General features: G+C 45.4%; 48 protein-coding genes (1 of these 48 running past the window's edge). 33 read left to right on the forward strand and 15 right to left on the reverse strand.

The genetic code is table 11. The annotated features are described in order from the left end of the window. Both BT127_RS13920 and nifJ read right to left on the reverse strand, forming a co-directional pair. Window positions 1-288, reverse strand: a 288-nt coding sequence (locus BT127_RS13920) for a hypothetical protein (RefSeq protein ID WP_075425581.1), incomplete at its 3' end; no start/stop codon positions are given. A 224-nt stretch (window positions 289-512) separates the two neighbouring features. After that, window positions 513-4040 carry a pyruvate:ferredoxin (flavodoxin) oxidoreductase gene (nifJ, locus tag BT127_RS13925; RefSeq protein WP_075425633.1) on the reverse strand — a complete coding sequence of 1176 codons (3528 nt, stop codon included), beginning with the start codon at window positions 4038-4040 and terminating at the stop codon, window positions 513-515. A gap of 669 nt (window positions 4041-4709) precedes the next feature. Between nifJ and BT127_RS13930 the strand changes: the two genes are divergently transcribed. Continuing rightward, the gene (locus BT127_RS13930) at window positions 4710-6155 is read left to right on the forward strand and encodes a GDSL-type esterase/lipase family protein (protein ID WP_075425582.1); all 1446 of its coding nucleotides are present in this window, start codon (window positions 4710-4712) and stop codon (window positions 6153-6155) included. Between the two features lie 50 nt (window positions 6156-6205). Here the strand turns inward: BT127_RS13930 and BT127_RS13935 are convergent, their stop codons facing one another. After that, window positions 6206-7687 carry a DUF1846 domain-containing protein gene (locus BT127_RS13935; protein WP_075425583.1) on the reverse strand — a complete coding sequence of 494 codons (1482 nt, stop codon included), beginning with the start codon at window positions 7685-7687 and terminating at the stop codon, window positions 6206-6208. 333 nt (window positions 7688-8020) lie between these two features. Between BT127_RS13935 and BT127_RS13940 the strand changes: the two genes are divergently transcribed. The 4 genes from BT127_RS13940 (at window position 8021) to BT127_RS13950 (ending at window position 11204) form a co-directional block, all read left to right on the forward strand. Continuing rightward, the gene (locus tag BT127_RS13940) at window positions 8021-8371 is read left to right on the forward strand and encodes a type II toxin-antitoxin system PemK/MazF family toxin (RefSeq protein WP_075425584.1); all 351 of its coding nucleotides are present in this window, start codon (window positions 8021-8023) and stop codon (window positions 8369-8371) included. Window positions 8372-8880: 509 nt separating this feature from the next. Beyond that, window positions 8881-9024 carry a WxxxWxxW domain-containing protein gene (locus BT127_RS16945; protein ID WP_173542216.1) on the forward strand — a complete coding sequence of 48 codons (144 nt, stop codon included), beginning with the start codon at window positions 8881-8883 and terminating at the stop codon, window positions 9022-9024. A 95-nt stretch (window positions 9025-9119) separates the two neighbouring features. Beyond that, entirely contained in the window at window positions 9120-10526 is a 1407-nt protein-coding gene (locus tag BT127_RS13945) for a glycine--tRNA ligase (RefSeq protein WP_075425585.1), read from the forward strand. Between the two features lie 276 nt (window positions 10527-10802). Beyond that, on the forward strand, window positions 10803-11204 hold the full coding sequence (locus tag BT127_RS13950; protein ID WP_075425586.1) for a VOC family protein: 402 nt from the start codon (window positions 10803-10805) through the stop codon (window positions 11202-11204). Window positions 11205-11592: 388 nt separating this feature from the next. On the opposite strand, the gene BT127_RS13955 is transcribed toward BT127_RS13950, so the two are convergent. Further along, a complete protein-coding gene (locus BT127_RS13955; RefSeq protein ID WP_075425587.1) occupies window positions 11593-12426 on the reverse strand; it encodes a hypothetical protein in 834 nt (277 codons plus the stop codon). A gap of 19 nt (window positions 12427-12445) precedes the next feature. Beyond that, complete coding sequence (locus BT127_RS13960; protein WP_075425588.1) at window positions 12446-13183, reverse strand: hypothetical protein; 738 nt, start codon at window positions 13181-13183, stop codon at window positions 12446-12448. Window positions 13184-13821: 638 nt separating this feature from the next. Here BT127_RS13960 and BT127_RS13965 point away from each other — a divergent pair. The 3 genes from BT127_RS13965 to BT127_RS13975 are packed head-to-tail and all read left to right on the forward strand — an operon-like array spanning window position 13822 to window position 17400. Further along, window positions 13822-16065, forward strand: coding sequence for a substrate-binding domain-containing protein (locus tag BT127_RS13965; RefSeq protein ID WP_075425589.1), 2244 nt, complete (start codon window positions 13822-13824; stop codon window positions 16063-16065). Further along, the gene (locus BT127_RS13970; RefSeq protein ID WP_075425590.1) at window positions 16065-16253 is read left to right on the forward strand and encodes a hypothetical protein; all 189 of its coding nucleotides are present in this window, start codon (window positions 16065-16067) and stop codon (window positions 16251-16253) included. The genes BT127_RS13965 and BT127_RS13970 overlap by 1 nt, the downstream gene beginning before the upstream one ends. 4 nt (window positions 16254-16257) lie before the next feature. After that, window positions 16258-17400, forward strand: coding sequence for a YcjF family protein (locus tag BT127_RS13975; protein WP_075425591.1), 1143 nt, complete (start codon window positions 16258-16260; stop codon window positions 17398-17400). A gap of 222 nt (window positions 17401-17622) precedes the next feature. Here BT127_RS13975 and BT127_RS13980 read toward each other — a convergent pair whose 3' ends face one another. Continuing rightward, window positions 17623-18933: a S1C family serine protease gene (locus tag BT127_RS13980; RefSeq protein ID WP_175541976.1), complete on the reverse strand. Its 1311-nt coding sequence runs from the start codon at window positions 18931-18933 to the stop codon at window positions 17623-17625. A 362-nt stretch (window positions 18934-19295) separates the two neighbouring features. Here BT127_RS13980 and BT127_RS13985 point away from each other — a divergent pair, with 362 nt between their 5' ends. Genes BT127_RS13985 through BT127_RS13995 form a run of 3 tightly spaced genes read left to right on the forward strand, consistent with a single transcriptional unit; the run spans window position 19296 to window position 21516 of the window. Then, window positions 19296-20891 (forward strand): MBL fold metallo-hydrolase RNA specificity domain-containing protein, encoded by a 1596-nt coding sequence (locus BT127_RS13985; protein ID WP_075425592.1) that lies wholly within the window; start codon window positions 19296-19298, stop codon window positions 20889-20891. A 23-nt stretch (window positions 20892-20914) separates the two neighbouring features. Next, window positions 20915-21202, forward strand: coding sequence for a hypothetical protein (locus BT127_RS13990; RefSeq protein ID WP_075425593.1), 288 nt, complete (start codon window positions 20915-20917; stop codon window positions 21200-21202). Next, window positions 21199-21516, forward strand: a complete 318-nt coding sequence (locus BT127_RS13995; protein WP_075425594.1) for a hypothetical protein — start codon at window positions 21199-21201, stop codon at window positions 21514-21516. The genes BT127_RS13990 and BT127_RS13995 overlap by 4 nt, the downstream gene beginning before the upstream one ends. A gap of 56 nt (window positions 21517-21572) precedes the next feature. On the opposite strand, the gene BT127_RS14000 is transcribed toward BT127_RS13995, so the two are convergent. From BT127_RS14000 to BT127_RS14020, 5 genes are all read right to left on the reverse strand, one after another. Next, window positions 21573-23498, reverse strand: a complete 1926-nt coding sequence (locus tag BT127_RS14000) for an ABC-F family ATP-binding cassette domain-containing protein (protein ID WP_075425595.1) — start codon at window positions 23496-23498, stop codon at window positions 21573-21575. Window positions 23499-23679: 181 nt separating this feature from the next. After that, window positions 23680-25074, reverse strand: coding sequence for a DUF4340 domain-containing protein (locus tag BT127_RS14005; RefSeq protein ID WP_075425596.1), 1395 nt, complete (start codon window positions 25072-25074; stop codon window positions 23680-23682). Then, on the reverse strand, window positions 25074-26597 hold the full coding sequence (locus BT127_RS14010; RefSeq protein WP_075425597.1) for a Gldg family protein: 1524 nt from the start codon (window positions 26595-26597) through the stop codon (window positions 25074-25076). Before BT127_RS14010 ends, BT127_RS14005 begins: the two co-directional genes overlap by 1 nt. Before the next feature lie 6 nt (window positions 26598-26603). Continuing rightward, window positions 26604-27335 carry an ABC transporter permease subunit gene (locus BT127_RS14015; protein ID WP_075425598.1) on the reverse strand — a complete coding sequence of 244 codons (732 nt, stop codon included), beginning with the start codon at window positions 27333-27335 and terminating at the stop codon, window positions 26604-26606. Next, window positions 27335-28366, reverse strand: a complete 1032-nt coding sequence (locus BT127_RS14020; protein ID WP_075425599.1) for an ABC transporter ATP-binding protein — start codon at window positions 28364-28366, stop codon at window positions 27335-27337. Before BT127_RS14020 ends, BT127_RS14015 begins: the two co-directional genes overlap by 1 nt. A gap of 598 nt (window positions 28367-28964) precedes the next feature. On the opposite strand from BT127_RS14020, the gene BT127_RS14025 reads away from it, so the two are divergent. The 16 genes from BT127_RS14025 to spoVM all read left to right on the forward strand — a co-directional run bounded on the left by BT127_RS14025 (window position 28965) and on the right by spoVM (window position 45448). Next, a complete protein-coding gene (locus BT127_RS14025; RefSeq protein WP_075425600.1) occupies window positions 28965-31604 on the forward strand; it encodes a glycoside hydrolase family 48 protein in 2640 nt (879 codons plus the stop codon). Between the two features lie 188 nt (window positions 31605-31792). Next, on the forward strand, window positions 31793-32671 hold the full coding sequence (locus BT127_RS14030; protein ID WP_075425635.1) for a YicC/YloC family endoribonuclease: 879 nt from the start codon (window positions 31793-31795) through the stop codon (window positions 32669-32671). Window positions 32672-32680: 9 nt separating this feature from the next. Continuing rightward, on the forward strand, window positions 32681-32944 hold the full coding sequence (locus BT127_RS14035; RefSeq protein WP_075425601.1) for a DUF370 domain-containing protein: 264 nt from the start codon (window positions 32681-32683) through the stop codon (window positions 32942-32944). After that, window positions 32931-33536 (forward strand): guanylate kinase, encoded by a 606-nt coding sequence (gene gmk, locus BT127_RS14040; RefSeq protein WP_075425602.1) that lies wholly within the window; start codon window positions 32931-32933, stop codon window positions 33534-33536. Before BT127_RS14035 ends, gmk begins: the two co-directional genes overlap by 14 nt. Next, window positions 33529-33732: a DNA-directed RNA polymerase subunit omega gene (gene rpoZ, locus BT127_RS14045; protein WP_075425603.1), complete on the forward strand. Its 204-nt coding sequence runs from the start codon at window positions 33529-33531 to the stop codon at window positions 33730-33732. Before gmk ends, rpoZ begins: the two co-directional genes overlap by 8 nt. Before the next feature lies 1 nt (window position 33733). Further along, the gene (gene priA, locus BT127_RS14050; protein WP_075425604.1) at window positions 33734-36178 is read left to right on the forward strand and encodes a replication restart helicase PriA; all 2445 of its coding nucleotides are present in this window, start codon (window positions 33734-33736) and stop codon (window positions 36176-36178) included. A 14-nt stretch (window positions 36179-36192) separates the two neighbouring features. Then, on the forward strand, window positions 36193-36657 hold the full coding sequence (def, locus tag BT127_RS14055; protein ID WP_075425605.1) for a peptide deformylase: 465 nt from the start codon (window positions 36193-36195) through the stop codon (window positions 36655-36657). Between the two features lie 2 nt (window positions 36658-36659). Continuing rightward, entirely contained in the window at window positions 36660-37583 is a 924-nt protein-coding gene (fmt, locus tag BT127_RS14060) for a methionyl-tRNA formyltransferase (RefSeq protein ID WP_139275546.1), read from the forward strand. Window positions 37584-37597: 14 nt separating this feature from the next. Then, window positions 37598-38275 (forward strand): zinc metallopeptidase, encoded by a 678-nt coding sequence (locus tag BT127_RS14065; protein WP_139275548.1) that lies wholly within the window; start codon window positions 37598-37600, stop codon window positions 38273-38275. Continuing rightward, window positions 38275-39588 (forward strand): 16S rRNA (cytosine(967)-C(5))-methyltransferase RsmB, encoded by a 1314-nt coding sequence (rsmB, locus tag BT127_RS14070; RefSeq protein ID WP_075425607.1) that lies wholly within the window; start codon window positions 38275-38277, stop codon window positions 39586-39588. Before BT127_RS14065 ends, rsmB begins: the two co-directional genes overlap by 1 nt. A 12-nt stretch (window positions 39589-39600) precedes the next feature. Beyond that, window positions 39601-40662: a dual-specificity RNA methyltransferase RlmN gene (gene rlmN / locus BT127_RS14075; RefSeq protein ID WP_075425608.1), complete on the forward strand. Its 1062-nt coding sequence runs from the start codon at window positions 39601-39603 to the stop codon at window positions 40660-40662. Continuing rightward, the gene (locus BT127_RS14080; protein WP_075425609.1) at window positions 40659-41384 is read left to right on the forward strand and encodes a Stp1/IreP family PP2C-type Ser/Thr phosphatase; all 726 of its coding nucleotides are present in this window, start codon (window positions 40659-40661) and stop codon (window positions 41382-41384) included. The genes rlmN and BT127_RS14080 overlap by 4 nt, the downstream gene beginning before the upstream one ends. A gap of 18 nt (window positions 41385-41402) precedes the next feature. After that, a complete protein-coding gene (gene pknB, locus BT127_RS14085; RefSeq protein WP_075425610.1) occupies window positions 41403-43802 on the forward strand; it encodes a Stk1 family PASTA domain-containing Ser/Thr kinase in 2400 nt (799 codons plus the stop codon). Further along, on the forward strand, window positions 43799-44677 hold the full coding sequence (gene rsgA / locus BT127_RS14090; protein WP_318257270.1) for a ribosome small subunit-dependent GTPase A: 879 nt from the start codon (window positions 43799-43801) through the stop codon (window positions 44675-44677). The genes pknB and rsgA overlap by 4 nt, the downstream gene beginning before the upstream one ends. Further along, on the forward strand, window positions 44674-45303 hold the full coding sequence (locus tag BT127_RS14095) for a thiamine diphosphokinase (protein WP_075425612.1): 630 nt from the start codon (window positions 44674-44676) through the stop codon (window positions 45301-45303). Before rsgA ends, BT127_RS14095 begins: the two co-directional genes overlap by 4 nt. A gap of 61 nt (window positions 45304-45364) precedes the next feature. Then, a complete protein-coding gene (gene spoVM, locus BT127_RS17385; RefSeq protein ID WP_350339290.1) occupies window positions 45365-45448 on the forward strand; it encodes a stage V sporulation protein SpoVM in 84 nt (27 codons plus the stop codon). A 39-nt stretch (window positions 45449-45487) separates the two neighbouring features. Here spoVM and BT127_RS14100 read toward each other — a convergent pair whose 3' ends face one another. Further along, complete coding sequence (locus tag BT127_RS14100) at window positions 45488-45970, reverse strand: VanZ family protein (RefSeq protein WP_082335060.1); 483 nt, start codon at window positions 45968-45970, stop codon at window positions 45488-45490. Window positions 45971-46240: 270 nt separating this feature from the next. Here BT127_RS14100 and BT127_RS14105 point away from each other — a divergent pair, with 270 nt between their 5' ends. From BT127_RS14105 to BT127_RS14120, 4 genes are all read left to right on the forward strand, one after another. Then, window positions 46241-47473, forward strand: a complete 1233-nt coding sequence (locus BT127_RS14105; protein ID WP_075425613.1) for a hypothetical protein — start codon at window positions 46241-46243, stop codon at window positions 47471-47473. A 102-nt stretch (window positions 47474-47575) separates the two neighbouring features. Beyond that, entirely contained in the window at window positions 47576-48475 is a 900-nt protein-coding gene (locus tag BT127_RS14110) for an MFS transporter (protein ID WP_075425614.1), read from the forward strand. Between the two features lie 174 nt (window positions 48476-48649). Next, window positions 48650-50173 carry a xylulokinase gene (gene xylB, locus BT127_RS14115; RefSeq protein WP_075425615.1) on the forward strand — a complete coding sequence of 508 codons (1524 nt, stop codon included), beginning with the start codon at window positions 48650-48652 and terminating at the stop codon, window positions 50171-50173. 453 nt (window positions 50174-50626) lie between these two features. Continuing rightward, the gene (locus tag BT127_RS14120) at window positions 50627-53059 is read left to right on the forward strand and encodes a dockerin type I repeat-containing protein (protein ID WP_075425616.1); all 2433 of its coding nucleotides are present in this window, start codon (window positions 50627-50629) and stop codon (window positions 53057-53059) included. A gap of 201 nt (window positions 53060-53260) precedes the next feature. Here the strand turns inward: BT127_RS14120 and BT127_RS14125 are convergent, their stop codons facing one another. Both BT127_RS14125 and BT127_RS14130 read right to left on the reverse strand, forming a co-directional pair. Beyond that, window positions 53261-54898: an SWIM zinc finger family protein gene (locus BT127_RS14125; protein ID WP_075425617.1), complete on the reverse strand. Its 1638-nt coding sequence runs from the start codon at window positions 54896-54898 to the stop codon at window positions 53261-53263. A 16-nt stretch (window positions 54899-54914) separates the two neighbouring features. Continuing rightward, window positions 54915-55475, reverse strand: coding sequence for a hypothetical protein (locus BT127_RS14130; protein WP_075425618.1), 561 nt, complete (start codon window positions 55473-55475; stop codon window positions 54915-54917). 256 nt (window positions 55476-55731) lie between these two features. Between BT127_RS14130 and BT127_RS16350 the strand changes: the two genes are divergently transcribed. Continuing rightward, the gene (locus BT127_RS16350; RefSeq protein ID WP_082335061.1) at window positions 55732-56355 is read left to right on the forward strand and encodes an IS3 family transposase; all 624 of its coding nucleotides are present in this window, start codon (window positions 55732-55734) and stop codon (window positions 56353-56355) included. Then, window positions 56346-56822: an IS3 family transposase gene (locus BT127_RS16355; protein WP_318257271.1), complete on the forward strand. Its 477-nt coding sequence runs from the start codon at window positions 56346-56348 to the stop codon at window positions 56820-56822. Before BT127_RS16350 ends, BT127_RS16355 begins: the two co-directional genes overlap by 10 nt. Window positions 56823-56997: 175 nt before the next feature. On the opposite strand, the gene BT127_RS14140 is transcribed toward BT127_RS16355, so the two are convergent. Next, window positions 56998-57671: the 3' portion of a radical SAM/SPASM domain-containing protein gene (locus tag BT127_RS14140; RefSeq protein WP_075425619.1), read on the reverse strand. The gene runs 376 nt beyond the window's last position; only the last 674 of its 1050 coding nucleotides appear in the window; the start codon falls outside the window, past its right edge — the gene reads right to left on this strand; it ends in the stop codon at window positions 56998-57000.

Here is a 57671-nt window from a genome sequence, read left to right on the forward strand (position 1 = left end):
CATTTCCAAAGCTTTGATCTTTGCGTCTTTACGAGCAATTATGTATTTGAGCTCGTTGACCTTATCGGTCTTGGAATACTTGCTGTCCTTAGGTGGGCGTCCTTTCTTCCTCAAAGCTATTCCTGCTGCTATCTTGCGTTCTTTCTTATGTTGCCGCTTGATAAATCCTTTCACTTGTTCTTTCGTGAAGCCTAAACGCTGAGCTATATCATTTTGCGTTAACCCTTTTTCTTTCAGTTCATTTATTTCTTTCTCATACTGCTGTATATGTCTGTAACTTCTTGCCATAACAAAACCTCCTATGGTTTCTATTATACCATAGGAGGCTCTTTTTGTCATTGTACGTTTTTAATGGTGCGGTTCACCTGTTCGTATCGGGGAGTAATTTTATATTCGTTTGTACATATTACACGTTAAACTGCCGTAAGCGATAGCAGACTATCCATTTTACATAGAGTGAGCGAGTTTACGAGCGTCAACGTGGCAAGGCAGCGCGGACACCGCGCCGCTGCTTACTTCTCAGCGAGCTTTGTGAGATACTCGTAACGATTAGCTGCTGTCTTCTCAGCCTTCGCGAAGAGCTCCTTAGCACGATCAGGGAATGAACGTGTGAGTGCGCTGTAACGAGCTTCGTTCATGATGAAGTCCTGATAAGACTCTGTAGGAGCCTTAGAATCAAGCTGGAATGGGTTCTTGCCCTCAGCAGCCAGACGAGGATCATAACGGAAGTTGTTCCAGTAACCGCACTTAACAGCCTTCTCCATCTCAGCCTGACAGTTAGTCATACCGCCCTTGATAGAGTGCATCTCACAAGGTGCATAGCCGATGATGAGTGATGGTCCCGGATAAGCCTCAGCTTCCTTGATTGCCTTGAGTGTCTGGTTCATATCAGCACCCATAGCGATCTGTGCAACATAGATGTAGCCGTAGCTCATAGCGATATCAGCAAGACGCTTCTTAGCGATTGCCTTACCTGCTGCTGCGAACTGTGCAACCTGACCGATGTTGGATGACTTGGAAGCCTGTCCGCCTGTGTTGGAGTAAACCTCGGTATCGAATACCATGATGTTTACATCTTCACCTGTTGCGAGAACGTGGTCAAGACCGCCGAAACCGATATCATAAGCCCAGCCGTCGCCGCCGAAGATCCATACGGACTTCTTGGAGAGGTAGTTCTTGTTCTCAAGGATGTCTGCCTTCTTATCGCACTTGCAGTCGCACTTCTCGAGCTCAGCAACGAGTGCAGCTGTTGCAGCGGTATTCTTTGCGCCGTCGTTAACAGTTGCGAGGTACTCATCAGCAGCAGCCTTAACTTCTGCAGATGCCTTGTCGCTTGCAGCTATTTCCTTAACTTCTTCGATGAGTCTCTCACGGATTGCCTTCTGACCGAGATACATACCGAGACCGTGCTCAGCGTTGTCCTCGAACAGTGAGTTAGCCCATGCAGGACCGTGGCCGTTTGCATCAACAGTGTAAGGTGATGTAGCAGCAGGACCGCCCCAGATTGAAGAACATCCTGTTGCGTTAGAGATATACATTCTTGAACCGAAGAGCTGTGTGATGAGTCTTGCATAAGAAGTCTCAGCACAGCCTGCGCATGAACCGGAGAATTCAAGGAGAGGCTTCTTGTACTGGCTGGAGATTACATTAGCGTCTGTTGCAACGTCTGTCTTCTCTGTAACCTTAGCAACACAGTAATCGAATACTGCCTGCTGTGGCTCCTGTGACTCTCTTGGAACCATCTTGAGTGACTTGGTTGGACATACACCGATACATACGCCGCATCCCATACAATCCATAGCAGAAACAGCAAGTGTGTACTTGTATTCTGTCTTTGCGATCGGCTTAGGAGCGATCTTGATGTTCTCAGGAGCAGCAGCAGCTTCAGCTTCTGTCAGAGCGAAAGGACGGATTGTTGCGTGAGGACATACGAATGAACACTTGTTACACTTTGCACAAGTATCCTGATTCCACTCTGGAACCATAACAGCAACGCCGCGCTTCTCGTATGCGGAAGCACCCTGCTCGAATGTACCGTCAACGTGATCTGAGAATGCAGAAACAGGAAGTGTATCGCCGAGCATCTTACCAACAGGGTTCATGATGCCGTCAACCATCTTAACGAGCTTCTCTGGGCCCTCGAGCTTAGCAGGTGCGGAATTATCAACAGCGTTTGCCCACTCAGCGGGAACGTCTACTTTAACGTAAGCAGTAGCGCCTGCGTCGATAGCCTTCTCGTTCATCTGAACGATCTCGATACCCTTCTTCATGAACTTCTGAGCCTTCTCCTTCATGTAGCCGATAGCCTCAGCCTCGGGAAGAACCTTTGAAAGTGAGAAGAATGCAGACTGGAGAATAGTGTTGGTACGCTTGCCAAGACCGATCTCCTGTGCAAGATCTATAGCGTTTACCAGATAGAGCTGGATATTGTTCTTTGCGATATACTGCTTTGTATCAGCTGTGAGGTGCTGATCGAGCTCCTCAGGCTTCCACTGGCAGTTGATGAGGAATACACCGCCGGGCTTAACATCGTTGACCATCTTGTATCCCTTGAGGATGTATGATGGGTTGTGACAGGCAACAAAGTCAGCCTTGTTGATGTAGTAAGGGCTCTTGATCGGATTATCGCCGAAACGGAGGTGTGAGATAGTGATACCGCCGGTCTTCTTTGAGTCATACTGGAAGTAAGCCTGAACGTACTTGTCAGTGTGGTCACCGATGATCTTGATAGAGTCCTTGTTAGCGCCAACAGTACCGTCGCCGCCGAGTCCCCAGAACTTGCACTCGATCGTGCCTTCTGCTGCTGTGTTTGGAGCATCTTCCTCAGCGAGTGAGAGGTTTGTAACATCGTCAACGATACCGAGTGTGAACTGTGGCTTAGGATCAGCCTTAGCAAGCTCAGAATATACAGCAAATACAGATGCAGGAGGAGTATCCTTGGAACCGAGACCGTAACGTCCGCCGATAACCTTGATACCGTTTCTGCCTGTAGCATTAAGAGCAGCTACTACATCGAGGTAGAGAGGCTCACCGAGAGCACCTGGCTCCTTGGTTCTGTCGAGAACAGCGATTGTCTTTGCAGTTGCAGGAATAGCCTCAACGAGCTTTTCAGCAGAGAAAGGACGGAACAGACGAACCTTAACGATACCGACCTTCTCACCCTTCTTGTTCAGGTAGTCGATAACTTCTTCAGCAACGTCACAGATAGAGCCCATTGCAACGATTACGCGATCTGCATCGGGAGCACCGTAGTAGTTGAAGAGCTTATAATCAGTACCGAGCTTTTCATTTACCTTGCCCATGTACTCCTCAACGATTGCGGGAACAGCATTGTAGTAGGAGTTGCAAGCCTCACGGTGCTGGAAGAAGATATCTCCGTTTTCGTGAGAACCGCGCATTGTTGGGTTTTCAGGATTAAGAGCGCGCTCACGGAATGCCTTAACAGCATCCATATCGCACATTTCCTTCAGATCCTCGTAATCCCATGTCTCGATCTTCTGGATCTCGTGAGATGTACGGAAACCGTCGAAGAAGTTGATGAAAGGAACACGGCTCTTGATGGTAGCGAGATGAGCAACAGCAGCAAGATCCATTACTTCCTGCGGGTTTGTCTCAGCGAGCATTGCAAAACCTGTCTGACGGCAAGCATATACGTCGGAGTGATCGCCGAAGATGTTCAGTGCGTGAGAAGCTACGCAACGAGCGGAAACGTGGAATACGCAGGGAAGAAGCTCACCGGCGATCTTGTACATATTCGGGATCATGAGGAGCAGACCCTGTGAAGCAGTATATGTAGTTGTGAGAGCACCGGCATTCAGAGAACCGTGAACGGTACCTGCAGCACCGGCCTCGGACTGCATCTCTTCAACCTTAACGGTTGTGCCGAAAATGTTCTTGACACCCTGAGCGGACCACTGATCTACATAGTCTGCCATCGGGCTGGAAGGTGTGATCGGATAAATACCGGCAACTTCCGTGAAAGCATATGAAACATATGCAGCGGCATTATTACCGTCCATGGTTTTCATTTTTCTTTTGATTGCCATTTGAAATGACCTCCTGTTAGTTTTTTTCAGGGGTTATAGAGCGTTGTAAAACGCATATAACTTCACAGACCATTATAACACAGAATATCATTTTTGTAAATACCTTTTTTAGATTTTCCAAAACTTTGATACAGCTTTAACAAACTTTTGGGTATCGGCTTTGTGAGCAAGAAAAATCGTCGTTTTTTATTTAATTCACATTTAATTCGTGATTTGCTTCTTTTTACAAAAACCATCGGTCAGATTTGTTCATCGGCACGAAAATCAGCCTATATCGCCGATTAGGGAGATTTATTCATTGAATTGGGACGAAAAGTGTATTATAATTAAAGTAACATCAATAACCGCCTTTTGGAGGTTATTGCCCCGAACCTTGTTCGGGGGCGCAAATTCTTTATAATAGTGAATTTGCGCGTTACATTACTTTATGTCAAGCTCATTTTGCCCTTTCGGGCAAAACAAAATGCAAGAAAGATTTTCCATATTTTTTCTTACATTTTGACAACTTAAAATCGACTAAAACAAAGCGTATATAGCCGATTTTAAGTTGTTGAGCAGACATTAATCAAAGTAACATCAATAACCGCCGGAATGGGGACTATTGATATTATCTACTTAACAGACATAGCTCATAACAGAAAAACATGAAAGGGCGTGGAAAACATGAAGGGATATTTCAGAAAAACTATAGCAGCCGCATCAGCACTGGTGATATGTGCGTGTTCGGGTGCGGTGAACGTCAGTGCGGAGGTGACTCCCAATCCTGTTATCAGCAGGGGAGTGCCTGCCTATTCCGAGGCTAATCCTGCAACTGCAACTGCCGCAAACGATGAACACTATTTCTCGTTCTGGTTCGGAACTGCTCCCGACTATATTGCGTATGATTTGTCGGAAGTGCCTAAGGAGCAGAAAAAAAGCGTCATAGCGGTGTGGTATAATACCAGTTCCTATGACAGTATCGGTATGTACGTCAACAGCAATATGGTGCCTTCGGACTATACCATAGAGGTCAATTCTGCTGAGGGCGGAACCTTCCCGAAGGACGGCTGGAAGGTCGTTGCTGAAGTGAAGGACAATACACTCGGCTCTCGTCAGCATCTTGTTGATATGGAGGACTATAACTGGATACGCATGAACATATCCAAGGCGGACGGCGCAGCAGGTAAGCAGGCAAGCGTCAATTTCGATATCCACAACGTATCGGAGGGCGTTACCGACAGCTGGCTGTTTCTGGGAGATTCTATCACCGCAGGCGGTATGAACAACTGCTACGGAACAGGCTTCGCGACACATGTCAATAAACTGGACAGCAGATATTTTCCCGTACAGGAAAACGGCGGCATAGGCGGAATAACCTCTACAGACGGAAGGGATAATATCGACCGCTGGCTTGAGGGAAGTCCCGTCAGGTACGTAAGTATCGCATACGGCACCAACGATGCATGGGGCAACCCGAACAACGTGGATAAGTTCTACAACAACACCAAGTACATGATAGACGCAGTACTTGCGCTGGGAAAGATACCTGTACTTCCGAAGATACCGGGTTCCACGAACAGCGATGTAGCGCCTAATGTGCCGCTTTACAATGCCAAGGTAGAGCAGCTTTATGAGGAGTACGGCGATAAGCTGATACAGGGACCTGATTTCGAGAAGTTCTTCACCGAGAACCCCGACCTTCTGAGTCAGGACGGTGTTCATCCCAGCTCGGAAGGCTATGAGGCTATGCGTAAAGAGTGGGCGGAAACTATGTACAGGAATGTATATCAGGCGGAGTCCTCTCAGCCTGAACCTACCGCACCTCCTGCAACAACAGTTGAAGCAACAACTGTCCCGACAACTTCGGTACCTGCGGAGACGACTACGGTCAGTGCGGCTCCCGGAATCGTTTACGGAGACGTTACTCTTAACGGCGAGGTGGGACTTGCCGATGCGCTGGCTATACTCCAGTATGTAGCGAATGCAGCGAAATATCCGCTTACCGATGAGGCGATCAATGCAGCCGATGTCTATGACAGAGGTGACGGAATTACCGCTATGGATGCGCTGAGCATACAGAAATACGATGCGAAGCTGATATCTGAACTCCCCGAATCGTATCTCAAATAAAGCAAAACAGCCATAAAGGAATTGTTAGTTCCCTTTATGGCTGTTTTTTATCAGTCACGATTGCTGTATTTAGGTTCACATGTGAGGTTTATACCGAGTCTCTTGAAAATCCTTTCATCAACGGGAGAAAGGATAACAGTTGAGTGAACTTCGCATCCGCGGAGGTTGGATATCTGCTCCATAGCCTTCTTTGCGTTGTCGTCTGTGTTTGCACAGATAGAAAGTGCGAGGAGAGTCTCGTCGGTGTGGAGACGAGGGTTATTATTGCCGAGGTGCTCAACTTTAAGGTTCTGTATCGGCTCGATAACGTGTGGAGACATAAGGAGTGTACTGTCATCAAGTTTTGCGAAATATTTGAGGGCATTGAGGAGAAGTGCGGAAACTGCACCGAGGAGTGCAGAAGTTCTTCCTGTGAGGATAGTACCGTCAGGAAGCTCCATAGCTGCTGCGGGAGCGCCTGTAGCCTCTTCCTTTTCGAGAGCGGCGGCGACTACCTTTCTGTCGTCGGGAGTAACGCCTGCCTGCTTAAGAAGCAGCTCCAGCTTGTAAACTTCTTCGTCGGAAATAAGTCCCTTACGTCTGTCACAGAGACCTACGTAATAGCGGCGGATAATTTCGTCCTTAGCAGCTTTGCAGACTACCTCGTCGTCGATAATGCAGTTGCCTGCCATATTAACACCCATATCCGTAGGGGACTTGTAAGGCGATTCGCCGAGGATGTTCTCGAACATAGCGTTGAGTACGGGGAATATCTCTACATCACGGTTGTAGTTTACGGTAGTTTTATTGTAAGCTTCAAGGTGGAAAGGATCTATCATGTTAACATCGTTAAGGTCGGAGGTAGCAGCCTCGTAAGCGATATTTACAGGGTGACGGAGCGGAAGGTTCCATATCGGGAAGGTCTCGAATTTAGCGTATCCGACGTTGCGTCCGCGCTTGTGCTCATGGTAGAGCTGTGAGAGACATGTAGCCATTTTACCGCTTCCCGGACCGGGTGCGGTAACTACGACAAGACGTCTTGAGGTTTCGATGTAATCGTTCTTTCCGTAGCCTTCGTCGCTGATTATGTATTCAAGGTTTGAAGGATAACCCTTTATATTATAGTGGTGGTATACCTTTACGCCGAGCGCTTCGAGTCTGCTCTGGAAAGCATCTGCGGTAGGCTGGTTCTCATAACGTGTAAGAACTACGCTGCTGACATAGAGACCTATCTTTGTGAACACGTTGAAAAGACGGATAACATCAACGTCATAGGTGATGCCGAGGTCTCCGCGGACCTTGTTCTTCTCGATGTCTGCCGAGTTTATGACTATGACTATCTCTGCTTCGTCCTTAAGCTGGAGAAGCATCTGGAGCTTACTGTCTGGCTTGAAACCGGGCAGAACTCTTGAAGCATGGAAATCATCAAAGAGTTTTCCTCCGAATTCAAGGTAAAGTTTGTCGCCGAACTGTGCTATTCTCTGTCTGATATGCTCTGACTGTGTCTTAAGATACTTTTCGTTATCGAAACCGATCTTGCCTTTGTTGCACATAAAAATACCTCCCATAATATATACGCTTCTTAGTAATACAGTAAATATTATATAACATTTCTGAAGGAATTGCAAGAGAGAATCATACATAAAAACAATTTGTCAAAAGCCGTTAAATATGTTAGTATCTCTTAACCCTCTGAATTCAAACATACTTTGAACCGAAGACATATAATATAGTACTGGAATGAACAGCGCATCGAGTGCTGTATATTTCAGACCAATATGACAATAATACTATCAGCAGCTGCTTAATATACTTGCCTCTGCTGCAAAATGTGCAATGTGATTTTTGCGATAGCGCAGAGTATAACATATCTGGAGATAATTACTATGTCAGTAAAAAGAGGAGAGATCTATTATGCCGACCTGAGTCCTGTGGTCGGTTCGGAGCAAGGCGGCGTAAGGCCTGTACTTATCGTACAGAATGACGTTGGGAACAAGCACAGTCCCACGGTTATCGCCGCTGCTATAACGAGTCAGCGTGACAAGACACGGCTTCCGACTCATATCGAAGTACAGGCGGAGAAATGCGGACTTGCAAAGGACAGCGTGGTGCTTCTTGAACAGATACGGACACTTGACAAGACACGTCTTAAGGATAAGACGGGAGAGCTTGATCTTGGTTCGATGAATAAGGTCGATACTGCGCTTTCCATAAGTTTCGGACTCGGCATAACATGAAAAAACAGGCGGAGCTGTTCCGCCTGTACATATCTGAGTTTCTTTATAGTTTTTAACGATGCCTAAAAAAGAAATAAGCCGGGTAAAAACCCGGCTTTGAAATGAATTGAAAAAATAAATATGTGTAGAACAAAAGAAAGGAGACAACAAAACGAGTGTTAATAATTAAAGATTATTTAACACTAATGATATTATAGCCGATTTTATACTTTTCGTCAAGCGAAATCAGAAAAAAATCATATTAAATGCATAAATTCTGTCATTTTGCACAATTATCTCGTGTTGAATTGAAGCGATATAAACATCGACGGACGTTTGCAACAATGGAAAAATTGCAGAACGTATTACGGCTTGTGAATTCTTTACTCTGACAGTTTATTGCACTAAAATCAAAAGACTGCTGCTGACATCGGAGTACATACAGCGCTTTGCCTTAAACGGTGTCTTGACACTTTGTCCCGTAATGTGATAGAATAAAGCATATCAATATACCGAAAGGAGACGTTGCAATGAAAAAGCTGTTCGTTACTGTCGCAGCAGTCGCTGTTTACCTGTTTATAAGCGTAATGACAGGCGGCTGGGCTTTTACCTGGATAATATGGGTGTTTTATGCGGTCTATATGATATATGAGGTCTATAAGGCTAACCAGTGACCGCATACTGTCATTAGTGAAGTAAAGTATTGACATTTTGCCGCTAATGCGTTACAATATAAAAGAATCAATTTGATCTGAAAGAGGTATGATTTATGCTTAAGAACAATGAAAAAGTTATGGACAGGATCGTTGACCTTTGTAAATCCAAGGGATTTGTTTATCCGGGTTCTGAAATATACGGCGGTCTTGCTAATACATGGGATTACGGTCCTCTTGGCGTTGAACTCAAGAAGAACATCAAGAACGCATGGATGAAGAAATTCGTTCAGGAGAACAAGTATAACGTAGGTCTTGATTCCGCTATCCTTATGAACCCACAGACCTGGGTAGCTTCAGGACATATCGGCGGCTTCTCCGATCCTCTCATGGACTGTAAGGAGTGTAAGACTCGTCACCGTGCGGACAACCTCATCGAGGACTTCGACGGCACTAACGTTGCTGGCTGGTCCAACGAGCAGATGATGGACTACATAAATGAAAAAGGCATCGTTTGCCCTAACTGCGGCAAGCACAACTTCACAGACATCCGTCAGTTCAACCTGATGTTCAAGACATTCCAGGGCGTTACAGAGGACAGCAAGAGCGAACTCTATCTCCGTCCCGAGACTGCACAGGGTATTTTCGTAAACTTCGCTAATATACAGAGAACTACACGTAAAAAGGTACCTTTCGGTGTTGCACAGGTAGGTAAGTCTTTCCGTAATGAGATAACTCCAGGTAACTTCATCTTCCGTGTAAGAGAGTTCGAGCAGATGGAGCTTGAGTTCTTCTGCAAGCCCGGTACAGACCTTGAGTGGTTCAGCTACTGGAGAGAATACTGCAAGAACTTCCTCCTGAGCCTCGGCCTTAAGGAAGAGAATATCCGCCTTCGTGACCACTCGGCTGAGGAGCTTTGCTTCTACTCAAAGGCTACTACAGACTTCGAGTACCTCTTCCCATTCGGATGGGGCGAGCTCTGGGGCGTTGCTGACAGAACAGACTACGACCTTACTCAGCATATTAATACAAGCGGCAAGTCTCTTGAATACTTCGATCCCGAGACAAACGAGAAGTACATCCCTTACGTTATCGAGCCTTCACTCGGCGTAGAGCGTCTGTTCCTTTCTGTCGTAACCGAGGCTTATGATGAAGAGGAGCTTACAACTACCGACAAGAACGGCAACGAGAAGAAGGACGTTCGTACCGTTATGCATTTTCACCCTGCACTTGCTCCTTTCAAGGCTGCTGTACTGCCTCTCGTAAAGAAGCTCACTCCTAAGGCAGAGGAAATATACGATATGCTTTCAAAGAAGTTCATGATCGACTTTGACGAGGCAGGTACTATCGGTAAGAGATACCGTCGCCAGGACGAGATAGGTACTCCATTCTGCATCACAGTTGACTTTGATACTATCGAGAAGGACAACTGCGTTACAGTCCGTGACCGTGACACAATGCAGCAGGAGAGAGTCGCTATAGACGATCTTGTTTCATTCCTTGAAGGAAAAATGGAGTTCTGATTGTAAATAACCGAAAATATAAAGCCATAGTATTGCATGATACCATGGCTTTTTTGTTGACTTTGTAGCAGTCCTGTGTTATATTGCTCTCCCAACTAACTCCTGAATTTTCTTGCTTGTCCTGACAGCGAAATACTGCGTCAGAAAGTCTTGAAATGCGACAGCATTCCTGCGGCTTTCTTCCTTGCCTTTCTCTGCCAGTCCGTCGCAATATTTCTTCAAGAGTTAATTGGTGGAGCAATACTGAGTTATTAACTTATTTACTGGAGGCGGCTTATGAGATTAGACGGATTCGGACTTTTTGTCAGTGATATGGGTAAAATGATACGTTTTTACAGGGACGTTCTCGGCTTTGAAATAAGAGAGGATGAGGATACTTCAAACGTTTATCTTATCAAGGACGGAACTTTGTTCCTGCTTTACGGACGAAGTGATTTTGAAAAAATGACGAGCAGAAAGTACGAGTATATCAAAGGAATAAATGGTCATTCCGAGATAGCACTGTATGTTGATACATTTGAAGAAGTTGATGCCGAATATAAAAAAGCTGTTGAAAAGGGTGCTGTACCGATACTGGAGCCAACTACCGAACCGTGGGGACAGCGTACCTGTTATATTGCCGATCCCGAGGGCAACCTGATAGAGATAGGCTCCTTCAACAGACCTTTTGAGCGCTGAGTATTATAATGCCCCGAAGTATAAGGTGTGTACTCATATAGCAGCTTTATATGTAATTATCGGGGGCAAACCTTTCTGAGGAAAGGTTCTTCCCCCGTACCCCCTTTCCAAAGACTTTTTGCTCCAAATTTTCAGCCTGATATATCCCTTACAAAAATATTTGCTGTTTATTTTATATATCAGCAAAGGGATATATCAGGCTGAAAATTTAAGGCGAAAGTTTTAGGAAGGGAGTTTGAGGGTGACTCCCCGCAGTGCGGGGAGATGTCACGCAGTGACAGAGGGGACCGCCTCCGTCAGAGGAACCCTTTTTCAAAAGGGTTTCCCTCAATATCCCGTGTAAAAACTACTATAAGAGTACCGTCCTTAAGCTTCGGGGCATGTTTTATCATACTATATCACGTATTTTGGTGAATGTCATGGTGTGTCCTTCTATATACAGCGAAAGGGTAGTATCGTTGACGGTGTAGTCGCTCTCCAGTGCGGAATTAGGCGGCAGTCCGAGAGCCTGAAGTCCGTTGCTGAGGATATAGAGCTTGCCGTCCACAACCGAATACTTGCTGAGCATAGCGCCTATGAACGTTCTGTTTTCTTCGATGTAGACACTGCATTTGTTTACGGCTACACCGAGGACCTTTGCAAGAGGATCGAGCAGTATGCCTTCCTCGCACTTGTATTCGCCGTAAGCGGAATCGGGATTCGGTGCGCCTGTTCTTTTCAGTTTCAGCATTACCTGACCTTCAAGCTCGATAGTTATAGTTTCGCCGTCGTATGTGGTATATTTTGAATAGTCAACATTCGGATCGTTGGTATGAACAACGCCGTTCTGATCGAACCATAGCTGTGAAGTGCTTTCAAATTCAAGTCCGAATTTACGCTTTTCACCGAAAACGAAGCGGTTCTCTGAATCGGGACTCTCCCATACTCCTACGAGTGCAGGATCGGCTTTCTTGTCCTTTGAGACTTTTTCTTCCTTTTCTTCTTCCGCAGCTTCTGTTTCTTCTTCGGTCGGCGGTTCAGTCTCAGGTTCTGTAGTTTCTTCCTCTATAGCAGCTATCTCTGTTCCGAGGGGAGAATACTCCTCGTCTTCCTCAGTTGTTTCTGAAGATGCTGTTTTGCTTTCTTCAACAGAGGACTTTTCATCTGTATCGGCTTTTCCGCAGGCTGTAAGCATAGAGGCTGCGGTAATAACAGCCGCAAGTATCGTAAGTGCTTTTTTCATGGGATATCTCCTTTATGTGTCAGTCTTTAACTCGGGTAAGAACTTCCTGAAGCGGTTCCTGAGAAGCTTCCGAAGAAGCTGATGTATCGGTGGTGTCATCGATGTATGTGAGTGTGAGGGTATCGCCGTCTATCTTGTAGCTGTACTTTACGGAGGTTGCAGTCTCGTCCACATAGTTCATATTCTCGCTGAACATTTCAAGGGTATCATTGTTTCTGGTCTCGAAGTTACAATAGTCGACAACGGTTATGCTGAGTTTTTCACCTTCGACATCTGCTGTAACGCTGATTTTTTCAGGTTCTGTACCGAGTCCCTCGGCGATGTATTTCAGATAAGCGCCGCTTACGAAGTTATACTCGCCGTCCATAGTGGACTTATCCTCAGCGCCTGTTCTTTCGAGAGTCATTATATCGAGTACCTCGTCGAATTCTTCATATTTGTGTGTTAGCTTGATAGTTTTTCCGTCAAATGAAAGGTCGCCGTCCGCGTATTCTATACCTTCCGAAACGGGGTTGCCGTCCTTATCGAAGTGTACGGAATCGGAGAAGTCCATAATAAGTGAAACTTTTCTGTCCTCCTGAAAACGGTATCCTGTTACATCTCCTGACCATGTACCCAATATAGCGGTATCGATAGGTGCAGAGCTTATGCGGCTCATACGTGAAGAGCTCTCCTCGGAAGGAGCGGCGTTGCTGCATGAAACGCAGCATGTGACAGCTAATACAAAAGCAGCGGCTATTCCGCATATCTTATTCATTGATAGATCCTCCGTAACAAAACAAGTAATAATGCTCCGAAAAAAGTTGATGTTAAGCAGTATCGGAGCGACACAATGGTATTATAGCATATTTTTTCTGCGATTTCAATAGCGCTTTGCGTTAAATCTCCGAAACCGTTTCGGCGGTAAAAATACCCCATAAAATCCAAAAGGCTCCTCCGCGGACGGAAGAGCTTTCTGGAGAAACATTGTATTGTTAGGGATGAAGATAGCTTTAATTATCTTTGCCGTTCTGGACGGCTGTATAGTTCCATACGTTTCCTGTGAAAACGGCGGTCATTCTGTATTCATGATGACCAAATGAAAAATGCATCCCTGTTGCAGAAAGTACGGGCTTTAAGAGGGGAGGACACCCGAACCTGCGGTAAGCGCCTATTCATACCGAAGGCTTATACTCTCTGACAGGTAGCAGATCGGCTTGACCGATCACGGCACACGATATATATCGTGATCACAACTATATTATAGCTCTTCGGATATATATTTTCAATCTATAATGGTATCTAAAAGAGAAGATTTTTTTCATTTAGGGAAGTATATGTTCAATATAGTCTTGCGTTTCGGTTAAGAATATGATAGAATAGTATATAAAGAAAAATGTACCAAGAGGTGATAACGTGAAGAAAAGGCTGCTTATCGGAGTTATAGTAACAGAATGTCATATCGATTTCCAGGAGGAGATACTGGGAGGTATTATTTCACAGGCTTTCAGAAGCAAATGTGATATAGCGATAATATCTCCGCTGTACAATTTTTTCTCGGACTCTGTTCACAGGTCCGCCGATAAGAAAATTTTCGATCTTATACTCTCTGAAAAGTTTGACGGCTTTCTTTATGACAGAAATTCGTTCTTTGGTGACGGCATAAGGAAATATATAGACGATCAGCTTAAGCGCTCCGGCAAGCCTGTAATGCTGCTGGATTTCGAGGAACACCGCAGTTTCGAGACAACGTCCATCGACGATTCCGAAGCTTTCGAGGCTATCACCGACCACCTTATAGAAGAACACGGTTTAAGGAGGATATACTGCCTTACAGGCCCCAGGAACCTTTTCGTATCTGAGGAAAGGCTGAAGGGCTATAAAAATTCGATGAAGAAGCACGGCATAGAGGTTGCCCGTGAATGGTGCAGATACGGAGATTTCTGGACAGCTTGCGCCCAGTCACTGGCAGAGAGCATAGCTTCGGGAGAACTTGAAATGCCGCAGGCTGTTGTGTGCGGAAACGATGCAAGTGCGATACAGCTTATAAAATCTCTGGCTATCAATGGGATAAGAGTACCCGAGGATGTGGCTGTTACGGGCTACGATGCTTCTCTTGAAAGCTATACGAATCATCCTTCCGTAACGACTTACCGCCGTCCGAACTATCAGCTCGGTGCGGAGTCCTTCCGACGCCTTTACCGTATCATCACAGGCAGGATATGCAACAAGATACCGAATGAGAAGGGTATGCTGCGGCTCGGAGAAAGCTGCGGATGCGGTAATCATACGGGACTTAAAAGCTCCGTAAGGCGCCGTCTTAAAATAGGTGAACGCTTTGAGCGCACGATGCTTTACAGTGATATGCTGTTTGACATATCAAGAGTGTCTACTCCCGAGGAGTTCGCCGACCGCCTTGACAATTACACCTATTTCATATATAAGATGTCTCATTTCGATCTCTATCTTACAAGAAAGTATATAGAGTCCGCATCGGGAGACATAAATGAGAAGCTGACTTTCACTACAGGGGATGAAGTGCGTCCGATACTTTCAAAATCCCTTGTGCTGAGAAGCTATTTCCCCGATGAGTATATCAGCAGCAATGATATACTTCACATATACGGTGAGGACAGGAAATATCCCGTTGCTTACTACATAACTCCGCTCCACTATAATGACAATTTCTTCGGGTATGCTGCGGTGTCATTCGGAAAAGATCCGATCGCTTATGCTCCGCTTTACATGCAGTGGATAAATTACGTGAGCATCGCCCTTGAACAGGTCCGCATAAGGGCAGTAATGAACAGGACTATTTCCGATGTCAACCATGATATGCTCTATGACAGCGTTACGGGTACACTCAACCGCAGAGGTATAGAGCGCACTCTTGAAGAACGGCTCGGACAGGGCATACATTCCGCCGAGGCAGAGTGCATCCGCATCAACCTTACGGGAATAGGCAAGATGTACTATCAGAGCGGCGAGAAAAAATGCGACCAGCTACTTAAAAATTTCACTGCCGCAGTAGAGAACTGCGTGAAGAACGGAGAAATATACGGTATCTGGTCCAATAATACCATAGGGATAGTGTCCTTTACCGCAGGACGTTCCGAAAGCCTTTACCGAAGTCTTTGCACGTATATAAAAGAGTCGGAATACGACGAGAAGCGGAATTGCAGCGTGGATTTCACTCTCGGAAGCTGTACCATGTCCCTCAGACGCAGCTATGACCTTTCCGATTCGATGTACAAAGCTGCCGTAAACAGGCTCTATACATACAATATTTCCGATAATACGGGAAATCCGCAGTTCGAGAAGCTTTGCAGGCTCAGGAACGAGCTGAGGAGCGCTCCCGAAAAGCAGTGGAAGATATCCGATATTGCGGACGAGCTGTTCCTCAGCAAGAGCTACCTGCAAAAGATATACAAGACCTATTTCGGAAAAAGCATCATCGAGGAGATGATACAGTTCCGTATAGACAGGGCGAAGGAGCTGCTTCTGAACACCGATATGACCGTTACCGAGATAGCAAGGGAATGCGGTTATTCATCCTATAACTATTTTGCACGTCAGTTCAAGACCATAGAAGGCATTTCGCCTTCGGACTACCGAAGCACTGCTGTTCCCGAAAAACAGCGTCAGAACGGAGGATCATAATGAAAAAGAATAAAAACGGAGCGGTATACGTTCTGATAAGCATCATATTATCCGCACTTTCCGCTGTATTCATGCCATTTGTTGTGAAGCGCGGAGGTTCGGCAGTATATAACGCAGGAAGCAAGCGCAGGATAAAGAAAATGGAAAACCGCGAACCTGTGGTCATACGTACAAGAAAGAAGGGGTAGTGCTATGGAGTTCAATATAAACCATATGGCTGAGGAGGCTATCCGTGCCATAAACGAGAGAGTAAGAAACCTTAAGCACCTTAATATCGCTGTAGTAGGAAAGACGGGTGCAGGAAAGAGTACACTGATAAACAGCGTTTTCCGCGAGAATCTCGTCGAGACGGGTATAGGAAAGCCTGTTACCTCCACTATGAGGAAGATATCAAAGGAGGGATTCCCTCTTTCAATATATGATACTCCGGGTTTCGAGCTTGGTGAGGACAGACAGAAAACTGTCAGGGACGAGCTTATCGGTGAGATACGCAAGGGCATAGCTTCAAAGGATATCGATAAGGCTATACACTGTGTATGGTACTGCATAAATGCCAACTCAAACCGCATCGAACCCAAAGAGATAGAATGGCTGAGAGAGTTCGCAGAGGAAAATAATGTAACACAGGTACCTGTAATAATCGTCCTTACGCAGGGCTTTCTCAAAAGCAAAACGAAAGCCATGAAGAAGGCTATAGAGGCTGAAAATCTTGACGTTATCGGAGTAGTTCCCGTTCTTGCACAGGAGCTTATCGAAGAGGACGATGAGGAGACTATCGTATACAAGTCCTACGGCCTTGATATACTTATCGAGCTTATGAGCAATAAGCTTCCTAATGAACTGCGTGATACTCTTCAGAACGTGCAGAAAGCGTCTCTGGAGTCCAAAAAAAAATACGCTCAGGCTGCCGTGGCAGCGGCGGTAACTGCGGCATTCGGTGAGGGATTCACTCCCGTACCGTTTGCGGATGCGGCTATGCTTGTGCCCACACAGATAGCAATGATAGCTTCTATAACGGCTATATTCGGACTTGAAGTGAATAAGAGCATAATCACGGGATTTGTCTCGTCAACAGTAGGAACAGGCGGAGCAACGGTACTCGGAAGGACTGTAGTATCAAATATAATGAAGCTTATCCCCGGAGTCGGCACTGCTGTAGGCGGTGCAATATCGGGAGCAACTGCGGGACTTATAACGACCGCACTTGGCGAAGCTTACATCAAGCTCATGGAGATGATGTATAAGGGAGAGATAGGGAAGGATACGCTTCTGACCTCCGACGGACAGGCACAGCTCACACAGCTTTTCAAGGATGAACTGAAGAAGAAAAAATAACAGAAAGACCGTCCATTTTCAGGACGGTCTTTCTGTTATTGCTCCCTCAATTAAACTTTGCCAAAAAGTCGAAATCAGAAAGGGAATTTATCAAGGAAGGAAAATGCAGAAATACTGGCGTATTTCAAGTTTTTCTGACGCGGAGAAATTTCCTTTATGACGAGAATTTGACGGCAAGGTTTAGTTGGGGAGCAATATATAATGAGGAAGACATGAGTGCGATCATTCTTCGGGTGCATCTACTTTGTCAAGTGTTACCTTGGCTGTATGCTCTTCGCCGTTTCTTACGTATCTGAGCTCTACCTTATCGCCTGCAGTGTGCTTGTTCTTTTCTGCGTTGAGTTCTTCGGATGTGGTGATATCCTTGTCATCGATACCTGTAATGATATCGCCTGCCTGAAGTCCTGCTGCCTCAGCTGCGCCGTTCTCTGTAACTGCTGTTACATAAACGCCTACAGGAAGATTATACATGTTTGCGATGGTTTCTGTAACATCCTGACAGCTTATACCGAGCTGCGGCTTGTCAGTAACATAACCGTACTTCATAAGCTGGTCAACTATTCTCGAAACTACATTTGAAGGGATAGCGAATCCGATTCCTTCAATAGAAGCCTCGCCGTAGTATGTTGAAGACATCTTGGATGAGTTGATACCTATTACCTGACCGTATTTATTTATGAGAGGTCCGCCCGAGTTGCCTGAGTTGATAGCAGCATCGGTCTGGATGAGTGTCATATCAGTATCGTTGATAGAGATGTTTCTGTTGAGACCTGATATCATACCGCCTGTAACAGTGTTCATAAGGTCGAATCCGAGAGGGTTGCCGATAGCTGTTACAGTCTCGCCGAGACGGAGTGAATCGCTGTCGCCGAACTCAGCGGCTGTAAGTCCCTTTGCGTCTATTTTCAGAACAGCAAGGTCAAAGTCTACCTCGTAGCCTACTACCTCTGCATCGTATGTTTTGTCGTCAAGGAGAACAGATACGCTGTCTGCAAGCTGTCCGCCGTACTCGCTGTCGTAGATAACGTGTGCATTTGTGACGATATAGCCGCTGTCTGTGATGACTACGCCTGTACCTGTTCCTGTAGCTTCTGAGGTAACAGGTTCTCTGTCTCCGCCGAATCCGAAGAAGAATCCGCCTGTGTTCTGTGAAGTTACTGTGAATTTGGATTCAACGCCGACTACTGAAGGAAGTACCTTGTCAACTATCTCCTCTGTGGTGAGAGCTTCGCCTGAGTCGGACTTCTCTGTCTTGATGAGGCTTACGTTATCAACGTTGATATTGCTTTCTGATGTTTCGTCCCCGGTCTCTACTGCCGCAGTCTGTACAGCAGCTGTTCTTGGAGAAATGCGGCTATAGATGCCTATGGAACCTGCTGAAACAAGAGCCATAGCCATGAGGGATGCTGTTATCTTAAGTCCTGTGTGCTTTTTCTGCTTTTTGGGAGGGACCACATTTCCGTCTGCACTGAAACCTGTGTAACCGTTATTTTCCTCTTTTATCTCTTCGATATCGTAATTATATTCTTTCATGATATTCACGTTCCTTTTCATTTATTCTTTGTGAGGTCTTTTCCTCAACCTGTGATTATATTATATTCGGCTTATGTGAAAGGTATTTGCGGCAATTGTATCGTTTTGTAAAATATCATGTGTAAGATTTTTCACACCGTTGACAGAACTGTGATGAAATGTGAAAGGTATGTTATGCTTTTTCGTCACACAGATAACACAAAAGTTGAAAAGTCGAGAACTTTCCACTTTATTGGTGGAGCGATACTGTTCCTTTGTAAAATGTATATAAAATCATAGACAAAACAGGACAAGTATGTTATAATATATAGTATAAGTAACATGCTTTGTGAAAAGCGTGATAAAGATCGGAGGCATTAAGTATGAAAATGACTTTTATAGGAGCTGCTCATGAAGTTACAGGCAGCTGTACATATATCGAAGCCTGCGGAAAGAAGTTCCTTGTGGATTTCGGAATGCAGCAGGGAGAGGATATCTTCGAGAACGTCAAGGTCCCTACAGCTCCCGGAAATATCGATTTTGTTATTCTTACCCATGCACATATAGACCATTCGGGTATGCTGCCATATCTGTTTGCAGGCGGATTCAAGGGCGAGATACACTCAACCGTTGCCACGGCTAACCTCTGCAGTGTTATGCTCCGTGACAGCGCACACATACAGGAATTTGAAGCAGAATGGCGCAGCCGTAAGGCAAAGCGCCGCGGTGAAGCGGACTATGAACCTCTTTATACTATGGATGACGCTCTCGGAGCTATCGAGCTCTTCGTTCCTCATGAATACGAGAAGGAATTCACCATAAGCGAGGGCATTAACGTTTCATTCCGTGATGCGGGACATCTTCTCGGTTCGTCCAGCATAATACTCACCCTCACAGAAGACGGCGAGACACGCAGGATAGTATTCTCGGGCGATATCGGCAATACCGACCAGCCGCTGATACGTGATCCGCAGTACGTTGATTCTGCGGATTATGTGGTAATAGAGTCCACTTACGGCAACAGAGTACACAACCGTCCCACAGACTATGTTACTGCGCTTACAAAGGTGCTTCAGAATACATTCGACCGCGGCGGAAGTGTGATAATCCCTTCATTTGCAGTAGGAAGAACTCAGGAGATGCTCTATTTCATCCGTCAGATAAAGGAAGACGGACTTGTCAAGGGACACGACGGCTTCAAGGTCTATGTGGACAGTCCCCTTGCAAACGAGGCTACGGATATATTCATGAATAACCGTGAGAGCTGCTATGATGAGGAGGCACTTTCCTTTGTGCGTCAGGGCATAAACCCTATCTCTTTTGAGGGACTTATCCGCACTGTAGGAAGCGATGATTCCCGTGCTATAAATAACGATACCTCTGCAAAGGTCATCATCTCCGCAAGCGGAATGTGCGAGGCAGGACGTATCAAGCACCACCTCAAGCATAACTTATGGAAGCCTGAAAACACCATACTTTTCGTAGGATATCAGGCATCGAACACACTCGGAAGATCCCTTGTTGACGGCGCAAAACGTGTAAAACTGTTCGGCGAAACTGTCAGCGTAGGAGCTGAGATAAAGCAGCTTCCGGGCGTAAGCGGTCACGCTGATATGAACGGTCTTATGAACTGGGCAAAGGCAGTCAAGGGCGTTAAGAAGTTCTTCGTGAACCACGGTGAAGCAGCATCTGCGGACAGCTTTGCACTTAAGCTGCGTGAGGAGCTTGGTGTGGATTCATATGCGCCTTACAGCGGTGCTGAGTTCGACCTTATAAGCGGCGAGATAACTGTCGATGCAGAGCCTGTACTCATACCGAAAAAGCGCAGCAATGCAAATATGAACGTATACTACAGCGATCTTACTGCCGCAGTTGAGCGCCTTTCTGCACTTATCAAGGAGTCCGAGGGACGTACAAACGAGGATATGCGACAGCTGACAAAGAAACTGAATCAGATCTGCGATGACTGGGAACTCTGATACGATTTATAGGGGAATGCGAAATGAATAGCAACGATGAAAGAAAATACTACAATAAAAAGCTGATAAAAGAGACGTTCAAGGAAGAGATAAAAAAGCCGAAAAGCTATTTGTGGATAGATTTCCTGTCTGCCTTTATAGGCTGTATCATGGGTAATATTCTGTTACGTGTCACAGGGATAGAAGAAAAGTTCGATATGAGCATACTGAGCATGGGATTTACAGTTATTTATTCTGTTATTTGTATCTTCCTGATGAAGGGAGCTATTATCGGTATCAGGAAAATAATTGAAAGGAAAAGAAACTCGTGATAAAGAGATGCATCCTTATCTCTCTTGGCAACGTGATGATCATTGCAGCTGTTTTTGCAGCATCATTAGCTGCTTCATGGGGGAATGAAATGCCGGCTTCCTTTTCTTGGAAGGTGTTCGGCAGATCACTGCTTATTTCTTCGCCCTTCATTGCAGCAGGTATTGCACTGATATGTTATAATTCACGTTCGCTGATCATCGATAATGCTGTTGAGAATAAAAAGAACAGAACAGGAAGAATGCTGCAGCAGCTTCTGTTGGTCGTTTTTTTCAGCAGTATTCTACCATTGATATTTTTGTTGACTATCAAATAAAAAAGTCCGGAAGCAGTTGTATTACTGTTTCCGGACTTTTTTGTGACGTAATTTTATTATTCATCCAGTTCTATGAGCTTTTCAAAGTTTTCGTCTATCTTCTGTTTAAGCGCATCTATCTCGGCACATTTGCTGTTCATGAGTTCATAGTCGGTATAGACCTCTTCCTTTGAGATCTCCTCGGTAAGAGCATCTATCTGCGCCTGAAATTCGTCTATCTCCTTTTCAAGACGCCGCATTTCGTTCTTACGTGCGGCATCGGCACTGCGCTGCTGCTTATTGCGGTATACACGAGCCTGTTTTTCCTTTGCGGCTTCCGCAGCCTTTGCGAATTTCTCGGCATCTGCAATTCGTTTCTGCTCAGCCTGTTCCGCTCTGAGCACATCGAGATACTTTTCAAATCCGTAGTTGTGCTCACGGTACGAACCGTCAGTCAGTTCGATAAGGCGGTCTGCTATCTTGCTGAGTAGATATCTGTCATGGGATACGAATATAACGGTACCTGTATACTCCTTAAGAGCATCCTCGATAGCCTCCTTGGAGCTGAGGTCCAGGTGGTTAGTAGGCTCATCGAGGATGAGGACGTTTCCGTGCTCCTGCATCATTATTGCGAAGCAGAGCTTTGCACGTTCGCCTCCCGAGATAACACCTGTTTCCTTGAATACGTTCTCGCCCACTAATCTTACCTGAGCAAGAAGACTTCTTACTTCAAGGTCGGAAAGTGAAGGGTAGCGGCTGTGAAGCTCTTCCATAACGGTGAGTTCACGGTTGAGGTTAGTGCTTTCCTGTTCAAAATAGGATATCTTTATATTGCTGTTCCAGTGGACCTTGCCCTTGTGTGGGAGCTGTTCCTGTATTATTTTCAGAAGGGTGGATTTGCCTATGCCGTTGTCGCCGATTATGCCTATTTTCTCACCTCTTCTGACCTCGAAACTGATTGTATCAACAAGAGTTTTTCTTGCTGCGCCCTCTCCGACGGAAATATCGACGTCCTTGACCTTAAGTACGTCCAGAGGCGGTTCCATAGCGTAGGTGAAGTGAATTTTTGCATGTTTTGTGTCATGCACCGGCTTTTCGATGAGCTCGGTCTTTTCGAGCTGCTTGCGGCGGCTCTGAGCCATTTTTGTAGTTGAAGCACGTACCAGATTACGTGCGACATAGTCCTCCATTTTGGCTATCTCTTTCTGCTGGAGCTCATATTCCTTCTCCTGACGGGCATCGTTCTCCTCACGCTGACGGACAAATGCGGAGTAGTTTCCTCTGTAGCGTTTCAGCGTACCTCTCTCTATCTCGCAAATGGATGTACATAGACGGTCCAGGAAATACCGGTCATGGGATACGATGAGAACAGCGCCGCGGTAGGTTCGCAGATAGTCCTCGAGCCACATTATGGTCTTGAAATCAAGGTGGTTGGTAGGCTCATCGAGTATCAGCAGATTAGGCTCTTCAAGGAGCAGACGTGAGATGCAGAGACGAGTCTTTTCTCCGCCGCTGAAACCTGATACCTTTCGATCCAGTTCGGCTTCCGAGAAGCCCATACCGTTGAGGATAGTACGTATTTTAACATCGGTGTTATAGCCGTCGTTGGCTTCTATCCAGGATGAGAGCTGCTGGTATTCGTCTGCGGAGGAATTATCGCCCATTTCTATTTCCAGCTCTATCTCACGAAGGCGGTCAATGGCGTTGTGGATAGGAGCGAATACCTTGTTCATTTCCTCCATGACCGTGTTTTCCGAGTCGAGACCGCCCATCTGTTTGAGATAACCGATAGTAGTCTTGGCAGCAAGAGAGATGATGCCGTCCTTTTCGGTAAAGCGGTCGGGCTCCACCGAACCCGTAAGTATCTTAAGGAGGGTGGATTTTCCGCAGCCGTTGTTTCCGACAAGACCAATTTTATCGCTTTCGTCAATGGTAAGCGAGATGTTTTTCAACACTTGATTGCCGTTGTAGAATTTATTTATGTTTATCAGACTTGCAAGCATAATATCTTCCTTTACGAGAATTATACCGCTCATGGAGCAGCATTTATATGATACCATATTTTTCAATTCAATTCAATGCTTTTTTGCGGGAACTTTGAAATTCAGTCTGTTATCAGAAAAAAGGGGAAGAGTTTTCATGGAAAACTGCTTCCCCGCAATTGTTTTTTGTTCTGTTAGACGATTACTTTGCTTCGATACCTGCAAGGTTGCAGAAGTTCTTGTATTTACTGATGATGTCGTCAAGGTCATAATCAGCTATAACACCGATATATTTGCCGTCCTTGAATACATAACCTCTGTTTTCAGTTTTGGTTGGCACGAGCATAACGGAACTCTTGCTGCCGTCGTCATCAGTGAATTCGGCACTGAATACTGCATCAGCCTTATCGGGCTTAGCGTCTATATCTATCTCGTCGGACATGATATAGTTCACGCTGTTGAATAATGCCTCGAAGCTGCCTGAAAGCTCAGCGTTTGAAAGGTCTATCTCTTCGCCGTCGTGACTGCATTTCTTTTCCTGCATGTCGACCTCAAAGCTGTCCTTTGTGTCGCCGCAGGTGAAGCTGAAATCTGTAATGGTGTAGAGGTCAGCTCCCTGAGTCTTGTTAAGCACGTAATCTGTGATAGTATCATCGATGAAAGCAACAGAGCTTCTCGTTATCATAAGCACCTGATTGGTATCGGTGTAGAGTACGTAAGCGTATTTTTCGGAATTGAAGCCTTTTCGGCTTACGAGGAAATTGCACTCTGTACCGTCGAGTCCCTTTATGGTAACTTCAGCATCGGGATCATCAAAGCCGTATTTTGAAAGGTCGGTGAGACCTTTTTCAAGCATCTGATCGGCATCAGCACGAGTGATGATCGACATTGTGCTTGTAGCTTCGGACTGTTTTACCGTAAGCATGCTGTACTTATCAGGAAGTGACCATAGACCTGTCTGCGGATCATAGGTTATCGAGTAAGTGAGTTCTCCGTTCTTTTTGACTGCGATCTCCTTGATCTCGAAATCCTTGTAAGGGATGAGGTCGTTGGCTATGATCTCGTTTTTGTCTGTAAGGAGGTAATCACCTGCCCTGTAGGGGATAGCATAGATCTTGTTTTTTCCTTCTGCCATAGCATAGAAGTAGTCGTTCGTCGGACTTGCGGAACCGATATAAATGGTATAGTCCTTTGAGCCGTCTGAAACGGTGAGCTTATATGGATCAGCAAGTCCGTATGAAGCCTTGTTTTCCTCTGTAGCCTCGCCGTAGCTGGTATCTGCGCTGAGTGATGAGATATAGGTGCAGATACTTTTCATTGTTTCCTGATTGAGCTTGAAGTTATCTCCGTCGGAGGCTTCTTCAAGCAGCCATTCATTTGCTTCTTTATCAAGCTTAGCCTTGTAGGTGCCGTCAGCACATTCAATGGTTATATCGCTGATATCGCTGTAATTGATATTGAAAAGCATGTTATCTGCGATAGCCTCATTCTGTTCTTCAACTTTTTTGTCGTTTTTATTCTTGACTGCAAGGAAAGCTCCGAATGAGCCGCCTGCCGCGATCACGAGACCTACAAGAGCGATTATCCGCTTGTTCATTATGCATATCTCCTTTTAAGCCATACTGCAACTCCTGCAACAGCAAGAACCACAGGTATGATCATGAATATCCTTATAGTTGATGTAGCCTGTTCTGCACTGTCGAACTTCATAGTATCGTAAGAGTTTTCCTTGTTGCCTATACCCATATCGACATCACTGTCAAAGAGCCATGTATTCGAGAAAAGTGCAAGTATTCTTGAACCTGCGGTATGCATTGAGAAGTTGTTGTCATCGATAATATCGTCAGAACCGATAACGATGATCTTTCCGCCTGTCTGCTTGTTGTAGGAATAGAATCCCATACAGAGAGGGGAAGCGGTGAGCTTCTTTGCAGCTTCCTTTGTATCACTATCTCCGCCCATAGGTTCGCTCTTGATAGTGAACTTATCCATGTTATTCATATCGATAGGAAGGTTTTCGATTATAGAACCCTTTTCGATAAGTGCGCTTCCCGAAGCCATGTAAGATATGCTTCGTGCATGGGATATACCCGGCATGTAGCTTGTCATATCGGTAGATACAAGGGTGTTGATATCAGTTGTGAGGTCCTCTGTGCTGTCCTCGTCAGGGAGAGGGAATGAAACACGGAAGTATTTGTCGTTCTTTTCTCCGTCACGGTCATAGAGGATGTAGTCGCTCTGAGTCTCGCTAAGGATGTTGTAATCCATACCGAGCTCGAACTTTGCAAGGAGGTACTCGATATTCTTGAATCTGCCCTCTGTTTCACATGGAGGCAGGAACATCGACATTGAACCGCCGTTATCAAGATAGTCGCTGAGGATTTCCTTGTCGGCGTCCGAGATGTCCTTCTGAGGAGCAGCAAGATAGATGATAGCTGTATCCTCTGGTATCTTCTTTTCTGCTGAAAGGTCGAGAGTGCCGACGTTGTAGTTATCGTTTCTAATAGCGCTTGCATAGCCTGCATAGTCCTTTTCAACGGTCTTGTCGCTGTAGCCCGAAAGGAAGTATACAGTAGGAAGATTACCTGTTGTGCAGACATAGAGTGCGCCTGCGATAAGCTCTTCACCTGCGTATTCAAGGATGCCTGCCGAGTCGGTCTGGAAGCACTTCTTGAAGTTTATCCATTTTGTAGTGTCTGTCTCTTCGCATCTTACGAAGATATCGCCGCTTCCGACTGAATAGCGTCCTGTAGGATTGAGTTCATCGGGCGGATTGAGCTTTGAAACGAGGTCTGGATTTTCGTTAGGATCAAAGCAGGTGAGAGTGATGTTATCACGCTCTTCAAGCTTTGTGAGAGTGTGGTAGAGCGGAAGGAAACGAGGAGTCTCCTTAAGCTCGTTGAGCTGTGCAAGGAAGTAGATATCTATCTTCTTATCCGAGACCTGGTCGAGAACTTCGATGGTCTTTGGATTGAGAGTGTATTTGCCTGAAGGAGTCATATCGATGACCTTATCGGAGTATGAAAATATAAGGTTGAGCGGTATGAATATAGCAAGTACGAGAAGAGCTAAAAGCAGGGCAATAGGTCCTGAAAGGTTGAATTTTTTCTTCTTTTCCATGTGAGCTTACCCCCTGTTCCAGCGTCTTTTTTCGATGGAGATGTAGTTCCATGCGAGACACACGATGATTGCGGAAATGAAGAACACAAGGTCTGAGATACGGATAAAGCCCTGTGAGAAATAGCCGAATCGCGGACGTGCGGCAAATGAGTTGAGCACGTTCTGAAGAGTCGGATGCTGCGAGATGAAAGCGGTCTGTGAGAAACGGTCGATGAATATGAAGATGAACATGACCAACTCACCGATTATAGCAGCGATAATGGAGTTTTCGGTGAATGATGAGATGAGCATACCCAGTGCGATGAACATGCAGCCCCAGAAGAAGAAGCCGATGTAAGCGCAAACCAGCTGACTCATTACTACCTGTCCGTTTGCGGCTGTGATTATCGGGAAGACAAGCGAGCAGGCAAGCATAAACAGGAAAACGGTGACGTTTGCAAGGTATTTTCCGAGAACGATCTTCAGTACGCTTACGGGCGAGGTCATAAGAAGGACCTCTGTGCCGAATTTACGCTCATCCGCATAGGACCTCATAGTCATGATAGGTATGAGGAAAATGAAGTAGAAGGTCATATTGTAGAATATCTCGGGGAATGTGAACTTGAATGTATCCGTATTCATATCACCGATAGCACTGTTGAACTGAAGTGTGAACAGGAACATGAACAGCGCTGTCAGAATGTAAGCGAAGGGTGTGAAGAAGAAGGACTGCAGTTCCTTTTTATAAATTGAGAACATTATTCATCAGCCTCCTTGTCATTATCGTTATCTTCGTCCTCGTCGGGAGCAGGTCCGAGCTCATCAAGAAGGTCTGCGAGGTCGGAGTCCTTCTTTTTGGCGTTGATGAGCTGTGAGAATACAGCTTCGAGGTCGGGCTTTTCGGTAAATATCTCAACGATCTGGATGTTGTTTTTCAGAAGCTCTGACATTATGCTGTTTCTGACTGCATCGGGATCACCGTCCACAGCAATGGTGAAGGCATAGAAATCGTTGCCCTCGGCGTCGATAGCAGTGATCTCCTTGACGCCCTCGGTCATCTCTATGATAGAAGCAGCAGGGCCCTTTGCACCCTTGATCTTGATATGCTGTATGATATTGCCTGTATAGGATTTTTCAAGGTTCTCGATAGTATCCATTGCCTTGATATCACCCTTGTTGATGATAACTACCCTGTCGCAGACAGCCTGTACCTCGGAGAGAATGTGGGAACTGAAAATAACGGAATGATCGCGTTTCAGGTCCTTGATGATGCTTCTCACCTCCATAACCTGATTCGGATCGAGACCGACTGTAGGCTCATCGAGGATAAGGAACTTCGGGTTGCCGAGGAGAGCCTGAGCAAAGCCCACACGCTGTTTATAGCCCTTTGACAGGTTCTTGATGAGCTTGTCCCTTACGTCGGTGATCTTCAGAAGATCGGAAACACGGTCGATCTCCTTTTTGCGTTTATCCGAGGGGATGCGCTTGAGGCCTGCACAGAACGAAAGGTACTCCTTCACGCGCATATCTGGATAAACAGGCGGTATTTCGGGAAGATATCCGATGTTCTGCTTAGCCTTTACGGGGTCCTTTGTGATATCGGTACCGCAGATAGTTACCGAACCCGATGACATGGGCAGGTAACCTGCGATCATGTTCATGGTAGTGGATTTTCCCGCACCGTTCGGGCCGAGAAAACCAAGAATCTCATTATCGTTTATTGTAAAACTGATATTGTTCACAGCTCTGTTGCTGCCATAGAACTTTGTAAGATTTTCAATAGTAATCATGAGCTTCTCCTTTCTATATTATAAATAGTATAGAACATACGGGGACGTGCTAAGATCCCTTGTGTACGTCCTTGATAAAAAAGGGCATAATAATACATTATACTGTAGTATTATCGCAGATAAATATTGACGTGAGATTAATATGTTATGAACGAAATGTTAATTCAAAGAGAGCACGATTGTTCAATCTATAGAAAAATGTTACCAAATTCATGTGTAAAATATGTGAAAGACTGTTGTTGATGAAATGAATCGTTTGACTAAATGTTTACATCGCGAAATTGTTCATAAGTCGTTCATAAATCAAAAATTGCCCGCTTTTGACGGGTGGACAAAATATACAAAAAAAGGATTGATTAGCTGTGCATTGCAACAAAAAAATCATTTCAAAAAAATGAAAGTAAATCAAACTGTTGACAGGAGAAGAAATGTGGAATATAATTAGTTATGAAAATAGTTTGAGGATTGCGCACCGTTCGTGAGGCACGTCCGGTATGCAGTGTACGAAGTATTTTCGTATGCATCCCCACAGGATTCCTGCGGGGGGTCTTACATTATCCATTTTTAAACCAAAATTTTATGAGAGGGGTTAAAAACAATGATAAGCAAGAAGAATAAGGCTTTATCAGCCGCTATCCTCGCTGCTGCTATGTCAGCAACATCTGTAGTTCCTGCTTTCGCTTCAGCTGGCGAAAAGTCATCTTACGCTACAGAGTCAACTTACGCTGAGATGTTCTCATCACTTTATGATGACGTTATCACAAACGGTGAAAAGAACGGTTACCTCAGTAAGAACAACAACGGTTCCGGTTCATTCGGTATTCCGTACCACGCAAGAGAGACACTCGTAATCGAGGCTCCTGACTACGGTCACGAGACAACTTCAGAGGCTATGTCCTACATCGCTTGGGTTACAGCTATGCATGATGTACTTGCTGACAAGGGCATCATCAGCGGCAGCACAGGTGATCTCCAGAAGGGCTGGAAGACTCTTGAGGCTATCATCCCCGGCTGGTCACCGAATGCTTACGGCGCAGATACTCAGTATAATACATTCTGGGATATCGCTGCAGCTGGTAAGATAAAGGCTGATGCTCTCTCAGAGCAGCCACAGCCTGAGGATTATCCTGATAAGCAGCAGAAGGGCGGCGACGCTTACAACCCGATCGCAGCAGACTTCGCAAGCGCTTACGGTTCTGATAACGGTTACTACCTCATGCACTGGCTCGCTGACGTTGATGACTGGTATGGTTTCGGCGGCGGCACACCCGGCGGAAACAGCGGACAGTTCACATTCATCAATACATTCCAGCGTGGTGAGCAGGAGTCTTGTTTCGAGACTGTTCCTCAGCCTTGTCTTGAAGAGCTGAAGTATGGTATGGAAACTCCTGAGGGTAAGGATGACGGTAACGGTATCAAGGCTATCTTCAATGGTATTGATAAGGTTCCGAAGCAGTATGCGTTCACAAACGCTCCTGACGCTGAGGACCGTGCTATCCAGGCAATCTATTTCGCAAGCATGAACGGCCTTAACTGCGGCGATCTTACAGGTCTTGCAGCTAAGATGGGTGACCAGTGCCGTAACGACATGTTCGATAAGTATTATAAGGCTCTCGGATGCCAGAGCATGACTGCTTCTTCTGAAAAGGATAAGGAGAAGAGCCAGCACTACCTCATGGCTTGGTATACATCATGGGGCGGACAGCTCGAAGCAAGCTGGGGCAAGTATGAGTGGGCATGGCAGATCGGATGCTCACATGCACATCAGTTCTACCAGAATCCTCTTGCAGCTTATGCACTTGCATATGATAAGGTAATGAGCGGGGAAATGAAGGCTAAGAGCGCTGTTGATGACTATAAGATGTCATTCAAGAGACAGATCGAGTTCTATCTCTGGCTCCAGTCTGCAAACGGTCCTTTCGCTGGTGGTGCTACAAACTCTAAGAACGGTAACTACTCTAAGTATGATTCAAGCGATGCTATGTTCCACGACATGGTATACGTTGAGCACCCTGTATATGCTGACCCGGGATCAAACCACTGGATCGGTAACCAGGTATGGGCTACACAGCGTCTTGCTGAGCTCTACTACTATGTATGCAGGGACGGCGATGCTACTGGTGGCGAGACATTCGGCGGTCTCTCACTTAAGGAAGCTCTCGAGGCTCTCCTCGACAGATGGGTTGAGTGGTTCATTGAGAATACTCAGTTCAATTACACAGACGACAAGGGCAACACAGTTGAGTATGCTATTCCTTCAAACCTCGACTGGAGCGGTAAGCCTGCTGACTGGAATGAAAAGTATGATCCCGATGCAAACAAGGGACTTACATGTAAGATCACAGGTTACGGCCAGGGCGACCTCGGTTGTGTATCTTCACTCTGTAATACACTTATTTACTATGCTAAGGCTAAGGATGTTCCTGCATCAGCAGCTATGACAGACGATAATACAGATCTCGCTGCTAAGGGACTCCGTCTTGCTAACAAGCTGATGGGCATGCAGTGGGAGCTCGGCCGCGATGAGTACGGTATCTCATTCGAGGATTGCAACGGAAGCCTTAAGAGAGTATTCGAGCAGGAAGTTTATATTCCTTCTAAGTACCACGGCACAATGCCTGATGGTTCTAAGCTCGAGAACGGCGCTAAATTCAATACTATCCGTGAGATCTATGCTCAGGATCCTATGTATCAGGAACTTGAGAAGGCATACGAGGATTCAGGTAAGACATCTACAGAGGGATACAAGTATCACCTCCACAGATTCTGGCATGAAGGCGATGCACTCATGACAATGGGTAACTTCGCACTTCTCTATCCAGATGTTAAGCCTTATACTCTTGAAGAATTCAAGAATGGCTCATCTACAACTACACCTACAGATCCGCCTGTAACTCCTACAGATGCTCCTAAGCCTACAGATCCGCCTGTAACTCCTACAGATGCTCCTAAGCCTACAGATCCACCTGCAACTCCTACATCTCCTGCAGTTACAGCTAACCTCTGGGGCGATGCTACATGCAACGGCGTAGTAGATCTTGCTGATGCTCTCCTCATCCTCCAGAACGTTGCTAACGCTAATAAGTACCCAATCACACCTCAGGGTATTGCTAACGGTGACGTTGTTGACAACGGCGGCGGACTTACAGGTCAGGATGCTCTTGCACTCCAGATGATCGATGCTAAGCTCCTTACACAGGGTCAGCTTCCTGTTAAGGCTTCAGATCTCACTAAGTAATTAAATACTTAGATTTGCACAAACGATTTCAAAGGACCGCTTCGGCGGTCCTTTTTGTTATATCTGAAACGAATATTACTATGGGTTGTTTTTTGCGGAAAAGACTTGCATTTTTCAACAGGTAGTGTTATAATATAATAGTATAGTTATGCGATTATACAGACTTTTAACAGAAAGCAGGCGATATGGTGCTTAAAAGTATGACTGGCTACGGCCGCTCACAGATGCTTCTTAACGGAAGAGAGATACTCGTAGAGATCAGATCGGTAAATCATAGATATTTTGAATATTCTTCTCGTATCCCGAGAGCTTATAATTATATTGACGAAAAGCTTAAGGCTCTCCTGAAAAAAGGTATCTCTCGCGGTAAGGTCGAGGTTGCTGTAACTATCAACAATATCGAGGGAAAAGACTCCGTTATCGCTATCAATAAAGGCGCTGCGGAAGGCTATGTTACGGCACTCAGAAGCATTGCCGACGAACTTTCGCTGGAGGATGACCTCTCGCTTTCAAAATTGATAAAGCTCCCCGATATATTCAATATACAGAAGGCTCCCGATGATGAGGAGCAGATATGGAACGACGTTTCACTTACAGCTCAGGAGGCTCTCGAAAGATTCGTCAGCATGAGAAGTATCGAGGGTGAAAAGCTCAGAGCCGATATCGTCAGCAAGGCGGACGGTATCATCGGTATGGTTGCTAAGGTCGAGGAACTTTCTCCCAAGACCGTTGAAAACTACCGTGCAAAGCTCACTCAGAAGCTGAATGAGATACTCGAATCAAAGGATATCGATCAGCAGCGTATTGTCACAGAAGCCGCTGTGTTTGCGGAAAAGATCGCCGTGGACGAGGAAACTGTCCGCCTCAGAAGTCACATCGCTCAGCTTAAGGATATGGCTGATTCCGATGAACCTGTCGGCAGAAAGCTCGATTTCATCGTTCAGGAAATGAACCGCGAGGTCAATACCATCGGTTCAAAGGCTCAGGACCTCGATATCACCAAGATCGTTGTGGATATGAAGGCTGAGATAGAAAAGATCCGTGAACAGATACAGAATATCGAATAAGGTGGAACTATGAAACTGATAAATATCGGTTACGGCAATATGATATCGTCCCAGAGGATAGTCACTATAGTAAGCCCCGATTCTGCGCCGATAAAAAGGCTCGTTCAGGAGGCTAAGGACGATGGACGTGCTATTGATGCCACCTATGGAAGAAAGACAAGAGCGGTTATTATCATGGACAGCGGACATATCGTCCTTTCGTCCCTGATAACCGAAACTCTTGCGGCAAGGATAAACGGTACAGGAGGTAATGACGAAAATGAACAGAGGTAGACTAATCGTCTTTTCTGCGCCTTCGGGATGCGGAAAGGGTACGATGCTTGCCGAGATAACAAAGAACGAAAAGTTCTGCTGTTCAGTCTCGGCTACAACACGCGATCCCCGTGAGGGAGAGATACCAAACGTAAGTTATTACTACATCACAAAGGAAGAGTTCCTTAAGAAAGTTGAGGAGAATGCTTTCCTTGAACATGCACAGTATGTTGATAACTTCTATGGCACATACCTCAGTGAGGTTGAGCCAAGACTCGAAAAGGGTATAAATGTTATACTCGAGATCGAAGTACAGGGCGCTATGAGGGTACGCGAGGCTCGTCCCGATGCACTGCTCATATTCGTTCTTCCGCCTTCTATCGCTGAACTCCGCCGCCGTCTCAACAAGAGAGGCACCGAGGAACAGGATGTTATCGAAAAGCGTGTAGCTCAGGCTAAGGAGGAGATAGAATACGCTCCGAAGTACGATTACGTTATTGTCAACGACGCTCTTGAGGACGCTGTGGACGACTTTTTCAGCATTATCCGTGCTGAGGAACTGAAAGCAGCAAAATCAGGCGAATTAATAAATGAGGTGAAGAAAGATGCTTAGACCAGCAGTAAACCAGATCATATCCAAGAATGAGAGCTGCTATTCTCTCGTTATCGCTGTTGCAAAACGTGCGAGAGAGATCGCTGAGGAACTCTATGAAAACGGCGAGACACTCGAGGAAAAGCCTGTAAAGACCGCTGTTGAGGAGCTTGCAAGCGGTAAGTGCAAGATCGTCAGCACACTGAACGAGGAATAATATGTCCCGTATCGCGGAAGTTGCCGTAAGCGGAACTGCTTACTCATTTGATATGCTGTTCAGCTATGCTGTCCCCGAGTGGTTAAATATCAGAGAGGGATGCAGAGTGCTGGTGCCCTTCGGCAGGGGCAATAAGCGCAGGATCGGCGTAGTTATGAAGATATCGGAGGGTGATACCTCCGCTCTCAAGCCGCTGGCCGATGCTGTGGATGCCGAACCTGTCATATCGGGTGAGCTTCTGGAACTGGCGGTATATCTCCGCGAGCATACCTTCTGTACATACTTTGAGGCTGTGAAGATAATGCTTCCCCCGGGTATGGGTGTGAAGGTCAGGGAAAAGTATTCCATTCCGCGAAACAGCGCCGTTCAGGGAGAGATAAGCGATGAGGCACGGGAGCTTTTCAGCTCTCTTGCATGTGCTTCGGGCGAAAAGGAACTGAACGAGCTGATCGAAAACTATATCACAGAAAACGGCAGGCTTCTCATCGATGAACTCTGCGAGGCAGGTGTACTTGCCTCGAATAACGTGTTCAGGCAGAATGTAGGGGATGCCTCTGTGAAAATGGTAAGGCTCTCGGAGAAGTATCTCAGTGATCCGCAGAGCTTCAGCCTTACTCCGAAACAGCAGAAGGCTGCGGTATTTCTTGCGGAATACGGTTCGGCGTCGGTAAAGGAAGCCGCATATATGTGCGGAGTCACCGATACCGTGATAAAGCGCCTTACAGCAAGCGGAGCGGCTGTAGAGTACGACATGGAGGTCTACAGACACGTAGAGGACGGCTCGGAGGGATCATGTGATCCCGAGGATACTGTTCTTTCCGATGAACAGCAGAAGGTACACGATGCTGTACTCGGACAGATGTTCGAGAGAAAACCGTCTGTATTCCTGCTTCACGGCGTTACTGGAAGCGGTAAGACTTCCGTTTTTGAGAAACTAATAAACGATACCATAAAGCTCGGACGTCAGGCGATGCTTCTGATACCCGAGATTGGACTTACTCCTCAGATGCTGAGGAGGTTCAGGTCGCTTTTCGGCGAAAGAGTAGCAGTTATACACAGCGGTCTTTCACTGGGACAGCGTCTTGATGAATACAAACGTATAAAACGCGGCGATGCGGATATCGTAATAGGTACAAGAAGTGCTGTTTTTGCACCTCTTTCGGACATCGGACTCATTATTATCGATGAGGAGGGCGAAAGGACTTACAAGTCCGAAAGCTCACCGAGGTACAGCACCCACGATATCGCGAAGCAAAGGTGCGGAAAGCATGATGCGGTACTGCTCCTTGCCTCTGCAACGCCTTCCATAGAGAGCTATTATCTCGCCGAAAGGGGAGTATACAAGCTCCTTGAAATGAAAAAAAGATACAGCAGCAGTCCTCTGCCCGAGGTAACAATGGTGGATATGAACCTCGAAAGGGAAGAGGGCAATCCTTCGGAGTTCAGCCGGCGTCTCGTTGAGGAGATAAACCTCAACCTGAAAAACGGCGAACAGAGTATACTTCTGCTCAACCGCAGGGGCTACCACACTATAATAAGCTGCTGTGACTGTCACCAGCCCGTGTATTGTCCCAACTGTTCGGTGCCGCTTACCTTCCATAAGCGCAACGGCAGGATGATGTGCCACTACTGCGGCTATACAGGCGAACCTGTGAAAAAGTGTCCCTCATGCGGCTCGGAAAAGCTCATAAGTATGGGCTTCGGCACACAGCGCCTTGAAGAGGAACTCGGCACATATTTTCCCTCCGCAAGGATACTCAGAATGGACGCTGATACCACTTTTTCCCGCTATTCCTACGAGAAGAACTTCGCCGACTTCAGAAACGGCGAATACGATATAATGATAGGCACCCAGATGATAGGCAAGGGACTTGATTTCCCGAATGTCACGCTGGTTGGTGTACTTTCCGTTGATAAGGCGCTTTACGCAGGAGATTTCCGAAGCTATGAGCGTACCTTTTCCCTGATAACTCAGGTAGTCGGACGAGGCGGAAGAGGCGAAAGAAAGGGACGTGCAGTCCTTCAGACCTTCATCCCCGACCACTACATCATGAATCTTGCCGCAGAACAGGACTACAAGGGATTCTACAGAGAGGAGATTGCTATACGCAAAGTAATGGTCTTTCCGCCCCTTTGCGATATGTGCATCTTCTGTTTCACCGCCGATGACGAAGTGACTGTGAAGAACGGTGCAGATGCGGTCATCGCTCTTATGAACGTCCGTCTTAAGGAGCTTCAGCCGAAAACTCCCGTGAGAGTTCTGGGACCTGTAAGGTGTTCCTATGGACGAATAGGCGGCAGATACCGCTACAGGATAATCATGAAATGCAAGAATACCGCAGAAATGCGCGGATTTATAAGCAGAGTCCTGACAGAAGGGGCAAAGCTGAAAGAAATGGCAAAAGTCACTCTCTATGCCGATATGAACGGCGATGTGGGAGTATGAAAGGATAGATACCAATGGCATTAAGAAAAATACTCACAGATAAGGATGAAATGCTCCACAAGGTATGCAAGCCCGTTGAAAAGTTCGACGAAAAGCTTGCACAGCTTCTGGACGATATGCACGAAACCCTCGACAAGGCGCAGGGACTTGGTCTTGCTGCACCTCAGATAGGCATTTGCCGCCGCATATTCATCATGCACCTTGAGGAAGGCAGTTTCGAGGCTATAAACCCCGAAGTTACCATGAAAAAAGGCAAGCAGCGCGTACAGGAGGGCTGTCTCTCATGCCCGAATGTATGGGGATATGTAACACGTCCCAAGAGCTGTCACCTTAAGGCTCAGGACAGAAACGGCAACTGGTACGAAATGGACTTCACCGACCTCGGAGCGCAGTGTACCTGCCACGAGAATGACCACCTTGACGGCCATGTATTCACCGAGATAGTTGAGGAGTTCTTTGTGCCAGAAGAGGAGGAGTGACCTTGAAGATAGTATTTATGGGAACTCCCGATTTTGCGGTGCCGTGCCTCAGAACACTTGCTGAAAGCAGTCACGAGGTAGCGGCAGTCTTTACTCAGCCCGATAAGCCGAAGGGAAGAGGCTACAAAATGATACCTACTCCCGTAAAGGCTGCTGCGGAGGAATACGGTCTGCCTGTATACCAGCCGCTGTCGCTGAGAAAGGGCGAGGATGCAGAGGAAGCAATGAATATTTTGAAGGATATTGCTCCCGATCTCATCGTTGTAACTGCCTACGGACAGATACTGCCGAAGGAGATACTCGAACTCCCGAAGCACGGATGCATCAATATACATGCTTCACTTCTGCCGAAATACCGCGGAGCTGCGCCTATAAACTGGGTAATACTCAACGGCGAGACCAAAACAGGTGTTACCTCCATGCAGATGAGCGAGGGACTTGATACAGGCGACATGCTTATCAAAAAATCCACTGATATAGGCAAAAACGAGACCTATCAGGAGCTTTATGCACGCCTTTCAGCAATGGGCGGAGAGGTCCTTGCAGAGACTCTGGATGCAATAGAGAACGGTACGCTTTCTCCCGAGAAGCAGGATGATTCACTTTCCTGTTATTCCCCGATGATACGCAAGGAAATGAGCGCACTGGACTTCACATGGTCCGCAGAGAAGGTACACAATACCATCCGCGGAGTTACAGGCTTCACTATGCTGGGCGGAAAGCGTCTCAAGGTATTTGCGTCTGAGATCTCGGACAATATTGCTCACGGCGAGGCAGGTACTATCGCCGATCCTAAATGCTTTGCAGTCAACTGCGGCGACGGAGTTGTAGTATTCCGTGAGGTGCAGCTTGAAGGCAGCAAGCGAATGAAGACCGAGGATTTCCTCAGAGGAAAGAAACTCGAAAAAGGTGAAAAATTAGGCTGACAAGGAGGATGAATATGGATATACTCTTTTATATCGTCATTATAACTCTGCCGCTTCTGGCATCACTCAACGTAAAAATGACGTTCAAGAAGTACAGTACAGTCGAGAATTCAAGGGGACTCCGTGCAGAAGATGTTGCAAGAAGGATACTCGATGCAAACGGTCTTTATGACACTAAGATCGAGCATGTCGGCGGCAATCTCACCGATCACTACGATCCTACAGAGAACGTAGTCCGCCTTTCTGATGCGACTTACGGAAAAACTTCCGTTGCAGCTATCGGAGTTGCTGCTCACGAATGCGGACACGTATGTCAGCATGCCGAGAATTACACTCCCATCGTTATAAGAAGCAAGATCGTACCTGCTGTGTCGATATGCTCTAAATTCTGGTATTTTGCATTCCTCATAGGTGTTCTGGTATTCAACTATGCAAGATCGCCTTTCATGATATACGTAGGTATCGCTATGTTTTCAGCTGTAGTTCTGTTCCAGCTTGTAACTCTCCCTACAGAGCTAAATGCAAGCGGCAGAGCACTGAAAACTCTCGAAACTGAAAGCATACTCGAAGCAGACGAGATAGCTCCTGCAAAGAAGGTGCTGACAGCAGCTGCAATGACCTATGTTACAGCACTTGTCACATCTATACTCCAGCTTCTCCGTATGCTGGCAATGGTCAACAGAAGAAGATAATGACAGATCCGAGATACCTTGCTGTCAAGCTTCTGAACAAGACTTTCAGGAACGGCAGCTATTCAAATCTACAGCTCAGCGCAGGACTTGATTCCGCTGAACTCAGCGACAGGGACAAGAAACTCTGCTCTGCTATCTACTATGGAGTGATACAGCGCAGGATAAGTCTGGACTGCGTCATAGACAGGCTTTCAAGCCGTCCCGTTTCAAAAATGGACGATGCGGTGGTAAATATACTCCGTTCGGGTATATACCAGCTTGCCTACATGGACTCCGTACCCGATAACGCCGCAGTGAACGAGAGCGTATCACTTGCGAAGCGTTTCGGAAAGACAAGTGCTTCTGGCATGGTAAATGCTGTGCTCCGCAGCTTTATCCGTCAGGATAAGGCGATTTACACGGGAAAGACTGAGGATGTAAAGTCACTGTCGATAGTTTATTCCTGTCCCGAGGAAGTGGTCCGCAGTCTTGAAAAGGACTACGGCAGGGAATTCACCTTGAAATTCCTTGAACGCTCTGTGGGAAAGGGACACACTTACCTCCGCAGGAATCAGCTTAAATGCACAGCAGAGGAGCTGAAAAATGCTCTCGGAGGGATAGACGCCGCTGAAACAGGCGATGAGCTTCCCGAATGTATGTGCGTAGCCGACGGCGGAAATATTACAGCTACAGAAGCCTTCGCAAAGGGCTTCTTCCATGTGCAGTCACAGGCTTCGCAGTACTGCTGCCGTGCGCTTGCGCCGACAGAGAGCGATACTGTGCTTGATATGTGTGCAGCTCCGGGAGGAAAGACCTTCACTATGGCGGAAATGATGAACGGCAAGGGCAGGATCTACGCTTTTGACCTTCACGAAAAACGTGCAGAGCTGATACGCAGGGGAGCCGAAAGGCTCGGACTTGAAAATGTCACTGCTGCGGCAGGAGATGCGACAAAGTTCAACAGCGAACTGCCTTCATTCAGCAGGATACTCTGCGATGTGCCCTGTTCGGGACTGGGCGTTATAGCGAAAAAACCCGAGATAAAGTACAAGAAGCTTTCGGAATTTGAAAGACTTCCCGAGATACAGTACAGCATAGTTCAGAACGCTCTGAACTATCTGGAAGCAGGCGGAGAGCTTGTCTACTCCACCTGTACCGTCCGAAAGGCGGAAAACGATGAGGTCTGCGACAGACTTCTAAGGGAGCATCCCGAGGTAGAAGCGGTTGAGCTTCCGGAGATGCTCGGAAAAAAATTCGGATGCCGTGCGACACTTTCGCCGCTGGACGGCTTCGATGACGGCTTTTTCATTGCAAAGTTCAGAAAGAAAAAATAAGGCGGTGATCAATTGGAAAAAACGGATATCCTCAGTCTGTCTCTTGAAGAAATAGAGAAGGTCCTTGTGGCAAACGGAGAGAAAAAATTCAGGGCGAAACAGGTCTTCCAGTGGCTTCATGTAAAAAGAGTGTTTGATTTTGATAAAATGACTGATATATCTGTCCAATTGAGAGGGCGGCTGAAAGAAATTTTTTGTATAAATGGACTATTTGTGCAGAAAAAGCTTGAATCTCATATGGATAATACGGTAAAATATCTTTATGGGCTTTCAGACGGCAATTTTGTCGAGACTGTTCTCATGGAATATAACTACGGTCACAGCATCTGTGTTTCAACTCAGGTGGGGTGCAAAATGGGGTGCAGGTTCTGCGCTTCGGCTATCGCAGGATACGTCAGAAGTCTTGAACCTTCAGAGATCCTCATGCAGATATATGAGACGGAAAAGAACTCGGGCGTAAAGGTCTCGGGGATAGTCCTTATGGGCATCGGCGAACCGTTGGATAACTACGATAATGTGGTGAAGTTCCTTAAGCTCCTTTCCGATAAGAACGGCAACAATATGAGCCTGAGACACGTTTCACTTTCGACCTGCGGAATTGTTCCGAGGATATACGATCTTGCGGAGCTTCGGCTGGGACTTACCCTTTCGGTATCGCTCCACAGTGCGGATAATATCCGAAGAAGTGAAATAATGCCCGTCAACAGAACATATAATATAGAAAAGCTCCTTGAAGCCTGCCGGTACTACATCGACAGAACGGGACGGCGCATAACATTCGAGTATGCCGTTATCGACGGAGTCAATTCATCAGAGGCGGATGCGGACAAGCTTGCATCACTTCTGAGAGGCATGAACTGTCACGTTAACCTTATCCCTGTGAATAAGGTGAAAGAGAGAAATTATCATACCGCAAGATCTGGAGTTGTTGAATTTGCAAAGCTCCTTGATAAATGCGGTATAAACGCTACCGTGAGAAGAACTCTCGGAAGCGATATAGAAGCGGCATGCGGTCAGCTGAGACGTGATGCCGCAGAACAGAACAGAAATGAGAAAGGAGGTGCGGATCGGTGAGATTCAGATTCGGTACGGATATCGGTCTGAGGCGAGAGGAAAATCAGGACGCTGTAAGATGTGAGTATTTCGGTCACAATATCCTGGCTGTCGTGTGCGACGGCATGGGCGGAGAACGTGCGGGCAAAGAGGCAAGCAGCCTTGCGATCGACGAGTTCTTCCAGCATTTTTCAGAGAGCTACAGCGAGAATCTCGACGATGAAGCGATCCGTAACCTGCTGATTAAATCAGTCTCGGCGGCAAATACCGTGATCTATACCCGCGCAAGGCTTGATTTCAAGAACTTCGGAATGGGTACGACCTGTGTGGCTGCATTTGTAACAGCGAATACGGCTTATATCATAAATGTCGGCGACAGCCGCGCTTATCTTATCGCAGAAAATGGTCTGCACCGCATAACTACCGACCACAACGTTTCTACGCTGCTCTTTGAACAGGGTAAGATAACCGAGGAAGAGGTAGAGAACCACCCCCAGAAGCATATGCTCGTAAGGGCGGTAGGCGTTGAAAAGACCGTTACTGCTGACACATTTATACTTGACTACACAGATAAGATCAGCTTGCTGCTCTGTTCTGACGGTTTGTCGGGATATTGCAGCGATGATGAAATATACAGCGTTATCGCCAAAGCGGAATTTGACGATATTGCACAGGAATTGATCAATCTTGCTCTGAATAAGGGCGGCCGTGACAATGTTACGGTTGCGGTAATTTCGGACTGATACAGGAGGAAGGAAACAATGGATAAGTACATTGGCAAAAAGCTCGATGGCAGATATGAGATAACCGAGCTGATAGGCGTTGGCGGAATGGCTGAGGTCTATAAAGGTGTTGATGTTATCGACAACAAAGCGGTAGCGATCAAGATACTCAAAAAGGAGTATGCGGAAAATGAGGAGTTCCTGAGAAGGTTCAGGAATGAATCAAAGGCGATCGCAGTTCTCTCACATCCTAACATAGTAAAGATATATGATGTGGGATTCTCAGAGAAAATACAGTATATCGTCATGGAATACATCGACGGTATCACTCTCAAGGAGTATATCGAAGAGGAAAAGGTCCTCACATGGAAGGATACCGTACACTTCGTTATACAGATACTCCGTGCACTTCAGCACGCTCACGACAAGGGTATAGTTCACCGTGATATCAAGCCCCAGAACATCATGATGTTCAACGACGGCACTATCAAGGTCATGGACTTCGGTATTGCCAAGTTCGCAAGAGAAGAAGGCAAGACAGCTACCGATCAGGCTATCGGAAGCGTACACTATATCAGTCCTGAACAGGCAAGCGGTGCAGTAACAGACGCAAAGAGCGATATCTACTCAGTGGGCGCTATGATGTACGAGATGCTCACAGGCAAGAAGCCTTTCGACAGCGACAACCCCGTTGCTATCGCTGTTATGCATATGCATGATATCCCCGAAAGACCAAGAGCTATCAATCCCGATATCCCCGATGGTCTTGAAGAGATAGTCCTCAGAGCTATGGAAAAGGATCCTGATGACAGATACCAGACAACAGCAGAGATGATATCTGATATCGAGAAGTTCAAGAACGATCCTAAGATGACATTCGGCTATTATGAGGAAGAAACAGAAGAGACCGAGGACGTAAGATACTTCGATCAGCAGAAGGCTCCCGAGGCTCAGGCGCCTCAGCAGAACTATCAGGCACAGCCTCAGCCCGCTTATGCAGGTGCGGGTGCAGGATATATGGCTGATCAGCAGTACGGCGGCGGACAGCCTCCGCAGCAGCAGGCTTACGGAAACGTTTACAATAACGACGATTACTATGAGGACGAGGAAGAGGAAGAAGAGGAGGAGCGCGGTTCACTCGTTGTTCCTGTTCTTACCGCTGTAGTCGTAGTAGTTATCATAGTTGCAGTTATATTCATTGCAACACTTCTCAGCGGACTCCTTAAGGGCGGCGACAAGAGATCAAAGCTTGAAATGCCCGATGTTGTTGGTATGGACTTCAACGACGCTGTGAACATGTGGGGTACAAACCTCCAGTTCCAGGAGGACGGACAGGAATACAACCCTGCTGAACCGGGTACTATCATTTCCCAGAGCATCGAAGCAGGTGCAGAGTTCAGAAAGGGCGACGTAGTAAAGGTAAAGATCAGTAAGGGACAGGAAACAGTCGAAGTTCCGAACTGTGTCAATATGAATCAGGAAATAGCCAAGGATCAGCTGCGAAAACGAGGGCTTGAAGTTGAAGTGCGAAACTCCTCCAGTGCAGAAGTCCAGAAGGGCTATGTAATCAGCTCTGAGCCTGAGGCAGGCACTACAGTACACAAGGGACAGACGATCCTTCTGTACGTAAGTATGGGTGCTGAGGCAGGTCAGGTAAAGGTTGACGATTACGTTAAGATGTCCGTTGACGACGCTGTAACAATGGCAGAGTACAAGGGACTTAAGCCTAAGACAGAGCTCGTTGCTTCTTACGAGGACGAGGGCAAGGTCGTTAAGCAGTCCATCGACAAGGGCGAAAAGGTAGAGATCGGTACAGAGATCGTATTCCAGGTAAGTAACGGTAAGAAGCCTGACGGCGTTATCGCATTTACAGTTCCGTTCCCTGCTGAAGCAAACGGAAGATTCGCTATCGACTTCATCCTCAGAGATGAAGAGGGCAAGGTTAAGCCTGTATCATCAGGTAACTTCATCTGCCCTGAGATGTCATCCATCACAACAGATATCGAGGGTTCAGGCGAGCATGTATCAGTACAGGCAATGCTTACAAACCTCAACAATAACGCAAGAGCTCAGATCGGTTCTTACACATTCAACTTCGCAACACAGAGCTACAGCTCTGACGGTAACGAGGATATCTGGGGCGCATTCAGCCAGGTAGGCGGATTCAATATTCCTACTGAAGCTCCAGTTGTTGAGACACCTACGGAGCCTCCTGTTGTTGAAGCACCTACAGAGTGGGTTGATCCTAATCAGGGACAGCAACAGCAGCCTCAGGATCAGAATGTACCCGGTGTCAATGGTGATTATGTAAATGGTGAATGGAAACCTTACATTGTTAAAGGAAACGGTGATTATCGTGATGGAGTATGGGTATGGTATGATGATACAAATGGTAGCTGGACTGGTCCTGGTGGAACATGGCAGTGGAGCGAACAGTGACAAACGCTAAAACAAGCGGAATAATAACGAAATGCTTAGGGGGACTCTACACTGTAGAGTCCCCTGTGGGTATATATGAGTGTAAAGCGAGAGGAGTATTCCGCAGCAAGGGTATAAGTCCCTGCACAGGCGACCGTGTTACCGTTGAAAACGGGGTTATCACGGAGATAGAGCCTCGCAGGAACCATATCATAAGACCTCCTCTGGCAAACCTTGACCAGATAATATTCATAGTGTCCACAGTCAGTCCTGCACCGAATTATCTGCTGCTGGACAAGTTCATAGCCGTTGCGGAGTATAAGGGGATAACTCCCGTTATGATAATTACAAAGACGGACCTCGGCGACAGCAGCGGCATACATGAGATATACGAGAAAATTGGTATAGAAGTCCTTGAAGCGGACTACGGCGATGAAAGCTCTATACAGAAGGTTAGAGAATTGCTCAGCGGCAGGATAAGTGCCTTTACGGGCAACTCGGGTGCAGGAAAGTCCACTCTGCTCAATGCGGTTGAACCCGAACTCAATATAGCTACGGGAGAGATAAGCCGCAAGCTTGGCAGAGGAAGACACACTACTCGCCACGCAGAGCTTTACAAGCTCAGGGACGGCGGATATATCGCAGATACTCCGGGTTTTTCCACCTTCGAGACCAACAGGTACGATATAATCCGCAAGGAGGAGCTTGCAGGCTGCTTCCGGGAGTTTTCCGAGCTGACTGATAACTGCCGTTTCCGTGACTGCTCACATACCTGCGAAAAGGGATGCGCCGTAGTGGAGGCGGTGGAGTCGGGAGACATACCGAAAAGCCGTCATGAAAGCTACTGCACTATGTACGAGGAAGCAAGACAGCTCAAGGAGTGGGAATTGAAATGAAAAGATGTCACATTTTTGCAGGCGGAGACCTGGGAAAGATAGCTGATTACTGGTTCCCGAACCACGGCGGCTATGTTATATGTGCCGACAGCGGATACAAACACGCAAAGAAGCTTGGACTTGTCCCTGACCTTCTTGTGGGAGACTTTGATTCGTACACAAGGAAGCTTCCGAAGGGTGTTGAGGTGTATCGTTCCGTGCCAGAAAAGGATGATACCGATACACTTATGGCAGTCAAGATAGCAATAGAGCGAGGATATACCAACATTTACCTTTACGGAGCACTTGGCGGTCCTCGTTTCGACCATGCATTTGCCAACATACAGACTATGCTATACGCCCGTGAACACGGTGCGGACCTCATCCTCATCGGTAACGGCACACTGCTTCTGCAAGGGGCAGGTGAGGCAATGTACACCGAGGAAAGCAAGCGCTGGGGGTACAAGTACCTTTCGGTTTTTGCGATTACCGAGACCGTGAAGATAAAAAGTCTCAGGGGAGTGAAATACCCTCTGGAAAACTACGAAATGAAGTCCTCATTTCCGATCGGAGTCAGCAACGAGATAACCGACGGACAGGCTTTCCTTGATATCGAAAGCGGACTTGCACTTGTGATGCAGTTATGAAGTAACATGATTCCTTCTGCTGAATATAATGAAATATACGTTCAGCAAAGGAGGAGAGCAGATGAAAATAGTAGTCATAAAGAGTCCGAAGGTGCTTTCGGGGATACTAAGAGTGGTATTCGGCATAAAAAAGGAAGAAGAATAGCAAAACGGCGGACAATGTCCGCCGTTTTATTTTGTAGCCTTAAGTTTTTTTTCGTGAGCGTATGATCGTAAATAACAACATAGTTAAAAGAGTACCTGTAAGCGCTCCCGATGTGTCTATCAGTACATCCGTGAACTGACATGAGCGTCCCGGGACGAAATACTGGTGAAGTTCATCCGAACACGCATACAGGAAACAGAATATCATGTTCACCGCAGTACCTTTGCTTAGCAGCTTACGCCTGCCCACCGTAAGGGACGAAAAGAATCCCAGTGCGGTGTAAACGGTGAAGTGAGCAAGCTTTCTGATGATGTGTTCCACCTTATCCATTGTCGCCTGCTGCTGTGCAGGAGACATCTTGTCGTAATCGGGTGCAACTATTGATATGACTGCTCTGGTTATCATTCCGCTTTTATCCGATGATTCGTCCGAATTATCACAGGAAAACATGAATATAACTGCCATGCATACAAGTGTCATGAGTCCTGCCGCAAGACGAGCTGCAAGTTTTTTGGTATCCAATACAGTGACCTCCGAATAATTATTTATCTTTGAACATTATACTACAGACTGAAAAAATTGTAAAGATGTGAAAATTGTAACCATTTAGTAACCATTAATTTGAAAAATGCCTTGTAAATCGCAATTGTTCATGGTATAATAATTTATATATGGATTATTTTGGTTTCAGACATGCTGAGAAACATACCTCGCAGCCTTTTTCTTACGGGGTGATTCGCGCTCTCTGCGGCTGATGGTACAGTGAATGTCTGCATATCTTCGGAGGTAAAGATGAAGGGACTTTTTTCAAATATATGGACTAAGCGTTTTTTTGCCCTGATCGGCGCACTGTATACCGTGGGCGTTTGTAAGCTGTGTTACTACTCGATCTTCTACAACATACATATAGATTCGCGCGGTTCGGTATGTCTTGCAGTTTCGGCAGTTTCTCTGCTGGCACTCATCATCATGCTCTATACGCGCAAACAGGTGATAACACGTATATGCAGCTTCGTTATACTGGCTGCGATGCTTCCCGTGGTCCTGCTGTATTTCGGCGAATGGGAACTGATCTTCCCGATAGTCATAACGGGAATCATAATACTGTTGTTGTCAGGCGCAGGTGAAGGAGCTAAGACCGCGCTCGGTACGATAATCCTTCTCATGTACATCTTCGGAGCGCTTGGTTACTTCCTGTTCACTTCGTTCTTCGTTTCCTCCGCAAAGCAGGAGGTCGTTGAAAAGGGAGTTTCACCTTCGGGCAAATACCGCTACGAGATAGTCAATACCGAGGACAGCTCCAACGGAAGTACGGCTGTTTATGTAGAGCCGAACTACGCAGATGTGACCTATCCGAACGTTACATTCACACTTAAGAATATATCAAGAGTCGTTTATCTCGACCGTCCGATATGCCAGGAGATCAATATCGACTGGAATACACAGACACGTAAGGAAGTTACAAGTCAGCTTAACAGCATATCAGATAACATAAAGGTCAATCTTTCAGACAGTGAGCTTGAAAAGCTCGGCCATAGCTGTGACAGCAGACTTCAGCTTGCTAATGTCAATGTTTACGATCTCTTTGCTATAGGAAAGACTGCTCACGATGTTGATCCTATCAGACTTGATACACTTGATGAAAAACAGCTTGCACACTTTGGTGTCGGCAAGGACGCTTCAGGCAGATATTACGTGCTTGAGCCTTCCGATGAGCTTCTTGAAGAAACAGAGATTGAGAGAGGACAGACAGTGTTCTTCTCCGAACTCGACAGCAAGGGATTTGCTCAGTTCAACAAGGATAACCGTGATGAGTACGGCAGCGAACTCTATACGATCGAGAAAGATAATTCGATAGAGCTTGCTTCACTTACCGATGAACAGCTTGCCGAACTCGGCGTATCCGACCAGGGCGACATAATGACGTTCAACGGAAAGATATGCTTCCGCTTCTATGTTGCGGAAATAGAGGACTACTTCAATACAGAAAAAAGAAAATTATCAGTAGATCTTCTCAACTCTTAAGTTTACAAGGGGCGCAGCTCCTTGATATAGAAATGAAAAAAAGGCGGAAAGACCGCCGTATGTGTAGACCGCGAAAAGCGGATTATGAAAGGAAACAAAATAATGGATGAAACTATGATCTTTGACGGGCATGGTGTATCTGCGCCCGCAAACACTCAGACGGAGTCTGCTCACGCATCAGAAAATGATACAGCAACAAAAGTAATATCAATGAAGGCAGTCAGACTAAAGAAAAATTTCAGGAACAGTGAGGCAGCGTCCCCTATGGAAGCTACAAAGAATATCAATAGCGAAACAGAAAAAGTACAGCCTGCCGAACAGGCAATGGCTGAACCTTCTCAGCAGGAGGAGCAGATACAGGAAACTGTAAGCGAGTCCGCTGAAGTTAAAACTGCTGAAAAAAAGCCTGTAAGCAAGGCTAAAAAGAGAAAGCTGAAGCTTTCATGTCCTGCAAAGACGATATTCATGTCATTTGTTTTTGCAATGTGGATCTTCGGAAACTTCTTCGTACTGGCAAACGATATGACTTTCCAGTTCTATTTCTCATTCCTTACTATGTCGGCTACTTTTGCTCTGCTTTGTCTTGAACGCTGGTTCGTTCGCATGAGATACATCGGCGTGAGCATTATCATACAGCAGATAACTCTGATAGCTGCATGGGTATTTTACATACGCCATGCTTCCGAGCCTGTTTCACACTGGATGGCTCTTATGTATGCAGGCTACCACCTTGTAATGCCTTCATGTATGCTCCTTGTTGGTCTGGTATTCAGAAAGATCGGAAGAACTGTACAGGCTCTTACAGACAAGTTCAACGCAAGAGTTGCAAAGGTAAAGGAAATACAGGCGAGACGTGCTGCAAGAGCAGCTGTGGCAGCTGTACCTCAGCCAGCAGGCATGGAAGTTCTTACAACTCCCGAGGTCGCAGAAGAAGCTGTTCACAATCTTTCTGCAGCAGAGGACAAGCACGAGTCGACTGAAAGCAGCTCGACAGTTGCATAAGATATTATATCAATGTATATAACGGGCGGAACTGCTTTACAGTTTTCCGCCCTTATGAATAAAGGGATAACAGAATGATGTAATGGTGTATAGATCAGGAAAAGGTATATGAGCAAGCTCATATTATCAATAAATTACGGACTTACCTTGTAGGTCCTGAAAAGGAGTGCTATTATGTCATACGTTATTGGAGTGGACTGCGGTACCAGCGGTACAAAGACAGTCCTTTTCGATGAAAAGGGAGCCGTTATCGCTTCCAAAACAATTGAATACCCCATGTATCAGCCTAAAAACGGCTATGCTGAACAGGAACCCTCTGACTGGTCAGATGCTATGGTCAATACCATAAAGGCTGTTATGGCGGCAAGCGGCGTAAAGAAAGAGGACGTTAAGGGTATCGGTATTTCGGGACAGATGCATGGTCTTGTTATGCTGGATAAGGATAACAATGTTCTTCGCCGTTCGATCATCTGGTGCGATCAGCGTACAGCTGCTGAGGTAGACGAGATGAACCGTATAGTAGGCAGAGACAAGCTGGTAGAGATAACAGCTAACCCTGCACTTACAGGCTGGACTGCTGCTAAGATACTCTGGGTAAAGAACAACGAACCTGAGGTCTACTCAAAGGTAGCTCACATCCTTCTTCCTAAGGATTATCTCAGATTCATACTTACAGGCGAGTATGCAACTGAAGTTTCAGACGCTTCAGGTATGCAGCTTCTTGATGTTCCTAACCGTAAGTGGTCCGATGAACTTCTTACTGCTTTTGAGATAGACAAGAACTGGCTCGGCAAGGTTTACGAGTCCTGTGAGGTAACAGGTAAACTTACAAAGGCAATGGCTGAGACTCTCGGACTCTGCGAGGGCACTATCGTAGTAGGCGGCGCAGGAGACAATGCCGCAGCTGCTGTTGGTACAGGCGTTGTTGAGGACGGTAAGGCTTTCACAACTATCGGTACTTCAGGCGTTGTATTTGCTCACACTTCCGATATCTCTATCGACAAGCAGGGCAGAGTTCATACATGCTGTGCTGCTGTTCCTAATGCTTGGCACGTTATGGGCGTTACACAGGGTGCAGGACTTTCACTGAAGTGGTTCAGAGATAATTTCTGCATGACTGAAAAGGAAACAGCTAAGCTTATGGGCGTTGATGAGTATTACCTCATGGATAAGCAGGCTGAGACTGTTCCCGTAGGCGCTAACAGACTTCTCTATCTGCCATACCTTATGGGTGAAAGAACTCCTCATCTTGATCCTGATGCAAGAGGAGTATTCTTCGGACTTTCAGCAATTCACACACGTAAGGATATGCTCCGTGCAGTTCTTGAGGGCGTTACTTATTCTCTCCGTGACTGCGTTGAGGTATTCCGTGAAATGAACGTAAATGTAAACGATATGATGGCATGCGGCGGCGGCGGTTCTTCACCGCTCTGGAGAAGCATGCTGGCTGACCTTTATAACTGCAATGTAAAAACAGTTGCTTCAAAGGAAGGTCCCGCACTTGGTGTTGCTATACTTGCAAGCGTAGGCGCAGGTATCTACAGCAGCGTTACTGAGGCTTGCGGAGCTATCATCAAGACAGATAAGGTACAGGAGCCAAAGGCTGAGAACGTTCCCGAATATGAGAAATACTATCAGCTCTACAGAGAGATCTATCCTGCACTTAAAGCGCAGTTTGCTAAACTTGCTTCACTCTGATGATTTAAGGCAACGCCGCACAAAGCACACCTGATGGTTTGCACTGAATATGCTTGCATATTTTCCGCCATCTTGCACAGAAATCCCTTGACATACGTAAGTATGCCGGCGGAATTTCTATACAATCTTACGAAAAATCTGTCAGCGCATCTTCAGCACAAGCTTTGTGCGGTGTTGCCTTAGCAAGTCCACCGTTTTTTGCGGTGGACTTTTTCGCTGTTGATAGCATGTATGATATTGTCGTTCAGAGACGTTTTTATGCGATATTGACTAAATTGCAGAAAGTACTTGAAATTTGCAAAGAGTTGTGATATAATTGCTACAATGGATGTTTGTATAATTTTGTACATATTTCAACAGTGCCATATGTGCATTTTATTGCGGACATTGAATACTTGGCTATCGTTAAAAAGCAATTATTGGTCAATTCAAATCTGAAAAGGAGGAATTAATATGAAATTAAGAAAAACACTCTCTGTCCTTGCTGCATCGGTCCTTTCACTTACCTGTGTGCCTTTTTCTGCTGTTGCCGCAGATGTGGATACCGTTTCAGAGGCAGAATCAGAACCTGAAACAATTATCCCTGATTTTCCCGATGAGGTCTTTGACCAGTTCAACTTGAGCAAAGAATACGGAATTGCTTCAAATCAGTATGCCGAGGATACAGAAGGATATTACTTCGGATGCTATCATGAAATGAAACACAGCGGAGGCTATGCTTTGTTGACCGAACAGGGGTATGATTCCGTTAGTTTCGGTGCGGACTGGTATAACTGCGATGAAAGTATCTTCTGCTCTGATAAAGCTTATTACAGTGTTGAAGATACGTCAGATGATTCGCCTGAACTGCGTACTGAAATGTTCTATAAAGCTAATGATAAAAGCACGATCAAGGCAGGCGTTTACCTGACAATGAACGGCGGTAAGACGCATCTGTTCATCGTAGAAAGCACCATTGCTTCCGATAACTATTCAGAATACGAGAAGATAGGCGAGTATGAGCTTAAAGACGAGCATTATGACCTGTACAAAAACGAGGACGGTTCGATGTATTACTCGGTCAAGGCTTCTGGTATTATTTCCGCTAAGGATGTGGATGATTTCAGAATGGATGACGGAACAGGTTACATAAAATTCAATACCTCCATTGCTTTACATGCGGTCAATTTCGATAAGATAACAGGAGAGGGCGCAAGTATTTCAAGGATGGGATTACGTGCCGAAAACAGCGGAGGAATAGGAAGAGTCTTTTTCAATTCGGAGGTGGGTACTTTACTTAATATGCCTGCAAAATACGAGCTTGAGACCGATGAGAACGGCGATCCTGTAAAGTATGAGCATAACATCGTAAAGAACATAGACGGATGTATTTATCAGCTTAATACAGGCGATGATAAGTCCTGCATAATACCAAAGGGCAACGGTGCATACGAGGCTGAGCTTACTGACAGCTATATGGCTTATGTCAGCTCAGGATACCGCTTTGAAGGAAACGAGAGCCTGCTGGAGCATAATTACCGTGTAGACTGCGAGTACAAGACTGACAGTGACATTACTCCTGCGGTAACGGTATGGATGATGTCTCCGAATGTACGGATCGATTTTGTAGACATTCCTGATTATTCTTTCGCTCATTGGCCGAATATAGGAAGCGTAACTCTGGAAGGTCAGCAGTACAATGTTTACCGTGATTCTATAATTAATGTCGATACAGCACCTGAAAAAAGTGACAGCTATCAGAAATTTACCATTGACCGCGCAGATTCCGATGCAGATGCTGAGACTGAGGGAGAAGTAAAGACTGCTTTTGTTCCTGTCAGCGAGATAGCAGCAATAGCATCGCGTCTTGGCGTTAAAATAGGAAATGTTACAGCTGTTGATACAGGTTTCCGTATCAACAATTCCGAAGCTAAGGTTGAAGTTATCAAAAATCAGCTTGCAGATGCGGAGATATCGGAACTTGATTATGACCTTGGAGCTGTAGTAGGCAGAGGAACTCCCATTAATATCGATGATTACAGCTTCGACGCATTAGGCGTTAACTGCTATGCCAAGGCAAATGGCTGCGTTTCTCTTAATGGAATGACAAGCTTTTACAATTACTGTTCTGCTTCTAAAAAAAGTAAGGACGGAGCTTTTGAAAATCTTGCAGAGTACAGAGTGGAAGCAGGTCCCGATAACGAATGCGGATACAGCGTTGAATATGATGTGTACAGTGTTGAACCGAAAGAAAAACTTAAAGGCGATGATGGTGTATACTACAGTTCTGTGTGTCTGAAAATAATCGAGAAAACTGACGGCAGAACTCCGGATGAATATATGAAACCCGGACGTCCTTTAGGAATAGGAATGTCAAATGGTTTGCGAAGCCAGGAGCTTGTAGCGACTTATACATCAAACGGACATGAATACGATCTTTATGAGTGCGTATACAGAACAATAGGATGCTTTTCATCGTATGACGACTGTGTTTATTACAGCTTCAGAAAAGATCAGAGCGAAGATACGGCAGTTCAGGAAGGCAAGGTCGATTTATCAGACCATATTGCCGTTATCAAGAACAATGGATGCTGCTTCGGAGACAAGTATCTCGTTGAATATTACATGGACCTGGAAAACCAAAAGAATGCCGACATAAATGTTGTTAAGAATGATTTCAGCACTTCTGAAAATAAGACGGTTCGCGGAGATATCAACAGCGACCAGCGTGTAAACGCCCTTGATATCGTATCGGCAAGATCTCTGTATCTCAACCGTGATTCGCTTTCAGAGGAAGAAGTTACTTCTGTGGACCTTAACATGAATGGTACATTTGAGATCGCAGATGTTGTTATTCTGCATTCGTTTGTACTTGGCAAAGCAAATGGCTTTACGGTTCAGAAATGAATAATGCTCCGCTGATTATGGAGTGAAAAAGTGACGCCGTTCGTTACAGCTGCATTTGCGGCATGTACGGACGGCTTCCTTGATTTTGTTTTATGGTTATGAGGAGATGTGGATAAAGTGATTCAGAAAAAATAAACCCGACAGTTTCCTGTCGGGCGTTTCTGTCTGGGCATGACTTAATTGATGACACATGTAAAATGGCTATTTTACGCCAAAATCTCTTTCGCCTGCGACCTTATTTATCTCCTGCATCATAGCACGGCGATTGCAATACAATTCTTGCCACCTGTCTATAATCATATCTACTGTTTCAATTCCGCCTTTTATTGTTTTCATATGTCTTAGTTTATCTGCCCAACGTTTGTAAGTCGAACGTTCAGCTGTATTTTCTGCGGCTTTATTAAGCTCGTTTGCATATGCCTCAAGAACAAGCTCAGAATAGCTTTCTATCAGGAGAGATTCATATTTTTCTATAAGATAGGTATTATTATTTGAAAATACATAGTTTGCAAGTCTGTCTGTCAGGTTTTCTTCGATAAAGTATTCGGGAAGCATTGCCTGATATTTCATTGAGGAATAAAGCTGTTCTCTTGTTTCTTCCCATTCATCACCATCGAAAAGTGATTTTAATTCAAGATAAACAGACTTTTCAGTAATATTAGTCTCTGTAAGTATAGTCCAGAGTTCCTTTATATAATTCTTTTTATCCGACTGCTGCTTATAAATATCTTTCAGCTTCAGATGAATGCCTTCAGAAATGTACATGTTGTCTTTTTCAAGCTCAAGCGATTCTTTAAGGACGGCTATTGCTTTATCGGTATCACCGCTTTTCAAGTACCTGTCTGTCAGGAACTGGCGAACCTCAATGATATCTCGATATTTTTTGCAGAACAGTTCAATAGCCTCATCGGAATATCCAAGCTTATCCATAAGCTCCATGTGATACAATATCCATTTTTCATGTTCATAATTGCTGATATTATTCTTTGAAATGATCTTATCAGAGCATTCAAGCATTTTTTCGAGAAATTCTTCTTCATCAAAGCTTTCTTTGATAAAGTCAAAGTATAGCTCAGTGAAGTAGTCAAACTTTGTATCTAACTTTCTGAAAGCGGAGTTAAATAGCCTATGTTTTGTTTTTATGTCCGACTCATCAGCGATAGTCGAGAGCATTTCAAGACAGCAGTTTTGAAAATAACTAATATCTCCGTCATCATCAAGATCGGTAATAAGTATCTCATCGTAATAATAGCTTACGATCTCAAAGGCTTCAAAATAACATTTCCATTCAATAAGACTATCTGTACACTCCTCAAGAAGTTTGACCGCTTCATTAATAAACAGAGAAACGTTTTTCCAGTTTATAAATCCGCTGTTATCAGAGTATTGACCGATCAATGATTTAAGCTGAGACTTATACTCAGCTATGTTTATGCTACCGTTTTCACCGTCAATAAAGCGGATAAAGCGCTCTTCCAGTCCGGTGTCATATCTCATCGCATTTATGAGAAATTTCTTTATCTGCTCAGGAGATGTACCTGCAATAAGACTTTCAATATCTGTATAATGTGGATTTGAATGACTTTGTAAATCCTCTAACAAATATAATACAGCAGCCATATGCTTACATTTATTACCGTCAGAAGCATACGGACAATCGCAGTACATATCATCAATTCCTCCGTCAGAGAAGTAAATGTTTACCTCATAGTCGTCTGAGCCTGAAACCACTGCATTTACTTCATCAGCCGATAAGTTAAGTATCTCAGCTTTCTTATTTCGGTGATAATCAAATCCTCGTTCAAGGATAACGGGATTAAATAATTTCTTCCAATCCATTGCTACTCCCTATTGCTCAGCTGCGGTCATAGTGATGCTCAATGATCGCTCTCAGATTATCAAAAATGAAAGACTGTGCCTGCACTGAATACAGATTAAGATAATACTCTGTTCCTCGCTGACTTGTTTTAAGGTGTGATGAAATTCCGATATCCTCTCCTGTAGAGGTTACTACTCTGTTTCCGTCGGCGTTTTTGGTCATCATCCCTATACTTTCGAGCCAGTCATTTATCCAGGCAGCCTGCATTTTCTTTGTACCGTTATCAGCAATAACCCTGTTTATCTCATTAGCAATATCGCTGACCTTACATTCTCCGTAATTAAGCTGCAACTGCGAAAACTGATCATCATTTATGAAAACTCGTCTTCGTCTTGGCTTTTCCGAAGCCGCAGGTCTGTTCTCAAACGATTCTATCTTCCATTCAAGCACTCTGGAAATATACTCAAAACAGGCTATAACACGACTGTCACGAACAATATCATCTTCATGAACACGCATTCCCGAATTCGGATCAACGCCGTTAGATAGCTTGTCCATATATAGCTTTGCTCGTTTAAGTTTATCTATCTCATTCATTTATCGTCGCCTCTTTTCAAAGTAGTCGATAAGTACACCTTTAATGAAGTAATATTTGCGGGCATATATGCCTATGCTGTTCATTGTTTCACCTGATGCCGTAGTTGTTTTCTTTATTATATCATACAGATAACTATGATTCAAGGCATATTATTGAAACGTTTTAAGTTTGATTATTCTTTAAGATATGCTATAATTATTACTATGTCCGCTCAGGGTGCCATGAGCAGGCAAATTCAAAAAAGGAATAGTAATAATGAAGAAAATTTCAGAGTACAAAAAGAAGAGAGCCATTAAACGCTATCTTGATGGTGAAAAAGTCAAGCAGATAGCAGGAGCCATGAAAATATCCACAAGTACTATTTATTCATGGATAAGGCAATACAACGAAAAGCGCAATAGTATTGCCAATGAGGTGACTGAGCTGAGAAAGCTGGCAGAGCGTCAGCAGAAGATGATTGAGATCCTCAAAACGGTTGATTGTACAGTAAGTGCGCCGCTTAAAGAGAAGCTGTCCGCAATGGAAAAGCTGTATGGAAAATACAATAATCACCTGTTATGTGAGACTATGGAGGTGGACCGAGGTACATTTCTTAACCACATCAAACGCAGCAAAGGCGAGAATAACTGGTATAATCAGCGCCGTGAGGAATTGAAAGTTCATATACAGAAACTCTTTGAAGATAACAACCAAATCTATGGTTCCAAGAAGATAACAGCACTGCTGCGAAAGCAGTATGTTAATGTTAGCGAAGAAATGTTCAGAGAGCTTATGAATGAATTAGGCTTGAAGAGTGTGCGAACAAATTCAAAGAAAAGCGGAAAAAGAATATCCTTAAACAGCAATTCAAAGCTCATTCACCGAATAGGGTGTGGGTGAGCGATGTTACCGTTTTCAGTTATGGTGATTATTATTACTACATATGTGCAATAATTGACCTGTTTTCGCGCAAAGTTGTAGCATACCACATCAGCAAGCATAACAGCACTCAGCTTGTAAAGACGACCATGAAAAGAGCAATCACATCAAGAAAGCCGTCACCCGGTCTGATCTTTCACACGGATAATGGAAGCAATTTTTGTTCAAAGACTTTTGAAAACTATCTGAAGGAGAATGAGGTAGTTCATTCGTTTTCACGTTCTGGCACTCCTCATGATAATGCGGTCGCAGAGTCCTTCTTTTCTTCGTTGAAGCAGGAGGAACTGTACCGAAGGAAAATAAACAGTGAGGCGGAGCTTTACAGGATAATTGAAAATTATATCAACTTCTATAATTCCGAGCGCCTACATTCAGTCAATCATTATAAATCGCCAGATGAATACGAAGAAGAATATTATAAAAAATGAAAAAAGTGCAGAACACTTCGATTTATATTTACAGAATTCAGATTTTTAGTCGTATCATAACCAATTTTTTCATATAAAAAGAAAAGCCGTAATTGCCAATATATAGGCAACAACAGCTTATAAATGAAAAACCTTTCTGAACGTGCGGGTTCAGAAAGGTTTAGTCATATCCAAATTACAGTCTGACATTTACGCCTTTGAGCTTCAGTTTGAGCCATTCATACTTGCATATTACAGGCGAAGGCTCGTAATAGTTGCCTGTTGTAAGTTTATTGAGGATAAGACAGCGCTGCGTAATACAGTACGGCTGATATGTACAACCATTACATTCCTCGGGCTTTTTTCTGTTGAGGCAGTTTACCTCTTCAGCGATGCTTTCATCGATTCCGTCAAAAATGTTTCCAATCGAATAAGACGGGTCATTTGCTGTATACATACAATGATACAATGAACCGTCTACACCTATCTGAAATCCGTCAATGCCGATTTCGCAGTCGCCCATTCTTTTGACCTGGTCATCAATTATTGCAATGCGGATGTTTTTATCAGACCAGTTTTCCTGTCTGTATTCTTTTATCCTTATCGCTTCATCATAGAGAAGTCTGAACTTTTCATCGTTCCAGTCCTTATTGAAGAAGTCGATACAGGGAACGATCATTGTGAATCCCAATGAAGCGGCATACATAACATTGTCAAAGAAATCTTCAGTGTTATCGGGAGTTACGACCATTCTTAAACGGATATCGTTATTCTTAATTTCCATGATCTTTTTTATGTTTCCAATGATAAGGTCATAGGTCCCCTCACCGTTTCGTGTGATTCTGTTTTTGTTGTGCGACTCTTTTGCTC

It is taken from the genome of Ruminococcus sp. XPD3002 (assembly GCA_900119535.1).
GTDB classification, from domain to species: Bacteria; Bacillota; Clostridia; order Oscillospirales; family Ruminococcaceae; genus Ruminococcus; species Ruminococcus flavefaciens_H.

Coding starts and splice junctions, on each gene's coding strand:
- xylB (WP_075425615.1), top strand. CDS start 48,650: ATGTCATACGTTATTGGAGTGGACTGCGGTACCAGCGGTACAAAGACA.
- BT127_RS14005 (WP_075425596.1), bottom strand. CDS start 25,074: ATGAACAAGCGGATAATCGCTCTTGTAGGTCTCGTGATCGCGGCAGGC.
- BT127_RS14025 (WP_075425600.1), top strand. CDS start 28,965: ATGATAAGCAAGAAGAATAAGGCTTTATCAGCCGCTATCCTCGCTGCT.
- BT127_RS13950 (WP_075425586.1), top strand. CDS start 10,803: ATGAGATTAGACGGATTCGGACTTTTTGTCAGTGATATGGGTAAAATG.
- BT127_RS14010 (WP_075425597.1), bottom strand. CDS start 26,597: ATGGAAAAGAAGAAAAAATTCAACCTTTCAGGACCTATTGCCCTGCTT.
- priA (WP_075425604.1), top strand. CDS start 33,734: ATGTCCCGTATCGCGGAAGTTGCCGTAAGCGGAACTGCTTACTCATTT.
- BT127_RS14020 (WP_075425599.1), bottom strand. CDS start 28,366: ATGATTACTATTGAAAATCTTACAAAGTTCTATGGCAGCAACAGAGCT.
- BT127_RS13990 (WP_075425593.1), top strand. CDS start 20,915: ATGAATAGCAACGATGAAAGAAAATACTACAATAAAAAGCTGATAAAA.
- BT127_RS13930 (WP_075425582.1), top strand. CDS start 4,710: ATGAAGGGATATTTCAGAAAAACTATAGCAGCCGCATCAGCACTGGTG.
- spoVM (WP_350339290.1), top strand. CDS start 45,365: ATGAAAATAGTAGTCATAAAGAGTCCGAAGGTGCTTTCGGGGATACTA.
- gmk (WP_075425602.1), top strand. CDS start 32,931: ATGAACAGAGGTAGACTAATCGTCTTTTCTGCGCCTTCGGGATGCGGA.
- BT127_RS13935 (WP_075425583.1), bottom strand. CDS start 7,687: ATGTGCAACAAAGGCAAGATCGGTTTCGATAACGAAAAGTATCTTAAG.
- pknB (WP_075425610.1), top strand. CDS start 41,403: ATGGATAAGTACATTGGCAAAAAGCTCGATGGCAGATATGAGATAACC.
- BT127_RS14000 (WP_075425595.1), bottom strand. CDS start 23,498: ATGCTTGCAAGTCTGATAAACATAAATAAATTCTACAACGGCAATCAA.
- BT127_RS14120 (WP_075425616.1), top strand. CDS start 50,627: ATGAAATTAAGAAAAACACTCTCTGTCCTTGCTGCATCGGTCCTTTCA.
- BT127_RS14095 (WP_075425612.1), top strand. CDS start 44,674: ATGAAAAGATGTCACATTTTTGCAGGCGGAGACCTGGGAAAGATAGCT.
- BT127_RS14065 (WP_139275548.1), top strand. CDS start 37,598: ATGGATATACTCTTTTATATCGTCATTATAACTCTGCCGCTTCTGGCA.
- BT127_RS16350 (WP_082335061.1), top strand. CDS start 55,732: ATGAAGAAAATTTCAGAGTACAAAAAGAAGAGAGCCATTAAACGCTAT.
- BT127_RS14035 (WP_075425601.1), top strand. CDS start 32,681: ATGAAACTGATAAATATCGGTTACGGCAATATGATATCGTCCCAGAGG.
- BT127_RS13970 (WP_075425590.1), top strand. CDS start 16,065: ATGAAAAAGAATAAAAACGGAGCGGTATACGTTCTGATAAGCATCATA.
- BT127_RS14105 (WP_075425613.1), top strand. CDS start 46,241: ATGAAGGGACTTTTTTCAAATATATGGACTAAGCGTTTTTTTGCCCTG.
- BT127_RS13955 (WP_075425587.1), bottom strand. CDS start 12,426: ATGAAAAAAGCACTTACGATACTTGCGGCTGTTATTACCGCAGCCTCT.
- BT127_RS13980 (WP_175541976.1), bottom strand. CDS start 18,933: ATGAAAGAATATAATTACGATATCGAAGAGATAAAAGAGGAAAATAAC.
- BT127_RS14015 (WP_075425598.1), bottom strand. CDS start 27,335: ATGTTCTCAATTTATAAAAAGGAACTGCAGTCCTTCTTCTTCACACCC.
- def (WP_075425605.1), top strand. CDS start 36,193: ATGGCATTAAGAAAAATACTCACAGATAAGGATGAAATGCTCCACAAG.
- BT127_RS14110 (WP_075425614.1), top strand. CDS start 47,576: ATGGATGAAACTATGATCTTTGACGGGCATGGTGTATCTGCGCCCGCA.
- BT127_RS13975 (WP_075425591.1), top strand. CDS start 16,258: ATGGAGTTCAATATAAACCATATGGCTGAGGAGGCTATCCGTGCCATA.
- BT127_RS14125 (WP_075425617.1), bottom strand. CDS start 54,898: ATGGATTGGAAGAAATTATTTAATCCCGTTATCCTTGAACGAGGATTT.
- BT127_RS13985 (WP_075425592.1), top strand. CDS start 19,296: ATGAAAATGACTTTTATAGGAGCTGCTCATGAAGTTACAGGCAGCTGT.
- BT127_RS16945 (WP_173542216.1), top strand. CDS start 8,881: ATGAAAAAGCTGTTCGTTACTGTCGCAGCAGTCGCTGTTTACCTGTTT.
- BT127_RS13945 (WP_075425585.1), top strand. CDS start 9,120: ATGCTTAAGAACAATGAAAAAGTTATGGACAGGATCGTTGACCTTTGT.
- BT127_RS13940 (WP_075425584.1), top strand. CDS start 8,021: ATGTCAGTAAAAAGAGGAGAGATCTATTATGCCGACCTGAGTCCTGTG.
- BT127_RS14130 (WP_075425618.1), bottom strand. CDS start 55,475: ATGAATGAGATAGATAAACTTAAACGAGCAAAGCTATATATGGACAAG.
- BT127_RS13960 (WP_075425588.1), bottom strand. CDS start 13,183: ATGAATAAGATATGCGGAATAGCCGCTGCTTTTGTATTAGCTGTCACA.
- rpoZ (WP_075425603.1), top strand. CDS start 33,529: ATGCTTAGACCAGCAGTAAACCAGATCATATCCAAGAATGAGAGCTGC.
- rsmB (WP_075425607.1), top strand. CDS start 38,275: ATGACAGATCCGAGATACCTTGCTGTCAAGCTTCTGAACAAGACTTTC.